30 protein-coding genes and 1 tRNA gene (2 of these 31 cut by a window edge) are annotated in these 57,671 nt (G+C 61.4%); 19 read left to right on the forward strand and 12 right to left on the reverse strand.

Going from position 1 to position 57,671, the window contains the following annotated elements; genetic code table 11:
* On the forward strand, window positions 1-987 hold the 3' portion of the coding sequence (locus JIN81_RS01455) for a right-handed parallel beta-helix repeat-containing protein (RefSeq protein ID WP_200275553.1). 825 nt of this gene lie to the left of the window's left edge; 987 of the gene's 1,812 nt are visible here — the last part of the coding sequence; its start codon lies off the left edge, out of view; it ends in the stop codon at window positions 985-987.
* Between the two features lie 37 nt (window positions 988-1,024).
* Here the strand turns inward: JIN81_RS01455 and JIN81_RS01460 are convergent, their stop codons facing one another.
* The 4 genes from JIN81_RS01460 to JIN81_RS01475 all read right to left on the reverse strand — a co-directional run bounded on the left by JIN81_RS01460 (window position 1,025) and on the right by JIN81_RS01475 (window position 14,623).
* Window positions 1,025-2,623 (reverse strand): right-handed parallel beta-helix repeat-containing protein, encoded by a 1,599-nt coding sequence (locus JIN81_RS01460; protein WP_200275555.1) that lies wholly within the window; start codon window positions 2,621-2,623, stop codon window positions 1,025-1,027.
* 288 nt (window positions 2,624-2,911) lie between these two features.
* Window positions 2,912-2,985 (reverse strand) — tRNA-Arg (locus tag JIN81_RS01465).
* 119 nt (window positions 2,986-3,104) lie between these two features.
* Window positions 3,105-4,262: a hypothetical protein gene (locus JIN81_RS01470; protein ID WP_200275557.1), complete on the reverse strand. Its 1,158-nt coding sequence runs from the start codon at window positions 4,260-4,262 to the stop codon at window positions 3,105-3,107.
* A gap of 20 nt (window positions 4,263-4,282) precedes the next feature.
* Window positions 4,283-14,623 (reverse strand): outer membrane protein assembly factor BamB family protein, encoded by a 10,341-nt coding sequence (locus JIN81_RS01475; protein ID WP_200275559.1) that lies wholly within the window; start codon window positions 14,621-14,623, stop codon window positions 4,283-4,285.
* Window positions 14,624-15,111: 488 nt separating this feature from the next.
* On the opposite strand from JIN81_RS01475, the gene JIN81_RS01480 reads away from it, so the two are divergent.
* Both JIN81_RS01480 and JIN81_RS01485 read left to right on the forward strand, forming a co-directional pair.
* Entirely contained in the window at window positions 15,112-15,579 is a 468-nt protein-coding gene (locus tag JIN81_RS01480) for a hypothetical protein (protein ID WP_200275561.1), read from the forward strand.
* A 311-nt stretch (window positions 15,580-15,890) separates the two neighbouring features.
* Window positions 15,891-17,366 (forward strand): MFS transporter, encoded by a 1,476-nt coding sequence (locus JIN81_RS01485; RefSeq protein ID WP_200275563.1) that lies wholly within the window; start codon window positions 15,891-15,893, stop codon window positions 17,364-17,366.
* Here the strand turns inward: JIN81_RS01485 and JIN81_RS01490 are convergent.
* Complete coding sequence (locus JIN81_RS01490; RefSeq protein ID WP_200275565.1) at window positions 17,348-18,556, reverse strand: substrate-binding domain-containing protein; 1,209 nt, start codon at window positions 18,554-18,556, stop codon at window positions 17,348-17,350. The two genes, JIN81_RS01485 and JIN81_RS01490, sit on opposite strands and share 19 nt — an antisense overlap.
* Window positions 18,557-18,764: 208 nt before the next feature.
* On the opposite strand from JIN81_RS01490, the gene JIN81_RS01495 reads away from it, so the two are divergent.
* The 9 genes from JIN81_RS01495 to JIN81_RS01535 all read left to right on the forward strand — a co-directional run bounded on the left by JIN81_RS01495 (window position 18,765) and on the right by JIN81_RS01535 (window position 34,975).
* A complete protein-coding gene (locus JIN81_RS01495) occupies window positions 18,765-21,443 on the forward strand; it encodes a sulfatase-like hydrolase/transferase (protein ID WP_234044372.1) in 2,679 nt (892 codons plus the stop codon).
* Window positions 21,444-21,545: 102 nt separating this feature from the next.
* Window positions 21,546-22,400: a hypothetical protein gene (locus JIN81_RS01500; protein WP_200275569.1), complete on the forward strand. Its 855-nt coding sequence runs from the start codon at window positions 21,546-21,548 to the stop codon at window positions 22,398-22,400.
* Between the two features lie 72 nt (window positions 22,401-22,472).
* Window positions 22,473-25,985, forward strand: coding sequence for an endo-1,4-beta-xylanase (locus tag JIN81_RS01505; RefSeq protein ID WP_200275571.1), 3,513 nt, complete (start codon window positions 22,473-22,475; stop codon window positions 25,983-25,985).
* A gap of 188 nt (window positions 25,986-26,173) precedes the next feature.
* Entirely contained in the window at window positions 26,174-26,677 is a 504-nt protein-coding gene (locus JIN81_RS01510) for a carbohydrate binding domain-containing protein (protein ID WP_200275573.1), read from the forward strand.
* A gap of 19 nt (window positions 26,678-26,696) precedes the next feature.
* Window positions 26,697-28,928 (forward strand): hypothetical protein, encoded by a 2,232-nt coding sequence (locus tag JIN81_RS01515; RefSeq protein WP_200275575.1) that lies wholly within the window; start codon window positions 26,697-26,699, stop codon window positions 28,926-28,928.
* Window positions 28,925-30,334 carry a sulfatase gene (locus JIN81_RS01520; protein WP_200275577.1) on the forward strand — a complete coding sequence of 470 codons (1,410 nt, stop codon included), beginning with the start codon at window positions 28,925-28,927 and terminating at the stop codon, window positions 30,332-30,334. Before JIN81_RS01515 ends, JIN81_RS01520 begins: the two co-directional genes overlap by 4 nt.
* 19 nt (window positions 30,335-30,353) lie before the next feature.
* Window positions 30,354-31,844, forward strand: a complete 1,491-nt coding sequence (locus JIN81_RS01525; RefSeq protein ID WP_200275579.1) for a sulfatase — start codon at window positions 30,354-30,356, stop codon at window positions 31,842-31,844.
* A 5-nt stretch (window positions 31,845-31,849) separates the two neighbouring features.
* Window positions 31,850-33,556 carry a sulfatase family protein gene (locus JIN81_RS01530; protein ID WP_200275581.1) on the forward strand — a complete coding sequence of 569 codons (1,707 nt, stop codon included), beginning with the start codon at window positions 31,850-31,852 and terminating at the stop codon, window positions 33,554-33,556.
* Window positions 33,557-33,577: 21 nt separating this feature from the next.
* The gene (locus tag JIN81_RS01535; protein ID WP_200275583.1) at window positions 33,578-34,975 is read left to right on the forward strand and encodes a GH1 family beta-glucosidase; all 1,398 of its coding nucleotides are present in this window, start codon (window positions 33,578-33,580) and stop codon (window positions 34,973-34,975) included.
* A gap of 49 nt (window positions 34,976-35,024) precedes the next feature.
* Here the strand turns inward: JIN81_RS01535 and JIN81_RS01540 are convergent, their stop codons facing one another.
* The 3 genes from JIN81_RS01540 to JIN81_RS01550 form a co-directional block, all read right to left on the reverse strand.
* A complete protein-coding gene (locus tag JIN81_RS01540) occupies window positions 35,025-35,768 on the reverse strand; it encodes a PEP-CTERM sorting domain-containing protein (RefSeq protein WP_200275585.1) in 744 nt (247 codons plus the stop codon).
* 132 nt (window positions 35,769-35,900) lie between these two features.
* On the reverse strand, window positions 35,901-39,515 hold the full coding sequence (locus JIN81_RS01545; protein ID WP_200275587.1) for a sulfatase-like hydrolase/transferase: 3,615 nt from the start codon (window positions 39,513-39,515) through the stop codon (window positions 35,901-35,903).
* A gap of 171 nt (window positions 39,516-39,686) precedes the next feature.
* The gene (locus JIN81_RS01550) at window positions 39,687-41,306 is read right to left on the reverse strand and encodes a hypothetical protein (protein ID WP_200275589.1); all 1,620 of its coding nucleotides are present in this window, start codon (window positions 41,304-41,306) and stop codon (window positions 39,687-39,689) included.
* 278 nt (window positions 41,307-41,584) lie between these two features.
* Here JIN81_RS01550 and JIN81_RS01555 point away from each other — a divergent pair, with 278 nt between their 5' ends.
* Window positions 41,585-42,283 (forward strand): type II secretion system protein, encoded by a 699-nt coding sequence (locus tag JIN81_RS01555; protein WP_200275823.1) that lies wholly within the window; start codon window positions 41,585-41,587, stop codon window positions 42,281-42,283.
* Between the two features lie 37 nt (window positions 42,284-42,320).
* Entirely contained in the window at window positions 42,321-44,783 is a 2,463-nt protein-coding gene (locus JIN81_RS01560; RefSeq protein WP_200275591.1) for a glycoside hydrolase family 94 protein, read from the forward strand.
* 153 nt (window positions 44,784-44,936) lie between these two features.
* Here the strand turns inward: JIN81_RS01560 and JIN81_RS01565 are convergent, their stop codons facing one another.
* Both JIN81_RS01565 and JIN81_RS01570 read right to left on the reverse strand, forming a co-directional pair.
* The gene (locus tag JIN81_RS01565; protein WP_200275594.1) at window positions 44,937-45,710 is read right to left on the reverse strand and encodes a L,D-transpeptidase family protein; all 774 of its coding nucleotides are present in this window, start codon (window positions 45,708-45,710) and stop codon (window positions 44,937-44,939) included.
* The gene (locus tag JIN81_RS01570; RefSeq protein WP_200275596.1) at window positions 45,707-47,518 is read right to left on the reverse strand and encodes a VanW family protein; all 1,812 of its coding nucleotides are present in this window, start codon (window positions 47,516-47,518) and stop codon (window positions 45,707-45,709) included. The genes JIN81_RS01565 and JIN81_RS01570 overlap by 4 nt, the downstream gene beginning before the upstream one ends.
* 130 nt (window positions 47,519-47,648) lie before the next feature.
* Between JIN81_RS01570 and mtnP the strand changes: the two genes are divergently transcribed.
* The 3 genes from mtnP to JIN81_RS01585 all read left to right on the forward strand — a co-directional run bounded on the left by mtnP (window position 47,649) and on the right by JIN81_RS01585 (window position 51,187).
* Complete coding sequence (mtnP, locus tag JIN81_RS01575; protein ID WP_200275607.1) at window positions 47,649-48,509, forward strand: S-methyl-5'-thioadenosine phosphorylase; 861 nt, start codon at window positions 47,649-47,651, stop codon at window positions 48,507-48,509.
* Window positions 48,510-48,598: 89 nt separating this feature from the next.
* Window positions 48,599-49,435, forward strand: a complete 837-nt coding sequence (locus JIN81_RS01580) for a polysaccharide deacetylase family protein (RefSeq protein ID WP_200275609.1) — start codon at window positions 48,599-48,601, stop codon at window positions 49,433-49,435.
* 27 nt (window positions 49,436-49,462) lie between these two features.
* Window positions 49,463-51,187 carry a dynamin family protein gene (locus JIN81_RS01585; RefSeq protein WP_200275611.1) on the forward strand — a complete coding sequence of 575 codons (1,725 nt, stop codon included), beginning with the start codon at window positions 49,463-49,465 and terminating at the stop codon, window positions 51,185-51,187.
* Window positions 51,188-51,295: 108 nt separating this feature from the next.
* Here the strand turns inward: JIN81_RS01585 and JIN81_RS01590 are convergent, their stop codons facing one another.
* Window positions 51,296-51,850, reverse strand: coding sequence for an EF-hand domain-containing protein (locus JIN81_RS01590; RefSeq protein ID WP_200275613.1), 555 nt, complete (start codon window positions 51,848-51,850; stop codon window positions 51,296-51,298).
* Window positions 51,851-52,008: 158 nt separating this feature from the next.
* Here JIN81_RS01590 and JIN81_RS01595 point away from each other — a divergent pair, with 158 nt between their 5' ends.
* Window positions 52,009-52,917, forward strand: a complete 909-nt coding sequence (locus JIN81_RS01595) for a phosphatidate cytidylyltransferase (protein WP_200275614.1) — start codon at window positions 52,009-52,011, stop codon at window positions 52,915-52,917.
* A gap of 11 nt (window positions 52,918-52,928) precedes the next feature.
* Window positions 52,929-54,086 (forward strand): 1-deoxy-D-xylulose-5-phosphate reductoisomerase, encoded by a 1,158-nt coding sequence (locus JIN81_RS01600; RefSeq protein WP_200275617.1) that lies wholly within the window; start codon window positions 52,929-52,931, stop codon window positions 54,084-54,086.
* A gap of 93 nt (window positions 54,087-54,179) precedes the next feature.
* On the opposite strand, the gene JIN81_RS01605 is transcribed toward JIN81_RS01600, so the two are convergent.
* On the reverse strand, window positions 54,180-57,671 hold the 3' portion of the coding sequence (locus JIN81_RS01605; RefSeq protein ID WP_200275619.1) for a hypothetical protein. Its footprint extends 216 nt past the window's final position; 3,492 of the gene's 3,708 nt are visible here — the last part of the coding sequence; the start codon falls outside the window, past its right edge — the gene reads right to left on this strand; the stop codon is at window positions 54,180-54,182.

Raw genomic sequence — 57,671 nt, forward strand, 5'->3', positions numbered from 1 at the left:
ATCACGCTGCACCACTGCGGCGGCATGGGGGTGATCGCCCAGCGCAGCGCGGACCTTTTCTATACGCGCCTGAAGGTCACTCCACCCTCCGGGGGACACCGCATCATCAGCACAACGGCGGATGCCACCCATTTCGTGAACTGCAGAGGCCGGATCGAGATGGTCGATTGCCTCTTTGAGCAGCAGAAGGACGATCCCACCAACGTTCACGGGCTCTACGCGAAGATCACCCACATCTTCGCCCCGAATCGTTTCGAAGTTTCCATGATCCATCCGCAGCAGGCCGGCGTGGATTTCATCGGGGCAGGCACCCGCCTTGAACTGAATGATGGCCCGAGCCTCACCGAGGAAGGCTTCGCGAACGTCAAATCGGTCGAGCGCCTCAACAAGCACCGCACCATAGTCGAGATCGAGGGAACCCTCCCGGAGAGCGTCACTGTCGGGGACTCCGTCGCCGATGCGGATGCAAACACCGCTGAAGTGCTGATCCGCAATTGTGTGATGCGCGGCAACCGTGCCCGCGGCCTCCTGCTCGGTTCACGGGGAAAGATCGTGATCGAGGGCAACACCTTCCATACTCCGGGTGCGGCGATCCTCTTCGAAGGCGACTCCCGCTTCTGGTTCGAGCAGGCGGGCGTGCGCGACGTCGTCATCCGCGGCAACACCTTCGACAACTGCAACTACGGCGTCTGGGGTACTGGCACCATCCAGGTTGGCTCCGGCATTGCCGAGGAGTTTCGCAGCACTTCCCGCTACAATCGGAACATCCGCATCGAGAACAACCTCTTCCGCAGCTTCGGCCGGGTCCCCTTGCTTTCGCTCTACTCGGTGGATGGTCTCACCTTCACCGGCAACCGGCTGGAGAAAACGACGGATTACCCGCTTCCCGACGGCCAGGAGAGCAAGCTCTTCGATGTCACTGATTCCGACGATGTGAAGATCGAAGAGCCCAGCACGGTTTCCGAGGAGGCGGCGGTGGGCGGGTGAGTTGACTCGGCGCTGTCCCGTGGGGCGCCGGTGATCCTCAGGGTTCGCAGTACTCGAGCACGATCGGCTCGATCGCTTTGCCATCGGGGCCCGTGGACTGACCCTTCGGTCGGTCGGGCAGGGTGTTGCCTTCGATGGTCAGGTTCTTGGCGGAGGTCACCCGGATGAGTGGCCAGGCGCAGTCTTCGATCCGGTTGTTGACGATCGAGATGTTGCGCAGCGCCCCTGCAGGCAGCGGTCGATTGTTGCCGCCAATGGCGAGGATCTGAATGGGCGTCTGCAAACTGCCCTTGATGGTGTTGTCACTTACCTCGATATCGCAGGGGAGCCCTCCCTCGAGCCACCAGAATTCGGGCCGTATGAGGACCGCCGCCATCCGGCTGCCGATGATTCGGTTGCGCACGACCTCACCCTTGCTGGCCTTGATCAGGATGCCGCGGGATCGGTTGTGTCCGAAGTCGCAGTCGGTCACGGAGAACCCATTGCCGACCCGCAGCGGGCAGCAGACCGCGGAAGCCGGGGGCAGGTTCACCTCGCGATCCAGAGTCAGGGTGAGGATACGCGCCTTTGATGAAAGCATGCGTGTCTTGGTGTCATTGTCCATCCGCTGCTCGTTGAGCAAGGCCCGTTCCCCGTCGGTGAGTGGGGTGGAGGCCGGGCGGATCCCCGTGACCACCGCATCGGGCGGGCGCGGACCGGAATGGGGAAGGAACTCCACCGGGTCGCCCGGGCGGAACCTCAGCTTGCTGATGACCACGATGCGAAGGTCCCTTCCCTGACTACTGGCAACGTAGTGGTATTCTCCGTTGATATTCACCGCATCGTCGCCCTGATGGTGGGCGGTGCAGGCGACGATCGCGGGGCCTTTACCGGCATCCTTGCTGTGAAAGGCGTCTGCATTCAGCGAGCGCATGCGCGGAAGGGCACGTTGGACCGGATCATGGCGTGGATCGCGCCGCACCACCCTGCATCCCCGGTAGATGGATCCGTCGCAACCTTTCTCGAGGAAACCGAAGCAGGGCGAGGCATGGAGCGTGATGTCCTCGAGTCGCATGTTCTTGCAGTCCCGCAGATCGACGGCATGAGGTGGCCCCGGGGTGCCCTTGGCGTTGTTCGTGACCAGGATGTCTCCGATTTGCTCGGTATCGCGTTCCGGGTTGAACCGGTAGTTGCCTTTCTTTCTGACGCGGTAGCGACTCTCGCCAAGGGGCTCGATCTGTTGATCCCATGAGGCGTCGTCCCGCCGGAGTTCTGCGGTTCCGGGATCATAGATTTGGATCCGCTCGATCAGTTCGTGCTCGGGGTATCCCGCGGCAACTTTGAAAACCATCGAACTCTTGTCTTCGGCCATCGACACGATCGTTCCCTGAGTGAAGGGCAGGGGATCGTAGTCGATCTTCAGTCCGCGGATCGTGACGTCCGAGCATTGATCGAAGAGCAGTGCCCGCACCGTCGAAGTGCAGACCAGCTCCACGTCGTAGGCGATGATCTCCACGTTCTTGAGGTCCTTGAAGACGAGATGCTCCCCTTTCTCCGCCTGAACCCGGTAGCGTCCCGGCGGGATGACAATGCGCTTGTTGCCTGCGGCAAGCTCATCGGAAATCAGCGTCCGGAGATCCGCCGACTGTTCGGTCAAAGAGATGGCACTCGGTGAATTTCCCTCGGAGTGCCCCTCGTTGCCCTCGCGACATCCCGTCAGGAAAATGCCCACGGCAACTGCCGAACACCCGACCCAAAATCCCAATGATCCAAATCTTCCGCATTGCATTCCCTCACTGTGATCCAGCCCCACGACGTGCCAAGTTTCAAATCGTGAGCTGGCAGGAGGTGCAGGGGTCTTTTGCCCCATGCATGCAGAACGGTCGGGGACAAGCTTCGTCGCCGTTCGCCGGAGACCGGGAGGGCATCCGGCGGTAGGGGAAAGCACACCCGGCTGGATTCGAACCAGCGACCATCCGCTTAGAAGGCGGGTGCTCTATCCAACTGAGCTACGGGTGCGTTCGGGGGAGAGGTAGTGTCTTGAATCTGGGGAGACAAGACCGGATGCAGCGGAAATTTGCTGGGAAACCGAACTGGGGGTGGAGCGGTCGGCGCCGATTACCGGGCCGTTGGGGTTCCTATGGCATGGTGTAGCGGATCTGGAAGCCGCTGTTGAAGCCGCTGGGATCAAGCTTGAAAATGGTGGGGCCGGCCTGACCGCGGAACTCGCTGGCAGTATCCAGTCGGAAGTAGGCACCGATGCGGAAACGTTCGCCGACATCGTAGGTGATGTCTCCCTGAGCGTAGACACCCGGGCGGAACTTGACTCCGGAATTTTCATCGACCCATGCGGCATAGGTGCTCGTCCCGCGTCGTGTGGTGACGCTCAGGCGTTCCGCCTGTTGGCCCTGCCAGTTGTAGACATTGCAGATGATGCCGGCCTGAACCGACAGGTCGATCCCCCCCCACGACTGGGTCAGAGACGGGCCGAAGGTGAAGCTGTAGACGTCGACGTCGATGTTGGCAAAGACGCGGTTGGAAAAGGTCGCGACATCGGTGAAGAGCAGAACCGGGGTGATTGAGCGGCTACCTGGGCGATTGGGGATCAGAGCTCCAGCGCCTTGATCCGAACCTGCGTAGGGAGGAAGGGGAGGGATGACGCCACCAAGGTCGTAGCGATCTTCGTAGTCCAGGCGGTAGTCGTCACGTGTCTGGCGTCCGCTCCAGTTGCTGAAGCCAATCCCTTGATCGACTGATGCGAAGTCGAAGCCGACGCTCCATCCAACCCGAAGCCCGCCGATCTTCCATGGGGTGGCCAAGTCAGCCTGAATGTGCGGGGAGACGGCCTGGAGCGTGTCGCGGCTGGCTGGACCATGGCGGGGGATGTTGAAGCTCTGGTTGTAGATGCTTTGATATCCGGTCGCTTGGTAGGCCAGCTGATCTCCCTGAACCTGACCGCTGTTCTGATAACCCCAGTATTGGGTCAGCCCGTCGAAACCGGTGGATGCATCCTGACGGACATAGCCGTCATTGTATTCCCGATCCGAGTTGGATCCAAGATCACCGACAGGGGGAACGGTGAGGGAATTGCCGCCCACGAAGCTGGGAGGGATCAGGCTCTTGCTCCGGTAGCTGGAGTTGATCTTGAGTTCTCCGACCTTGCGAATGCCAGCCGCCATGGAGATGGACCACTGCCAGTCGCCTGAGTTGCGGCCTGAATCGATCGGCGACTTGGACGTGCCGGCCGACAGCGGCAGGCAAGTGAGCGCGGCGAAGGGGAGGATGTTGAATTTCATGCTGGAATCGGGAAGGAGAATCACTCGGAGGGAAGCTCAAGGACGCGGTAGAAACGCGAGGATTTGTCGGCAGGCGGTGAGTCGGTGCGCGGTGGGCCTCGATCGATCCATTGGACCCGGTTGCCCGCGGCGCGAATGCGGGCCGGGGAGACCTTCCAATCGGATGCGTTGTCTGAATACTGGACCTGATAGGTCGCTCCGGGGGTGGAAGTGAATTCGATGAGGAGACCTCCATCCCGGAGCATCAGGCATCGCTCCACGGCGACGCCCGGTGTCTCGGCTTCGGGATCCAACTCCGGTTCGGTCACGAGGTTGACGGTGACTTCGGGGTCGATGACCGTGCCTCGCAGGGGGGCATGGTATTCGAGGATGAGGGTGGTGGATTCCCCGGCGGCGAGGGCCTGGCGATGGTGGATGCTTCCTCCGCCGGCGACCTGGTTCGATGCATTCTGGATGGAGACGCCATCAGGAAGCCCTGAAATCGTAAGATCGAATCCAGCGATTTCCCGAGCACCGGTATGGGTCACGACGATGGTGTGTTCGTAGAGTCCGGTCTGGCGGTTGAGGACGAGTTGTTCATTGATCTGAAGTTCCGGATCGGGGTGCTCGGGGACGGTGAACGTGATCGTGGTTTCGGTGACATTCCCGGCCGAGTCGGTGATCGAGATCAGGACATCGGACGAGCCCGACTCCCAAGGGTTGTAGATGACGGTCAGGTCGCCGGATTCAGGTTGAAGCTCCAGGGTCCGGAAGATCTCCGGACGGGTCACTGACAGGATGCTCCACATCAGCGGGTCGCCGGGGTCGAGGTCGGCTGCGAAGGCCGCGAGCCCCACGGTCAGGTCGTCTGCGGCCGCTCCGCTGTCAAGAGCTGCCGGCATGGCCTCGGTGAAATCAGGTGCGGCATTGGCGAAGTAGGCGTGGATGGTGCCATCGCTCCCCTGGGTGCACAGGTAGCCATCGGAGTAGGCAAGATCTCCTCCACCGGTGAGCGTTTGGACGGCCTCCCGGGTGGTCAGATCGAAGATGTAGGTGTTCGCTTGGCTGCCGATCATGAGGTGATCGTTCACAACCAGTGCCTGATCCGAGGTGATCGTACTGCCGGTATCGTAGGTGGCTCCTGGCGCGCCGGTGTCGAGGGCATGGGTTTGCACGGAACTTCCCTGAATCGAGTAGACGATGCCGCGGGCCACGGCGGGACTGCCGCTGATGCCGGGCTGCGTGACGTTCCAAACGATGGATCGCTCGGTGAGGTCGATGCAGGTGAGGTCGTTGCCTTTCCTGACCACTGCGTGATTTCCGCTGATGATGGGGATGGATGTCCCTGATGCTTCCGTTTTGAGCGACCAGAGTATGGTGCCGTCAATCGGGTTGTGCTCGTTGAAGTCGTCGCGAAGGGAGGTGAACAACCGGCCGTTTGAGACAGCGGGAGTCCAGTCCGAAACCTGTGAAAGCGACTGGAAGAACCTTTGGGTTCCATCAGGGGCGAAGCCGTACATCCCGCCGTAGGATCCGCCGTTCACCCAGATGCCGTCGTCGGTCACAGTGGGCGCTTCGTAGCGCTCCCACTGGGCGGCGTGAGGGCTGCTCCAAATGGGAGTTCCGGATTCGGCATCGAGGCACCACAGTTGGGTGTCGCTGCTGTGGTTCCCACGCTGGATGTAGATGCGGCCGTTGTGGAATGTCGGCGGATTGATGGAGAAGGCTTGATCGAACGAGTGGGACCATAGGGTTTCCCCGGACGCGAGATCCAGTGCCTGAGCGTTGCGGGAGCCACCGAAGTAAACCCGGGGCGTGATGAACACCTTGCCGTCGGCGATTGCCGGACGCTGCATGATGCCGTTCAGTGCGGTTCCCTGAGCCTGCCAGGCCGGGACGAAGGTGTGACGGCCAAGGGTGGCCGGGTGGAAACCCGAATGTCGTGGGCCTCCTCCAAAGGTCGGCCACGCACCGGCGAAGCGATCGGCCGGCCGAACGGTGACGCGTGCTGGTTGTGAGGTGACGGTGCTGACGATGTTGCCGACCGTGAAGGTGTAGATCCCGGCATCCTCGGAGTCGATCTCGGGGATGTTCAGGGTGGAGGTGGTGGCTCCGGGTATGTCGATTCCATCAAACTGCCATTGCCAGGAGAAGGGGCCGATTCCTTCCACTGAGCCGCGCAGGATCACCTCCTGTCCCGCGGACAGGTCGGCGCCTGTGGGCTGCATCACGATGACAGGCACATCGGTTTCGGCAAGCAGCTCAAGCCGAACCGTTTGCAGGGACGATGCTCCGAGAACGTCCGTGACTTGCAATTGGATGTCATGGTGGGTGCCTGAGGCTCCGTTGGGAGTTCCGCGCAGGCTTGCCGATCCGCCGCCATGATCCGACAGCTCGAGCCACTCGGGGAGCTGGAGGGCTTCGATGACGAGTCCGTCGGCGCCGTCGAGATCCGCCGCGGTAATCGGCGCGTGGAGTTGGCGACCCGAGATGGCCTGGGAAGGGGGGGTCGAGGAGAAATAGGGAGTGTGGTTCGGCGAATCCTCGAGCGAGAACAACCAGGACTTGTTGCTCCCACCCACAAGGAGCCAACCGTCGTGCACGGCAAGGGATGACCCGAACTGGGATCTGGATCGATCGTGCGGAACAATGGAGGGTCCCTGATTCCAGGTGTTTCCAATTCTTCTGAAAGTGAAGACACCGCCGCCACTGATCCCTCCGAGGTTCGCCCCTTTGTCACCAATCAGAAGGAGGTCCCCGTAGCAGGCCAGGCTGCTTCCGAAGGAGCTTGTCGCGCCCGGGACGTCATCGCGGTCGATGGCGGTGGAGTATGACCACGTCGTCGAAGTTCCCTTCGAGTAGACATACACGATGTCGTCGGAGTCATTATTGATGGCTAGATGGTTGTCTCCCAAGGCGATCGAAGTCGCGGCGGTGTCGAATCGGTCGACGTTCGGCAGATTCAGCTCCTGGCTTTGGGACCAAGCTGCCGTTGCCGGGTTGCGGGTGAAGATGTAGGCATTCGCCAGTCGGTTGTATTGGCTGCCTCTGCCAGTGGCTGCGATCAGTGCTGAATTCCCACGCATGGCGATGGCACTTCCGAACTGATCACCCGGCTCGGAGTCTCGTGGTTGAATGACCTGGACCTGTGCGAGAGAGGGCTGGGTGTGGTAGGCGATGACCCTTCCGAACGTCGATGTGGTGTTGCTTCTCGTGCCTGCCAGCAGCATGTCCCCGGCTACCGCCATCCCGTGACCAAGCTGCTCGGACCCGGTCCCCTGCGGGACGTCGCCATCATTGCTTGCGGCGAAGAATCCTTGGGGATTGATGCGGTAGTGGAAGACTTTTCCCGAATTGTCGGCGGGCTCGTTGAACTGGTAGTCACTGATCCATACCGTCCTGTCGTCGATCGCGAGCTTCGCGCCAAATGCATCGTAATAATCCGTTCTTGGGGACCGGAAGGTTTGAATCGGACGGCTGATCCCGCTGGAGGGATCGAACCGGTGCAGCCAGGCGATGTCATCACCTCCGATGAGAAGGGACTCCCGGACGAAAGCCACGGCAAGACCGCTGGAGACATCAATCTCAGGGCCTTCGGGAAAGCGGATGTCCAATTGATAGGTTGGTGATGGCACGGTCCCGGCGGGCGTGCTTGCCAGAACCTGCCATTCGTAGGACCTGCCAATGGGGAGGGTCGTTGGCAGCGTGAACGAGGTTCCAGATACGCCGCTGTAGGTCCGCCGACCTCCCGGCGCTCCGTCAATGATCAGGGTGTAGGATGAGGCGCCTGAAACGGGTGACCAAGAGAAGCTGCTTGGGCTTTCATCCAGACTCTGGCCGGGTCTTGGCCATGGACCGGGTAGGACTGTGACGGGAAGTGACCGCAGTGAGGAAGCTTCGGCATTGAAGACCACAAGGTGGCTGGAATCCGCAGTGAAAGCAGAGGTTCTGGCGCTGACGGGAAGGGCGAAGGCTTCCGCTCCGCTATCGCTCCACCAAACCGAGTCGATCCCCGCTGCCAGTTGGCCATCGGAAGAGAGGCATTGAGCCGGGTCCTGGAGCTGAGTGATCACGTTGGTGTCCGGGTCGAGCAAATACGGGCCGAGAATGGCCCGGGAACCGTCGGCACTGAGTTCGAAGGTTTGAAGGTTGCCGGAAAGAACACCGGATTGGGCCTCAAGAACGTTGGGCGAGACCCCGATGTTCAGCTTGGTCACCGTAGGAGAGTAGTAGGTTCGAGCGTGGAACAAGTGCCCGGACTGATCATCCAAGGCGATCTGGCCGTATGAATAATTGCCTTCCAGCGAACTGCCGGTGCCAGCATTGAGGTCCCATACCCTGACAACCCCACTCGCTCTCTGGGAGGCATACAATTGGCCACGGCCGTCTAGCTCGATCTGTTCGATGTTCGAGTCGAGCGTGATGGGTGGCAGGGCGCTGAAGGTGTCGAGGTCGACCACTTGTACTACCGGGAATGTATGGTTGGCGGCATAGAGGAGTCCGCTGGTCGGGTCGATATCGATGTCGGTGGCGTTGCGGCCGATCTCGATGGCGCCGGTGACACGTCCCGTGGTGCCGTCGATGCGAAGCAGATGGGAGAAGTGGGTTTCCGGATCGGCATGGTTGATTCCATAGACGACGCCTCTTCTCGCTGGATCCGCGATCATGACGGTGACGTCCATTGCGATGATGTCGAGAGTCACCGGGAGCTCCCAGGTATCCGTCCCGGACGTGAAGGTGATGAAGCCTGAGTGGCTGCCTGGATCCAGATTGGTCGAGTCGAAGGAAACCTCCAAGGTTGATCCGGTCGATCCGGATGATTCTGCAAGACTCAGCCAAGGGGTGTCATCGGTGTTCGCAGACCATGGCGTGGGATTGGGCGCGTCGAGCTGCAGGGTTTGCGAGGGGATGGGTGAGTTTTCAGGAAAGGCGAACTCAAGCCGGGAAGGAACAATGTCGATCGGAGCAATGTCGAAGGACCAGACTTCGCCCGTTTGAACTCCCCTGAAACCGTTGACATCGAGTCTCCAGTAATACTCTTCATCCAGGTTGAAGGAGAGGGGCTCGTTCCATTGGTTTCCGATCACATTGCCAAGGTGGAAAGCGCTGCCCGGGGAGGCGCTGGCAACTGCGTTGCGGTCGGTGCCGAAATACAGGTCATAGGAAAGCGCGAAGGGTTCAATGGTCCAGCCCAGTTGTTGGTTGGTGCCGATCACCGTGGCGCCGTCCGGAATGGATGGGATGGTGCCGCGAGGGGGGAGTGAGGCGATCTCGGCCAGGTCGACTGCGATCATGTCCGAACCTTCAAAGAGGAAGAGTTTGTCCTGGGCCGATGCAACCGTCTGGATGCTGGAAGTCGTGGGAAGGTCTCCGATTCGAAGCCCGTTGTTCCCGTTGTAAATCCCGTTCTGGGTGAAGAAGAGGTCTCCGTGAAGCGTGGCACAGATCACCTCGTCGGACAGGGTGTGAAGCACGTCGAGTTCCGGATTCATGACTCCGCCATTCCAGTAGACGTACGAACCATCTCCGCTCAGGAATACCCGGCGGGATCCGTAGCTGCTCCTGCCGGTTACTCTGATATCCCCGATCTGAACGAAGTCGTCGGCTTCCGTATCGAAGCGTGTGATGCTTGCATTGGAGATATTACTATCGCCGTGGTAGTAGTAGCGACCGGTCGGATCAAACTCGCCGTCGCCTTCCCTTTCGGACTGGGTGGCAAGGATCGAGCCGTCTGTCGTGTCAATCAGACTGACGTTGATCCACTGGTCTTCCTGTTCGATGACGAGGCGGCCGGCTCTGCCTGCCGACACTCTGAAGATGTCACCAGAAGAGGTCCCATAGCCGCCGGACGGTTCGAATTGGTAGGTTTGGACTTCCTCGAACGTGTTGCGATCCAGGGCCCGGAGCACACCGGTCCTCCAGTTGGGCACGTAGATCCGGTTCTCCTGATAGTGAACCGCGAGATCGGTCACGGAGAACCCGACCGGAATGGCCCGGGTGATGGTGTTGGTGATGCTGTCGATCACCAGCAGATGGGCTGGTTGGTTGCCGGTTTCCGATTCCTGGGAAATGGCGTAAATCCGATCCAGTTCGAGATCCGCGACCGCGAGAGTGAAATTCAGGGGGATGACCTCGACGGAAACCGGAAGGCTCCACCGATCCGAGCCGCTCGTGAAGTCGATGGTTCCCGAGTAGGTCCCTGCCGCCAGCCCGGTGGTATTGAACCGAATGGAGACACTGTCCCCGGAGGTGCCGCTCGTGGCACTCAGGCCGAGCCATGAAACGGAGGGAGAGGCACTCCACGACAAGGGAGTTGGAGCGTCGAAGACGAGCCCTTGGTCCGAGATCGGGCTTCCCTCGGGATGTGAAACCGAGATTTCACGTGGCGTGATGTCGATGGGTGCCACGTCAAAGCTCCAGGTGCTTCCCTTTTGAACTCCATTGAACCCGACGAGGTCGACGCGCCAGAAGTATTCGCCGTCGAGTGCAAGAGCAGGCAGGTCACCGTTCCATGTGTTTGATATCGATTCACCAAGGAAGAGAGGGCTGTCAGGAGTGGCGCTGTTGACGGCGGCTTCGTCGGTCCCGAAGTAGATGTGGTAGCTGAGGGCGAAGGCTTCCAAGCTCCAGGAAAGTGTCTGTTCGGTGCCGATCACGGTGGTGCCATCCGCGATGGCAGGAGTGGTCCCCGGTCCGGGAAGCTGGGCGATCGAGGAAAGGTCGACCGTGGTGACGGTGTTGTCCGAGAAGAGGAAGAGGTCTTCCTGCGACCGGGCGACTGCCTGAACGGCAGTGGAAACCGGAAGGTCGGCGAGTTTGGCGGCATTGTGGCCGTTGAAGGCAGCGCCGATGGTAAAGACCACGTCACCATGGCGGGTGGCAGACAGCACCTCGTCGTCAAGCAGTTGGAGCACGTTCAAGTCCCGGTCGAAGATGCCTCCATTCCAATAGACCCGGGAGCCATCGCCGCTCAACAGGACCGTCCTGGAACCGTAGTAACTATGACTGTCGACCCGCTGCGTCGCGAGTAGGGTGAACTCGTCTTCGGAGATATCGTATTTCGTGAGGTCCGCACCGGAGGAATTGTTTTCGCCATGGTAGTAGTAGCGTCCGCTGGGATCGAATGCTCCGCCACCCTCGCGAAGTCCGATGGATGCAAGAATCGAGCCATCGGACGTGTCGGCGAGATTGACGTTCACCCACTGGTCCTCGGCTTCGAAGACAATCCGGCCTGCGGTGCCACCCGCCACACGGTAAATGTCGTCACGGCTGTAGCCGACCCCACCGAAGGGGCTGAACTGGTAGTTCTGGACGTTCTCGAGCGTGCTCCGGTCCAGTGCTCTCAGGATCCCGGTTCTCCAATTCGGCAGGTAGAGGCGGTTCTCCTGGTAGTGGATCCCGATATCCGTCACGGAGCGTCCTACGGGAACCACGGATACCATGGATGCCGTGTTGGAATCGAACACCACGAGGAAGGAAGGATCCGGAGAGGAGTCGGATTCCTGGGAGATTGCATAGATCCGGTCCAACTCGAGGTCGGCTTTTGCCATGGTGTAGTTCACGGGGTAGACCCGGACTTCCAGCGGTATGGGAAAGGAAATGCCACCGCTGGTCAGATGCAGCAGGGTTCGATGAACCCCTTGCGCCAGATGGGTGGCGTCGATGATGGGAACGAGATTGGAGGGCGTGGTGCCTGAGGTTTCCACGAAGGAAACCCATGGGTCATCGGCAGAGACCGACCACGCAACCGGGGTGGGGGCGTCGAGGGCGAGGCTTTCCCGATGCTGGCTGAATCCCATCAGGGTAACCGTCTCGATCCCGGTGCTGGACAGGGTGAGGGTGGAGACAAAGAACGAACGGACCGGACCCGCTCCGGTCGCGCCATCGGCAAAGACGGGATCGACCCGCCAGAAGTAGGTGATTCCGGAGGTCAGGGCACTGGGCAGTTGGATCGTGGGTTGGCTGCTGGTGCCGATGAACTCGGGGGACGAGGTGTCAGCGGATTCCACCCGTGCACGGTCCGTGCCGATGAAGACCCGGTATTGGAGGGCGCCTGTCTGGGGGATCCAGCGCAGTTCCTGAGGCTGGGCGACAGCGCCTCCATCTGCCGGGAAGATATTCAAGCCAAGGGCTTCGGCTCCGACCGTATCGATCAGGTCCAACCACCTCAATCCGCCTGTGGAGGAGTCGAAGTAGAGGAGGTAGGAGTAGTCAGGTGAGACCGCCTGGACTGTTGAGGGCGCAGGAAACTCGAACACCGGGTCGGGCACTCCGGCCGCGTAGATGGCGGAAGCACCTGACACGATCTCGGCTCCGGGGGAGATCGAGTAGATCTCTTCCTGATAGATGGCGGGGAATTCGTTCAGATCGAGTTGGTCGACCATGCGGTCCTTGATCACCAGTCCGCTGCCATCCGCGGTCATGAGGATGGGGGTGTCGAATGGCTCCCGGTCGAAGTTCGACGAGTTCACGCTGTTGCTCTTGGTGAATCCGCTGAGCGTTCCGTCCGGATCGATGTCGAAGCGGACCACATGGGATCCACCCGCGCCGGCACCGTCACCGTATTGCCTCCACCCGAAGAGTCGTGAGCCGTCCTCGCTGACGTGGATGTCTCCGTAGCCGTAGTCGTTGGATGTGTTGGGCGTGGTCCCAGTTACGGAGCCAAAGGTCTGGAGGACGGTTCCGGTGGCGGTATCGAAGACCCGGAGGCGTGGACCCCACTGCTCATCCACATAGTAGACGATGGACCCGGGACCGTCCTCGATGTGCCCGCCGAAGTCATCGTTGCGATTGCTGAATTCGGATAGGTCGTGGGTTTGTGTGACCTCCAGAGAGGTCAGATCGATCCGGGAAATCGATGGGTCGGATGTGTTGATGACGAGAAGTTCGGCAGAGGTCTCGGTGAGATCCAGATCAGTGGGTTCGTCTCCCACCGGGATGCTCTTGATGATCTCCTGGCTCAGTGGGTCGATCACGAGGATGCTTCCCTGTTCCTTGCCGTTCTGGTTGATGGCGTAGAATCTCGGGCGGAGGGGATCTGGAATGATCTTGCTCAGGTTGAGGGTGTTGACCGTCAGATCGATCTCGACGGAGATCCGGCTGTTCTCATCCCAGATGAAGACCGTGCCACGGTGGGTGCCGGGTTGGAGGGTGCCGCTGGAGAATCGGACTTCGATGGATCCCGCATCCGAAACCGTGGCGCTGAGCCAAGGTTCGGACGTGGATGCGGACAAGTTGCCTGGAGTTGGGTTCCCGCTCGTCGGTTGGAGTTCGATCTCCAACGGGTCCGGGCTGAGTCCGGCGATGCTCACCAAGGAAGGGGCCGGCGACGTGGGTTCGAACGTGGGCTGAGCCACTTCGATCCGGACCGACTCCCAAGCGGTTTCCGGAAGGGTGGCGGGATCGGTGCCGGAAGGGACGATGGCGAAGCTCGTGGCATAGTCACCCGGGGCCAGGCCAAGAGCGGAGACCGCAGCGGGAAGGGGGCTGGTGAGGCCTGCTCCGATGTTGCCGGAGCGGGTATTGGCGATGAACCATGGTGGTCCTGGAAGGATCAGGTCGAGAAAGGTCTCCGCCAGTGCTTGAAAGACAGAGGTGTCGTAGATCGCACCGGAAGGCTTGGCGAAGAGAAGGTAGTGGATCTGAGAGGCGTTGGTGAGACCGGCGATCCGGTGATTCTCATCGGCGGTCTGGTTCAGATGGGTTCGTGCCAGTGCCGGATCGTCCGGCACGAGGATAAGGTGATTGATTGAGGGGTCGCCGGCGCCGTACACCCGCTTGATGAAGGCTCGGTAGGAGATCCCACCGCTGGAGATGGCGAACTCCTCGACGCTCACGGATCCATAGCCATCTGCGCCGAGATTTCCGGTGATCGCGAATTCGTCCACATCGTCGAGGTCTGCAGAAAAGATGAAGAGCCCGTCGTAGTTGCGGGTGAAGTAGGTCGCGGATGAGGCGGCGTTGGTGTAATTCGCCGGCGTTCCGTCGGAGTAGTTGAGGATATCCCCGTTCAAGCGGAGTTGGTTGCCTCCGTCATACATGTCCCCGCCGCCGTCGCTGATTGAATTGCCGGACACCCCACCACTGATGACATGACGATCAGAAATGATCTGCAGGAGTTCTGGCTGGTGGTCGTCCAGGGAGTCGACCCGGGTTTGCATCGCGTCACCTGATTCGTTTCGAAACACCAGATTCCAATCGAGTGAAGTCGTCGGGTTCTGGTTCTCGATGGAAAGATCGAGGGTGGCTTCCTGACCAAATCCGAGGGATTGGACGTAGGGTCCACCGGGATGAGTGGCCAGATCAGCGGAGGAGGGCGAGGTGGCGGCCAGTTGACCAGAGAGAAGAAGAGAACCCAGTAAGGTCCTTGGGATGGAAGTCATGAGCGCCTAGGGATGAGATGAAATCGGGACGGGTGAGGATTCGTTAGGTCCTTGTGTCATTCAAGTCGCGGATAGGTGCGTTTCCGCACCCATCTCCGACATGGTAGATACACGGACGCAGCCCGACTTATTCCGGATTGTTGGAAGTTGCTTTGTTTCGAGGGTTCAATCGCCGATCCTTGGTCATGCGGTGGCTCGTGGATGGCGTGACGCTTCGGCGGATTGGAGGACGCGGGTTCTCCCTGAAATGGATCGCCATTCGCCCCGATACTTTGGTTTTGTTAAATGTTTTGCAGTTCCTCGCTCTGTGTGGAAGCGCTGGCCCATTCCCGTTGGCTGCAGAGGTTTGAGGTCGTGGGGCAAGTGTCCGTGATGCGCTTTCGGATTTCTGCAGGATGGGGTGGTCCCAGTGAGGGGTGGAGCCGGGGGAATGCAGGGCACCAACACGGGGCTGGATGGCGGGGTGGTTCCGTGATTTTCTCCTGCTCATGGAGAACCTGCCTGCCATGCCCCCGATGCCGAATCCGCAGGCGATCCAGGATGCGGAGCACATCAAGATACTGGTGATCTGCCACTACGTGCTCGCGGGGATTACGGCCCTTGGTGCTTCGATCCCAATCATCCATGTCGCGATGGGAGTGATGATGCTGTCGGGTGGATTCGGTGCGAGCCCCGGAGCGTCAGCTGCCGAACTGAAAATGATGGGCTGGATGTTCGTAGTGATGGGCGGGCTTTTTGTGGTGCTGGGATGGGCTCTCGCCATCTGCATCTTCTTCGCGGGCAAGTTCCTGTCCGAGCGGCGGCGGAAGACCTTCGTGTTTGTGATCGCGTGCATCAGTTGTCTGAATGTGCCGATCGGGACCGTCCTCGGGGTGTTCACGTTGCTGGTGCTGGAACGCCCGAGTGTGAAGGCTCTGTTCGAGGGATCGAATCCCGGAATCGGGCAGTTTCGTTAGTGGGGAGCGAGCCGGCGGAGTGAGCGGGTTGGAAATCCAGGTGTTCGGGATTGGAGGGTTTTGAGGAGGTGGAAGAGTGCGTTTCCGCACTGGTTGGGTGATCGCACTTCACCTGAGGCGCCGCTTGAGCGGGCGGCTTGGACTTGATCTAGTGAGGGCGAGAGTCGGATGTCCGGCTTTCGTTCAAAACCCAGACCCATGATGAACCTGCTGAACAGTGACTGGAGAATCCTCCCATCGACGGGTGATGGCGCCGGAGCGGCGATTGTTGCTGGAATTCCCATGTTGGAAAGGGGCGGACTTTGACGAGTGTGAGTGGAGCGAGTGGAGGGGGGAAGGATGGGCGTCTCGGGTGGGGCGAGCGCATCGGCTACGGGCTCGGTGATCTGGCATCGAACCTCTACTTCCAGATGTTCAACATGTTCCTGCTGTTTTACTACACGGACGTGTTCGGCATCTCGGCCGTGGCTGCCGGGTGGATCTTCCTGTTGTCCCGGATCTGGGATGCGGTGAACGACCCGGTCATGGGGATTCTGGCCGACCGCACGCGGACACGCTGGGGAAGCTTCCGTCCCTACATCCTTTGGTTCGCCGTGCCGTTCGGGGTGGCGGGCTACCTGATGTTCTATTCGCCGGATCTTTCGCCGGGCATGAAGATTGCGTATGCGGCGGTGACCTATCTTGCCGTGCAGATGCTCTACACCGCGGTGAACATCCCCTATTCGGGCCTGATGGCGGTGATTCACCCATCTTCGGCGGAAAGGGCCCGCGTTTCGTCGATTCGCTTCATTTTCGCGTTCCTCGGTGGCTGGGTCATCGTGCAGTTCCTGCCACCGCTGAAGGAATCATTGGGTGGGGGGGACGATGTGCTCGGTTTCCGCAATACCATGGCCATCTTCGCGACGCTTGCGACCGTGCTTTTCCTGATCACCTTTGCGTCCACCCGCGAGCGCGTGGCTCCCGAGGTGAAGACATCCTCCCGAGCTGAGATCCTAGCGGACCTGAAAACGCTGCTTCGAACCCGGCCGTGGTTGATTCTGGTTTTCGCTGGTCTGATCAACCTGATGGCAGTGGCGATCAAGAACGGATCGAACATCTACTACTTCAAGTATGTGGTGGGGAACGAGGTCGAGGTGGCAAGCTTCGGATCCGGCGGATGGATGGCCATGATCCTCGGGGTGATGTGCACCGGGGTGCTCATCAAGTTCTTCGAGAAGCGTCAGCTCATCATCTGGCTGACCATCATCGGCGGTATCGGTATGGCGCTGCCCTACTGGATCGACCCGGAGCTGAGGATCACCCTTCCCGGGTTGGAGACGGGGGCCTACACCATCTTCGGTCTGGAGATGACGAGCATCGAATTCTTCCCGGAAAATCCACGCTGGATCTACCTGATCAATCTGATCGGGTCCTTTGCGGCGGGGCCGCCGGTGGCGCTGGTCTGGACGATGTACACCGACGTGGCGGCCTTCATCCGGTGGAAGCACAACCGCCGGATTACGGGACTCGTCGTATCTGCCGCGGTGTTCTCGCAGAAGTTCGGCATGGCGCTGGGCGGTTGGTTCGCCGCGGTGCTGATGGCCTGGTGCGGGTTCAAGTCGAATGTCGAGCAGACGGACGATTCGAAGCACGCCATTCTCCTGCTGTTCTCGCTGATCCCCGCGGTGCTCATCGTGGTGCAGGGGATCTCGATCTTCTTTTACCGTCTGACGGACTCGCAGATGAAACGGATCGAGCTTGAACTCGAAGCGGATGAATCGGCGGCTGCTCAGCCGACGGGTTCCTGATCCCGGAACTTCTGGCGGTAGGCGCGTGGAGACAGGTTGGTGTCACGCTTGAAGGCGAGGCTGAGATTGGAGCTGTTGCAGTAGCCGCAGTCGCGGGCGATGGCCTCGATCTTGATGTCGGTCTGGGTCAGCATGCGCTTGGCGTGGTCGATGCGGATCCGCCGCAGTTCGGCAGCGGGTGAGCGCTGCAGGTGGGTGCGGAATGCCTTCTCCAAGCCGCGTTTCGACATGCCGACATGTTCGCACACGTCATCGAGTGTCATGGGAGTTCCGAAGGCGGCGCGCATCAGCCGCAGTGCCTTGGCAACGCCTGCGTGCGGAACGGCGAGAACGTCGGTGCTCCTTCGATTGACCACCCGACCCGGTGAGATGAGCATGGGCGGTTCGTCGTCATCGATCTCACCGTCCATGCGGCGCTGGAGTTGGCGTGCCGCCTGGTAGCCGAGTTCCTCGAGGCGGCTGTCCACGCTCGACATGGGAACGGCGAGGCAGTCACAGAGGAACTCGATGTTGTCGACGCCGAGCACCGAGATTTCCTCGGGGACGTGGATGCCATTGCGGACGCAGACCTCGATGAGTGTGGCTCCGAGGTTGTCCTGGCCGGTGAAGACGGCAAGGGGACGGGGGAGCTTTTCGAGTTGGTCGAGAATCGCTTTCTCGTGTGCCGCCCAATCGCGGAGGGTTCTGGCGCCGGGTTGCTCGATGACATGGAGGTGGTCTTCGTCGACTCCTGCTTCAATGAGGGCTTCGCGATAGGATGCATGGCGGATGGGATTCACCTCGACCACCGGCCAGCGGAAGAATGCGAAGTGGTGGAAGCCGCGCTTGAGGAAGTGTTCGGCGGCGAGCCGCCCGATCAGGTAGTTGTCGTTGAGCACCCGTGGGACGGTTTCCGGCATCTTCGCCACGCTCACATCGACCTTGGGCATGGTCAGCGAGTCGATGAATGGAGCGAGGGTCGGGCCGTAGCAGGTGATGGCACCATCTCCGGGCCAGTTGAAGGGGACGTTCCGGTCCGAGAACAAATAGGGCGAAAGGTGCCAGTTGGCCTGAACGGCGAAGCGGGCGATGCCCTTGTAGATCCGGTGATCGAACCAGTCGAAGGCGACGAGGATACTCGGTTGGTTGGAAACCTCTGCAGGCTCAAAGTCCCGCAGCTTCCCCGAGGTCGACCTTTTCTTGGCGCTCATCGGTGATTAGTAGGCGAAATTTTTGCTCAAGCGCAAGTCGGAAGGGCGCAAATGCACCGGAATGCGGGTGCTTTTGAGTGCGAAACGCGCTTGTGGTTCGTCGCTCGCGGGCGTTCTTGTGTGATCAGGCCACTGGCCAAGAACCCATTTTTCCGCAACCGTGAATCTTAAACCCACTCGTCCATTCGCCGGAGGATGCCTGACTTTGATGGCATGCATTCTCTCTTCCGCGCCAGTTCATGCCAGCGAGCGCCCCAACATTCTGTTCATCGCGGTCGACGATCTGGTGGCGACTTTGGGGTGCTACGGCGACCCGGTCGCTCTCACGCCGAGAATCGACGGTCTGGCGGCTGAAGGCATGACCTTCCTCAACCATCATTGCCAGTGGGCGGTCTGTGGTCCGTCGCGGGCGGCGCTCAGCACCGGGCTGATGCCGGAGGAAACCGGGGTGATGGGATTCAAGGCCATCCGGCATCCGGATTTCCTGCCGGATGTGATCACCCTGCCCCAGCACTTCAAGAACGAGGGTTACGAAACGGCCTGCACGGGCAAGTTTCACGATCCCCGAACGGTGGGAGACACGAGCGGAGGCCTGACCGACGATCAGTTTCCGAACGGCTCGAATGTTGACGATCCGTTGTCGTGGTCGATTCCCTACGTCAAGGCTGCGTCAGGATACAATCCTCCGGGGAAACCGGCCGTCGATGCCTCGTCGACCGAACCTTTCTCGAACTACGGTGACCATCATATCAAGCAAGAGGGCCTTACCCTCATCGATACCCTGGCGGGTGGAAGCAAGCCGTTCTTCCTCGCGGTCGGATTCAAGAAACCCCACCTCGGGTTCTACGCGCCGGATGAGTTCTGGGCGCTCTACGACCGGAACGACATGCCGCTCGCGCCATTCACCGCCCATCCGGCGGGAGCCTCGCCCTACACGGGAAACACGCTCGATTTCCACAGTGAGCTGCAGGGCTATTCGCCATATGACACCAGTTGGCCTCCGACCGACGCCCAGTCGAGGGAGTTGGTGCACGGGTATTACGCCTGTGTTTCGATGATCGACGAACTTGTTGGTAGTCTGCTCGACAAGCTTGCGGTCACCCCTGATCCGCTCCAGTCGGGGAAGAATCTTGATGAAACGACGGTGGTCGTACTTTGGGGTGATCATGGTTTCCATCTCGGTGATCATGGTCGCTGGGGAAAGCACACGGCGATGGAGGAGTCGACGCGATGTCCCCTGATCATCCTGGATCCCCGCACGCCGACGGTGCCGGGGTCGAACACGACGACGACTCCGGTGAACTCCATCGACATCTATCCGACCCTCTGCGAACTGGCCGGGCTGTCGGTTCCCGAACAACCGCTCAACGATGCCGTGCCCGACGGGCGTCCGATTCGTGGGCGGAGTCTCGTTCCGCTGCTGGGTGATCCGGATGCGTCGGTGCACGATGGTGCGATCACTCATTTCAATTCGGCCGGCCGATACGGCTATGCCTATCGGACCGAGCGTTTCCGATACATCGAGTGGGTCTGGAGTGATGGTTCCGTGGATGGTGTGGATCTCTACGACTATCTGGATGATCCCCTCGAGACCCGGAATCTTGCGGCGGATCCTGCCTACGCCGGAATCGTCCATCAGCTTTCGCGATCGATGCGGGCTGAAACCACCACCAACGGAACGGGAAGGCTCGGACTGGCGGCGCCATCGGCGGTGGGGGCCGATGCGGACCTGCCGGATCTCTCGATTGAAGCGGATGGTTCCGGAGGCATCCGCCTCGCCTGGCCCGACAGCGGGGGCGTCAGTTATCGGGTCCTTGGCGATGAGGATCTGATCGCTCCATGGCAGGTCGATGCGGAAGACGTGTCGGGCTCTCCGATCGACCTTCCGATCACCACCGCACGTCGTTTCTTCCGGGTGGCATTTGATGACAATGTGCCGCCGGTTTTTGTGGCTGATCCACTCAAGTTGGCCGACGCATCCCTGGGTGAGGCGTATTTGGGGAGTCTCTCCACCTCCGTGGTGGACCCCGGGGATGCGTTGACCTTCTCGAAGATCGACGGACCGTCGTGGCTCGTTGTGGGCTCCGATGGGGCCCTTTCGGGAACTCCCGCGGAGTTGGGTGCGGCGTGGTTCACCGTCGATGTCGTGGATGGAGCCGGGGCCTCGGCAAATGCGCGGCTGCAGATCTCCGTGGTGGACGATGCGCCACCTCCGGCGCCGACGAAACTCGAGGAGTTCCTGTTTGCCGATGCCGCCGATACGGGGCTCAAGGATCTGACCAACTCGGGGACGGTCGGGTCATCGTTCGAGTTCAATGCCGCCGACGAGATCGAAGCCGATGGTCTGGGCAGACTCATGATCGGTGATGATCCGGGTGCGGCCGGTGTGACCACCGGGGTGAGCAAGGACTGGTTCCGGAGTGTTCCTTTCGCCGCTGACCCAGGAGCCGGGGTATATGAGCTCGAGTTCCGTATCGATGCGTGGACCTTGTCGACGGCATCCGGCCACGGTTTCGAGTTCGCCCTGCTGGATGCGGATGGCACGGCGCTCAAGACGCTCTTCAATTCGACCTCCGCTGCAGACGACACGCGCATCCGTGCGGTCGACAACGGCACCGGGGGAGCGACAGGGCAGGTCAGTGGATTCGGGGTGTCGGGTGCCACGGGACTGACGGTCCGGACGACGGTGGATCTGGTAAATGGTCAGTGGCAGGTGGATTACAAGCCGGACGGGGCGTCGGGGTTCAGCCCTGCGTTCGGATTGAGTGCGATCAGCCCGGACTTCGCAGGCATCAGCGAGATGAGGCTCGTGGTGGAAGGGTCAACCCCATGGACGGCGGGCGACCACGCGGCCATCGACTACGTCCGCCTGACCAAGCTGCCATGAGTGCGCAAAATGATGGGTTTACGGGTAATCTTCAATCCGTGTGCTACTTGTTGAAGCGATCCGACATGGCAGACTACCTGAAAGATCCTAGCCATTGATTCGATGAAATTGATCCTCCCCACCACCCTTTGCGCCCTCCTGACCGCCCTACCTGTCTCCGCCTCGGTACTTGCCGTGGGGGAATCCTGGTCCGGGCTCGAGGACTTCCAGCTGAATGACGCGAGCGGTACCGGAACCAACGGTCTCTCCAACACCGGAACCAACGGCAACAGCTTTGATGTGAATAGCCAAGGGGGCAAGTTCGTGACCAATGGGAGCGGTTTGGCGGTGACCTCGGGTGATGCGGGAAGCTGGACGCGGTTTTTTCCAGGCAATGGCTCGTCGGGAAATGACGGTCAGGAGGACCGGTATGCAACTCCTTATGGAACCGGGAAGTTCCGCATTGAATTTGTTCTGGGTGGCTACGATTTCACCAACCACGCGGTTGCGGTGAACGGGCAGGATCAGTTCGAGTTGAACCTGCGGGATGGAAGCAACACCGTGATTGCCGGCTTGCGGCTCCGGATCAAGGATTCCGACGGCAATGGCCTCGCTGACCAGTTTCAGACCCACCACCTTGGTGTGAATCCCGACAGGTTCTCCGGTAATCTGGGTGTCGATAGTTCGGCGGGGTCGAACATCTCATCGATGGCAATCGAGTTCGATTTCGACAACGACACGATCTTCTACGAGCGGAACGGAAACATCTTCGCGGGCACGGGAGTGTCCGGAAGTGATCTGGGCGCCTTTACGGCGAACAACTTCAACCAGTTGACCATCGGATCCGATGGCACCTGGGGCACGTCGGGCACTTTCCTGAATACGGATTCATTCACACTTTACACGGCGGTGCCGGAGCCTTCCGGCGCACTGCTGGCCCTCCTCGGTCTCCTTGGCCTTCTTCACCGTCGTCGTTGACCGGACGATCATGCGCAATCGACGCCGCCCACCTTCCCGGTAGGCGGCTTTTTCTTAACAAGTTATCCAGCCATGTCGCGATTTGGGCCTCTTGCGCTCGCTTTGTGCCTCTGGGCAGGCCTCGGATGGGTGGGCTTGCCAGCCGCGACGCTTCGTCATCACTGGACGTTCGACGAGGGGGCGGGCGGCGTGGTGGCCGATTCGGTGGGTGGTGCCGACCTTGCGATCCGTGGAAATGCCACTGGGTGGACGAGCGGCAGGGATGGGGGAGGGTTCGCGTTTGATGGCAGCAGTTTTGCCCAGACGGATGGCAATGATGAGGTCGCGGACCCGGCCGGTGGCGTGGCGGTGGCGGGATGGTTCCGGACGGCTGCGAACACCAGCAACCGCAGCTTCCTGTTTCAGTTCGAGCGCGAGTATGAGATGCGGATCCGCAATGGTGGATTGCAGGTTTCCTTCGCCGGCAGCGTTGCGGGCGCGCCCACCTGGAGCGGCGATCTCGACGAGGGTTTGTGGCATCATTTTGTGGCCCAGAATGATGGCACGACCACCCAGCTCTACATCGATGGGGAACTTGTCGGTAGTCGTGGGGAGTCCCTCGGTTCGCTGACCTCGGAGTCGAAGCCTTCCGCCCTCGCGGCGAAACAGAACGGACAGCGTCTGTTTGCAGGGACGCTCGATGACCTCCGCTACTATGAGGGGACCCTGACACTTCCCGAAATCCGTGCGCTTGCCCAGGTGAGCAATCGTCCTCCAATGGCGCGCGAAGATGCCTACAGTGGGGCATCCGGCACCCCGCTGGTGGTGGCCGCCCCGGGGGTGTTGGCCAATGACACGGAGACGGACGGCGATGCAATGAGCGCGGTGCTGGTGGAGGACGTGGAGCTGGGGAGCCTCATGCTGAATGCCGACGGCGGGTTTGTTTACGATCCACCGGTGGACTTCAGCGGGGTGGTCAGCTTCAGCTACCGGGCGGAGGATAGGGATGGCGCTTCTTCTCCGGTTTCCGTCACGCTCACGATGCTTGATCCTTCAACCAGCCTGACGCCGGACGAGGTGGCGCGGATCGAGGGTGATCTTGGGATTGTTCTGAGCGAGCAGGAGAAGCTGGATCTTGCGTCGATCGTGAAGCCGCAGGTCTTCCCGGGGTGGCGGAATGATGCGAACCAGAGAATCGAAGCGCACCGAAAGGCGGATCTTTCCGTCGAGGTGGTTGATGCAGCGGGCAACCCGGTTCCGGGAGCCGCGGTGCGGCTGCGGATGAAGCGCAACCGCTTCCATTTCGGAGGGGTGGTGACGGTGATGGATCAGACTGATGCGGCTGGCAACCTGTCGGGCGCAGGCTCTACGGCAGCGGATTGGGAGCGGTTGACGAAGGCGCTTTTCAACGCGCTCGGCTGCAACAATGCGCTGAAGCCGCGAATTGTCAGCCAGCATGAGTATCTGCCCGCCTTCTTCGATTGGGCGGCAGCGAATGAACTGCCGGTGCGCGGCCACCTTTTGCTGTGGCCCGGCACCGGGGATGTGGAGGACATGGACGCTCCCGGCGCGGTGGCGGGTGTCGACTACGGCCAGCACCTGACCAATGCCGGCACCTCGGACCATGCCTCGTATGATGTGGCTGCGGCGGTCGAAGCCTACCGGACGAGCGCACGTACCCAGACTGATAAAGATGCGCTGCAGGCGATCGTGGACGCGGAGATCGAGGAATGGGCCGGTCAGTGGAATGTTTCCGAATGGGATGTCCTCAACGAAACCCTCAGCAACCGCCTGCTCACGGACATCCTCGGTGACGACCGGATGGCCGAATGGTTTCAACTCGCCGCCACCCATCAACGGAGTCCTTCGACAAAGCTCTTCATCAATGAGTTCCAGATTGCCTCCGCACGCTTCGTCACCGGCAGCACCAGCTACCAGACGCGTCGCGATGCCTACTTCGAACGCATCGACCGTCTGATCACCGACGGCGCACCGCTTGACGGCATTGGCTTCCAGAGTCGTTTCCGCTTTCTCGACGAGTATGATCCGGCGGTGGTCCATGCGAGGATTGACGAGTTCGCGACGCGCTACCCCGGGCTGGACATCGTGGGCACCGAGTTCGAGGTGAAGGACGATTACGCATTCACCAGCGGGGATCTGGTGCAGGCCTACGACGAGGCGACCCGGGCGCGGGTGACGGAGGAGGTGATGACGACCTATTTCAGTCACGATCAGGTGACCGGGCTCAGCGCCTGGGATTTCATCAACCCCCTGCCGGACGGAACGACGAGCGCCCATTCCCGGGCGCTGTGCTACTACGGCGATGGCCCGGGCGGGGTCCCGGGTCCGGTGGTCAAGCTCAACGGCCTGGTGTGGTACTATCTTCACCGTATCCGCTATCACACGGATGTGTCGGGCACGACGGGAGCCGACGGAAAGGTGGGCTTTCGGGGTTTCAAGGGCGACTACGAGGTGGTGGTGAGCCATGGGGAAAACGACTACACCACCAGTCATGCGCTGGATGCCGATGGCGGCCTTCAGGTGGAGCTTGATGGCGTGACGGTGGTGGCGGACAGCGTGATGCTGGAGCACTTCGAGTTCGAGGATCCCGCCGATACCGCGCTGGGTGCGGTCGCCAAGGCTGCGGGTTCCGCAACGTTTTCAGGGGCTACTCCAAACCTTGTGACCAACGGGGCCGGGTCGCTGGAGATTCGGCAGCACCCGACCGTGGCCAACCAAGGGCAGGGGAATTTCCTTGTCGGTGGCCCGCTTGAGTTCGGTGGGCGCGGCAGCGGACGCTACGAGCTTGACTTCACCATCGCGGCCGCGGATCTCAGCGGTGGCGACCCCAACGGGGCCTCTTTCGGCTTCGGGCTGCGGGATGGGGCGGCTGGCTCGCCGCTTTTCCTCATTCGGCTCAACAAGACCGTCGGGGGGCTTGCCTTGAGCACGTTCATCGATTCGACCTACACCCAGATCCAGAGCTTCGCGGGGCAGTTCGAGCTGGAGGATTCTCTGCGGATTCGCAGTGTGATCGACCTCGATGCGGGGACGGCGGACATTTATCTGAGCACGGGAAACGGGGCGGAGGAGTTCAAGCAACAGGTCGCGCTCAGTACGCTGGCGACACGCTGGGATCAGCTCTATCTGGCGGCGCAGAACAACCAGACCGACTGGGGGGCGGATGATGTGGTGGAGATCGCCGAGATGAGCGTGAGGAAGCTGGACGTGGACACCTACGAGGCATGGGCCGGGCGCACGGATTGGGATGGATCGTCGGCAGTCCTTCCCGAGGAGGATGCGGATGGCGATGGGTGGAGCAACTTCCTCGAGTTCGCCTTCGGGCGGAGTCCGGTGGCAATCGATCCGGCCGGTTCAGCTCCCCAACTCGGCAATACCCCGCAAGGCCCGGTCTTTGAGGCAACCCTTGGTGTCGACTCGCTCGACCTGAATTTCATGCTGCAGACCTCCGATGACCTGGCCGACTGGACCACGATGAATGCGGTCCGCCTGCACGGGGAAGCGGGTGAGACGCTGCGGTTGCCGGTGGGGATCGAGGGATCGGACTCGGGCTTCTTTCGGGTCGAGGTTTCCCCTCTGCGGTGACCCGGTAGAATCGATCCACTCGATGGGGGGATCGACCCGATGGGAGTCCCCAAGGATGATGGAGTGGTGCGTTTTCGCGGCCAAATTCATTCCCAAATCACCGATATGCGAAGTTGTGAAGCGGGGGACGAGCGGTGAATATCCGAGTGTCGCAGGTGATGAATGCCTGCAATCAACCCCTCAAACCCATGATGAAAAAACTACTCCAGAGTTGTGCCCTGTTGGGCCTGTGTGCCGGATTTGCCACGGCGGCGGAACCACTGATCAAGAACGGTTCGTTTGAGAAGCCCTTGAATCCTTGGAAGGTATTCTCGATCAATGATACGCCTGCCACGGACAAGGCGGTGGCTGACGGGGTGCTGACCCTGACGGCCGCGGATGCAAGTGACAGCCCTGGCAATCGACAGTTGATGCAGGAGGTGAAGTTGGAGGTGGGGAAGACCTACTCGTTGAGCTTCGACGTGAAGGGAAGCGTGGAGAAGGGAGAGAAGTTCCCCGTGGTGGTGACGACGGGTCCCGGCAAGTATGCCTACTTCAACCGCATACCTCTGACGGCGGAATGGGCGACCAAGAAACTGCGGATCACACCCAAGGCGACCGACGGTACAAAGCCGATGGCGTTGAAGTTTCTGTTCGGTGAATTCAAGGGTGAGATCAGTATTCGCAAGGTCTCGCTCGATCTGGTTGAGTGAACCAATCCGTCCCTTGAACATGAAACCCAAAGCGCTGGCCTTCGGAGCCGCATCGATTCTCGCGGTGTCGGGGGAGCCGGTCCGTGTGGAAATCCCGGAGGAGGTCCGCACGGTCGACCTGGGGCGGATCCTCGGCGGCAACGTGGCGCTTTGGTATGAGTCCAAGGATCTACACACGCCGCAGCTCGAAGCCCACCTCGACCGATGGAAGCCGGCCTTGCTGCGTCTTCCGGGTGGTTCGTGGTCGGACGAGATCTATTGGAATGGCAATGGGGTGCGCGACGGTCAGAACTTCGACCTGACCAAGCGCGACGGTCACATGTGGAAGGTGGATTTTTCGGGCTATGCCCCGGGATTCAGGCTGTCGAAGTCGGATGGAACCCTGTCCGACTTCCACGGGCACGTCGACGTCAAGGCGCTGCATGATTATGTGAAAGCGCAGGGAGCCGCTGCGATCGTGACGGTGAATGCCGGCACCGGCACGCCGGAGATGGCGGCCGAGTGGGTGCGCTGGGCGAAGAAGGAAGGCTACCGGGTGGACTACTGGGAGGTTGGCAACGAACTCGATGGTGAGTGGGAACTCGGCCATGTGGGTCCGGATGGCAAGGTGGTCGATGCGGCCGAGTATGCCCGCCGATTTGTGGCCTTCGCGAAGGCGATGAAGGTGGTGGATCCGACGATCAAGGTGGGAGGGCCCACGGCTTCGAATGACCAGCTTCCCTTCGTGGAAGCGGTGATCCGAGAAGGGGGTGAGTTGCTCGATTTTGTGACCTTCCACACCTATCCGGTTCTCGGAGGCGGGAAGTCGGAGGCGGAGAGGTTCGCCAAAGCGGATGATGTGGGGGCGGCGGTCGAGAAGATCCGTGGATGGATCGCGAAGTATCAGCCGGGCCGCGAGGACGAGATCGAGATCGGGGTGACCGAATGGCACAAGCAGGTGATGGAGACCCGGCCGACCGTGGATCTGTCGAGTGGTCTGTGGACGGCCGTTTTCGTGGGATCGATGGCCGCGAGCGGGGTCGATTTTGCCAATCAGTGGGACTACTTTTCCGATGTCGGTGGTGGGGGCCACGGGCTGTTCGGGAAGCACGGCGAGGGGGCCCGTGCTTCGTTTCATGCGATGATGCTGTGGCGTGAGCACATGGGTTCGCAGTGGGCGGACCTTGGCGAACTTCCGAAGGGGGTCGTGGGCTTTGCAACGCTCAAGGAGGGTCGCCCGCGGGTGATGTTCATCAATACAACGCGCGATGCGGTGGGAATGGATGGGGTGGCGGTTGGCAATGATGTTCTAACAGGAGGCTACAAGGCCTGGTTGTTCTCCCAGCGGGAGTACTTTTGGAATCCATACGAGCAGCGACCTGAGTGGAGCCATCCGGCTCGTGAGACCGCGATGGATGCTTCGAAGTTCGAGTTGCCACCGTTCTCGGCCCTGGTGTTGAGCGATGAACCCGCTGAGCGGCAGGATGAGGACCCGGGTCAGCCTGCCTTGGAGATCCTGCTTCCCGATGAAGCTCCTGCAGATCTGCCGGTCGAAGGCTTCGTCCTTGTCCGCGGTGGCAAGGGTGCGTGGGCGGGAACTTTGGACGAAGTGGAACTGAGTGTGGAAGGAGTAGGCCAGGCGGATCGGCAGAAGGTTTCCACCGTGACGTCAGTGGGAACATTCCAGCTGAGTGCGGGTGGAACCGGCCGAGCCACGGTGAAAGTCCGGGCCGGTGGGATGATCGCCGAGAAGACGATCCACTGGGCGGAAGTCAAGGAGCGCGCCCAGGTGTTCTGGGAATTTGCCGGACAGGAATCGGTTGCCGGTCTTGAGCACGATTACGGGCTGGGCGTCGACGGTCAGGTGCGGCCAAACCAAACCGTGGCGGTTGCATCCCTCGAGAAGGCGATCGACGAGCCGCAGAAGAACTGTTTGCTGGCGATCAAGGAGATGCCGGAGGGCTTGAAGAAGGATCGAGTCGGGGGAGTGACCGGCCTGCTCGGTGGATCCGCCGATCTGAAGACCGATGATCCCCACGCTTTCGTGCAGGTGGTGGTTCAGAGCAACCTCGATCACTGGATGCCGATCGGAAAGGTGCCGTTGAAGGAACTCGTCGGTGGCTGGAAGTCGCTGTCGATTCCGGTATCCGACCTCCGCGTGCTTGAATCGATGCACGAGCTCTACGCCGTCCGCTTCCATCTCAAATCCAAGTCTCCGGTCAGTGGTCGCATCTATTTCGACGACCTTGGGTTCATCCTTCGTGGCGAATGAAATTCTTCCTCCTTTTCCTGTTGGCTGGCTCGGTTCTTGCGAAACCGAATGTGGTTCTGTTGCTGATCGATGACCTCGGTCGCCAGGATGTCGGATTGCATGGCAGCACCTTTCATCAGACCCCGAACATCGATCGGATGGGCAAGGAGGGGTTGGTGTTCGAGAATGCCTACAGCGCCCACCCCCGTTGCGTGCCCTCGAGGTACGGGATCTTTAGTGGAAGGGTGCCAGCCCGGGGAGGGGTTCCGGGCTTTCAGAAAAGTGAGCACGCGCTTGCTCCCGAGCGTGTGACCTTCGCCGAGGTCATGGCGGATGCCGGCTACGTGACCGGCTACATTGGCAAGTGGCATCTTGGTAAAAAGGGCGGAGGCCCCGAGACCCAGGGGTTCTCGGACAGCCGGATTGCGGGGGCGGCGGGAGCTCCCCGGAGCTACTTTCATCCCTATCATGTGACACCCGACGGTCGTCATCAGGAGAAAGAGGACTTTCCCGTCGTCGATGGCGAAAAGGGTGAGTATCTGAATGACCGTCTCACCGACGAGGCCATCGACTTCCTGCGCAAGAATCGCGAAGCGCCATTCCTGTTGGTGCTTGCCCACTATGCGGTGCACACCCCGTTCCAGGCACCTGATGCTTTGGTGGAGGAGGCGAGGGAGCGCCTCAACGGGAAACCCGCCGGAGGCAAGAGCAAGGATCCGGACTTCGAGGCTTCCGACTCGGCGACCGACAAGACCGAGCAGAACAATCCGATCTACGCGGCAATGGTGAAGAGCATGGACGACAGTGTCGGTCGTGTCCTGAAGGAGCTGGATCAGCTGAACCTCACGGAAGACACCCTGGTCATCCTGACTTCGGATCATGGTGGGCTATCGACCCGCGGCGGATCGAGCGGGCGGCCCTTGGCGACGACGAATCGACCCTACCGTCACGGCAAGGGATGGCTCCATGATGGCGGGCTCCGGGTGCCCATGATCGTGAAGTGGCCGGGCACGGTGAAGCCGGGATCGACCCCTGTGCAGACACTGGGGACCGATCACTACGCAACGATCGTCGAGGCGGTGGGTTTGAAGGTGGATGCGGGCGAGGCAAGGGATTCCGTGAGTTATCTGCCGACCCTGAAAGGGGAAGCCCAGCAGAGGCCTCCCATGTTCTTTCACTCGCCGAGAGCGCGTCCCCAGTCCACGGGAGATCGGAATGCGTCTGCCGTCATCGATGGTGAGTGGAAGCTCATCGAGCACCACGATGGCGGTCCCAAGGAACTCTATCAGCTCGTGGAGGATCCGTCCGAGTCCACGAATCTCGTGGAGAAGCATCCGGACAAGGCCTCAGAACTCACCGACCTCCTCACCCGGCTGAAAAAGGACGCCGGTGCCCGCCAGGGCGGGAACAACCCTTTCGACAAGTAAGATCCAATCCATTGAACCCATGATGAAATCCCTTCTTCTGACCGCCCTGATGGCGGCATCGGCTCATAGCGCTGAGAAACCCAACGTCCTCTTCATTGCGGTGGATGACCTCAAACCGATGCTCGGTTGCTATGGGGATCCGGTGATCAAGACCCCGCAGATCGACCGTCTGGCTTCCCAGGGGACCACCTTCCTCAACGCGCATTGCCAGCAGGCCGTATGCGGCCCGTCCCGTGCGAGCCTGCTTACGGGCCTCCGTCCGGACACCACCAAGGTGTGGGACCTGAAGACCCGCCTGCGCGACATGATTCCCGAAGTGGTGACCCTGCCGCAGCACTTCAAGGACCACGGCTACACTTCGATCGGTTTGGGGAAGACCTTCGACCCGCGCAGTGTGGACGGGATGATGAAGAATGATCCGGCATCCTGGAGCCGGCCGTATGTGAAGACTTCGGAGAACCCGGAGTCCCAGATGGGATTCGTCGACCCGGAATTTGTGGCTCGCGCTCAGGCGGCCAAAAAAGAGAACCGTGGCAACTGGGACAAGATGAAGCAGGCTCTTGGCGGAATGCCCGCGGTGGAGATCGACCAGGATGTGTCGGACACCGCTTACGACGACGGCATCTACGCGGAGAAGGCCGTCGAGTTGATTGCTGAGTTGTCGAAGGACGAGAAGCCCTTCTTACTCGCGGTGGGATTCAAGAAGCCCCACCTGCCGTTTGTGGCGCCGAAGAAGTATGCCGACCTGTATTTGGGGGACGACATTCGATTGGCGGAATTCCAGAAGATGCCGGAGGGAGCCCCGCAGGTCCACTTTCAGGATTCATGGGAGCTCAAGAATGGCAGCTATGCCGGCTACAAGGAGTATCAGGGGAAGGAACTTCCTGAAGCGGACCAGCGCCAGTTGGTGCACGGCTACATGGCGTGTGTCTCCTACATTGATGCTCAAGTCGGAAAGCTTCTCGATGCGCTCGACGAGCAGGGAATTGCGGACAACACGATCGTCGTTTTCTGGGGTGATCATGGCTGGCATCTCGGGGACCACGGGATGTGGTGCAAGCACACCAACTACGAGCAGGCCACCCGCGTGCCGATGATCATTGCCCGCAGGGCGAAGGGCGGGAAGGGAGCGAAGACGATGTCACCGGTCGAGTTCGTCGATATCTTCCCGACGCTCTGCGACCTCGCAGGGATTCCAAAGCTGAAGGAACTGGAAGGAGTGAGTCTGACCCCGGTGCTTGATGATTCGAAGGCGAAGGTGAAGGACTATGCGGTGAGTCAGTATCCTCGCGGCGGTGGTGGCAAAGAGCTGATGGGCTACACCCTCCGAGACGGGCGCTACCGCTACATTCGCTGGATTACCAAGGGCGATCCTTCGGACATGAAGTTCGAGGAGTTCTATGATTACGAGACCGACCCGCTGGAGAAGCGCAGTCTGATCGATGATCCAGCCGTGGCCGACGAAGTGAAGCGCTTCCGGGCCGCCACGGACCAGTTCCTCAACTCCTGAGATTGATGAAATTCAAATTCCATTTCCTTCTTCTGGCTGCCGGTAGCCTGGGTTTCAGCGGCTGTGACAAGCCGGCCGGGGCACCTGCCGAACCGGGTGCGGAAGCAAACGTAGTCCCGTCGGCCGATCAGGTCGATGGGGTGGAACCTGCCAAGGATTCGGCCAAGAAGCCCAACATTCTCTTCCTGATTACCGACGACCAGTTCAAGCACCACATGAATTGGATGCCGGAAGGCAAACAGGACAACGGCAAGCCACGCAACTTCACCCCCAATACCGATCGCCTTGCGGAGAGCGCGACGATCTTCGATCGGATGTACGTGACTTCGCCGGTGTGCACGCCCAGTCGGTTTGCCGCGCTGACCGGGATGTATCCAAGCCGATCGAAAGCGCAGAGTTTTCTCGACCGCCAGAAGGAACTGGGTGGTCAGGCTTCAGTGGAGTGGAACACCTTCATCACGGAGGGCATGCCGACGCTGCCAAAGATGCTGCAGAAGGCGGGCTATCGGACGGGAATCGTCGGCAAGAACCACGTGGTGGAAGTCAAGGGCATGAAGAAGCCCGAGTGGCTGGCGAAGGCGGATGACCCCGAGATGCTGGCGATTCTGAAGGACAACTACGCGAAGCAGATGGAGGCCATCCATGAGGCGGGATTCGACTATGGTGCCTCGCTCTACTACGACAACCCCGACTTCATCGGGGTGAAGGCTCTCGCTTCGCACAACCTCGATTGGATTGCCAAGGGGGCGCTGGATTTCCTCGACGAAGAGGATGACCGGCCGTTTTTCCTCTACTGCGCGGTGACCATTCCCCATGGCCCTGGCGAGCCGGAGCGTTCTTACAAGGCGGATCCACGGATCACCGCCGTGGGCATGCTGAAGGAGCCTCTGGATGTATTGCCTGCGCGAGACACCCTCGAACCTCGACTGAAGGAGGCCGGTGTGCCGGCCAAGTGGGGCCGCCCGAACCTGTTGTGGCTCGACGACATGGTGGGCGCACTCGTGGACAAGCTGGAGGCATCGGGTGAGCTTGAGAATACGATCATCGTCTATTTCAACGACCACGGCCAGCAGGCCAAGGGGACGATCTATGAAGGAGGGGTGCATTCCGAGGGCTTCATCCGCCGTGAGGGTGGTTTCCCGGTGGGGCCACGGACTGATGCACTGGTCAGCAATCTGGATTTCGCACCGACCCTGGTGGAGCTTGCCGGAGCAAGCAGTGGGGAGGCGGACTTCGATGGAGCTTCCATCATGCCGGTGCTGAATGGAGAGAAGGAGCAGGTGCATGATGCGCTTTTCTTCGAACTGGGATTCGTGCGCGGGGTGATCCAGGGCGAGTGGAAGTACATCGCGCTCCGCTATCCCGAGCCGGTCGCGAACATGTCGGTGGAAAAACGTCAGCGCGTGCTGGATCGCTTCAACGAGAACCAGACGAGACGGGGGCGTCCGGTTTACACGGAGGATCCGGCGGCTCCATTCTCCCACGTGCAGTCGATTCCCGGCGGTGGTGATGCGGAACACATGTCGATCGGCAAGTATCCGTCCTTCCACGACGCGGATCAGCTCTACCACCTCGCCTCCGACCCGACCGAGCAGAAGAACCTCGCCGCGGACCCGGCACATGCCGCGAAGCTGGCCGAGCTGCAACAGGTCCTGCGCGAGCATCTGGAAGGAATGCCCGGCACCTTCGGCGACCTGAAGCCAGCCAACTAGAATCCGAGTCGAGATCGATTGATGCAATTTCCCGAAAACTTCACGTGGGGCACTGCGACCTCATCCTATCAGATCGAAGGCGGACACGACGAGGGGGGCAAGGGGCCGTCCATCTGGGATGCCTTCTGCGAGATTCCCGGCCGAATTGCGGGCGGGGACGACGGCAAGGTGGCCTGTGACCACTTCCACAAATTCCGGGAAGATGTGGCCCTGATGGCTTCGCTGGGCTTGCGGGCCTATCGTTTCTCCATCTCATGGCCACGCATCCTTCCGACCGGCCGGCTTGATCGTGGTTCGATGAACGAGGAGGGCATCCGTTTCTATTCCAAACTGATCGATACCCTGCTGGAGCACGGTATCGAGCCGTGGGTGACGCTCTACCACTGGGACCTGCCACTGGCACTCCAGACCGAGCGCGATGGCTGGTTGAATCCGGAGATCGCCGATGATTTCGAAGCCTACGCCCGGATCTGTTTCGAGGCCTTCGGGGATCGGGTAAAACACTGGATCACGCTCAATGAGCCATGGGTCGTGGCCATTCTTGGCTATGGGCAAGGGGTGTTCGCCCCGGGGCGAACCTCCACCACCGAGCCCTACGTCGCGGCGCACCACCTGCTGCGCTCCCATGCCAAGGCGGTGCAGTGCTACAGGAACGAGTTTGCCCATCAAGGCGGGAAGATCGGGATCACGAACAACTGCGACTGGCGCGAGCCGCTCACCGACAAGCCCGAAGACAAGGACGCCGCGCAGCGTGCTTTGGAGTTCTATCTCGGGTGGTTTGCCGATCCGATCTTCCGCAGTGGAGACTATCCGGAGTCGATGCGTGAGCGGGTGGGAGACCGACTTCCGAAGTTCACGGAGGAGGAAAGCAAGGCGCTTCTCGGGTCCTCCGACTTCTTCGGTCTGAATCACTACACGACGATGTTTGCTGCTGAGGCATCCTCGGATGGCAAGGAAGGAAGCGTCTACGGCAACGGTGGTATTTCCGAGGATCAGGACGTGGACCTGTCCGTGGATCCCGAGTGGCCGCTGACCGAGTTCAAGTGGGCGGTGGTGCCATGGGGCTGCCGCAAGCTTCTCGGATGGATCGCCGAGCGATACGGGGATCCCGCCATCTACATCACCGAGAACGGTTGTGCGATGGATGATCAGGTGTCAGCCGACGGAAGCGTGGATGATCAGGACCGCCTCGAGTTCTATCGTGGCTATCTGGAGGCCTGCCACCAGGCGATCGGCGACGGTGTCCATCTGAAGGGTTATTTTGCGTGGTCGTTGATGGACAATTTCGAGTGGGCGTCGGGCTACCGGTTCCGCTTTGGTCTGGTCCACGTCGACCCGAAGAGCCTGAAGCGCACACCGAAGAAGTCGGCGCACTGGTACTCGAAGGTCGTGCGAACGAATGCTCTCGGAGACGAGTGAAAGGCGCCGCCGATGGTGGCGGTGCCGGTGCTCAGATCAGGTCCCTTCTTCAGCGACGACGGCGAAGCAGGAAGCCGGTGAGGCCAATCATCGAGAGGAGGGCCGTTGAAGGTTCGGGAACCACGTCGAGCGAGAAGCGTGCCCGGAAGTGGTTGACCTTGAAGCCGTCGTTGGTGTCGCCCGACACGTAACCCACTGTCATGGCATCGGAATTGGGGGCGAAGGTGAATTCGTCGGTGGTGACGTTGGTGGCAGCGCCACCCCCGAAGGCGAGGCTTGCCACGTCGTCAGGAGCCGTTCCGTCATTCGTAAACTGGGAAAAATCGATCTGGTTGAAGCCGATGAAGTCGATCACTCCTGTATCGCCGGGGGTTGCACCCGCCCCCAATGTGATGGACCCGCCGGTGTAAGTGAAAGTAAGGCTCTCGGACACGTCACTGATTCTCCCACCACCATTGCCATTCACACCGAGGTCGTTCGGGTCGTTGTTGATCGTTCCTCCGGTGGCGGACACGGTGAAGTTGAATACCGCGGTGTCGTCATCCGCTCCATTCCCGTCCAGAGTCAGGCTGGTCAGCGTGATGGTCATGGTGCCGCTTGCCTGTCCGTCAAGCCCGGCGGGCGATTGGGAATAAGCTGCGTTCACCATGCCATCGACATCACCGACGGCGATGGCTCCACCTGAAGGGTTGGGGGATTCATTCGGCCCGATCCGATCGATGTTGAAGGTCAGGGCACCATGCGCCACGGGCGAGGTGATGGAGGCGAGTAAGAGGAAGTGGGTTTTTCTCATCAGTGAAGCGAAGGGATGGTTGTTGAAGGGTAACACTCCAATTGTTTCGGACAATTTCCCAGTGGGCTCGAATTCGACCAGAAAACCCTGCGGGTGCGCCCATTCGGTGGGTAGGCAGCGCATGCCAATCCGTCAGTCGGCGACTCGGACACGACCAAATCCGATGCCGCCATTCGGAAGGTCCACTTCCACCAGAGATCCGGCGGGGGCGGTGATGGGCACCTCGGGGATGCTCACCCAGTCATTGAGGTCGACGGAGCTCTGGACGAAGTAGAGCAGGCTTGTGGTATTGCGGACCGGGACGAAGCGGAGGGCTGGCCCGGTGCCAGAGTCCTGCACGGTGACGGGACTGCCATGGGCGCCGCTGGTGGGTGAGGTGCCGAGGGCGAATTCCAACAGGTTGACCATGCCGTCTCCGTCGGGGTCGTCTTCCGGCATGGTCTCGAGCACGCCGTTCCATGGCTGGCCGGTGGACCATTGCTCGTAGAGACTGACTTCGGCGGTGAGGCGGCGAAGTGTCACTCGATCGATGGACGCGGTGTCGCCTGCTCCCCATTTGGTGCTGGTTTGGTTGCCCTGGAAGCGCGTCAGGGCCAGTCCACCGGTGGCCGCGGTGTCGGCATCAAGTTCCGGTAGTGGGATGGGACTGCCCCCAGCGATGGTCAGGGTGCCGGACCACTTGCGGGTGTCGAGATCGAGGATGGCTCGGACCAGCAGGTCGCTGGCAGTAGTGACTGCGCCGCCACCTTGGTCGAAGTCATAGAGGCGTTCGTTGCTGCTGCCGATGCGGTTTTCCAGCACCAGCGTGCCTGCATTCTTCCTGAATCGGATATTGCCGAAATCGTTGCCGCCTTCGTCGCGGAGCGAGAAACCGAAGGTGACCCCATTGGGCGACTGGGTGAAGTCGATGGAATCGACGGCGATTTCCCAGGCGAAACGGCCGGTGGTGAAGGGGGCGCCGGGGTAGTTGGTGGTCGTGCGGAAGTGATCGGTGGTGTCCTGTTGGAGGAGCAGGTTTCCCGCTCCGTCACAGGCGACCTTGTCCGAGGTGGTGCCTGTGAAACCGGTTCCGTTGGCACTGAGGCAGCTCTCAAGTTGGACTCCCGATGCGTCGTCGAAATCCCACTGCTCGATCACTTCGTCGGCCGGAGGGACCGGCAGGGTGAAGGTCACGGTGGCGTTGGCAGTCTGAGCAGCGCCATCGATTGCGGTGTAGATCATGGTGACCCCACCCGCAAAACTCTCCGGGGCACTGAAGGTGATGGATGAGCCGTCAGTCGTCGCGGATCCGGAAGCCGGCTGGGTGATGGCGGAGATACTCAGCGGGCCATCGCCGAAGTCGTTGAGCCGGGGATCAAAGGTGAGTGTTTCGCCCGGCAGGATGGTGATGGCGTCATCGACGAGGGTGAGAGCGGGGGAGACAGCTCCTGTGTTGAGTGTCAGGGTCACATTCCCGGTGTTGGTGGTGCCATTGATGTTGTTGCCGTCGGAGAACTGACCACCCGGGTCGATCGTGAAGCCGTTCCAGCCGCCGAGGTTCTCACTCTCCACGCGATACTTGTATTTCTCGCCGTCGCCAGAGGAGAAGTTGTCATCGACGTAGGTACCGATGTTTCCCAGGACGAAGCCAATCTCGCGGTAGCTGTCGGTGCCGCCATTCAAGGCGCGTTCGTCGGGTCCGGAGCGATAGATGATCGAGCGGGTGGCGTTGGTGGCGTTGATCGTCCAATCGAGATGGATGGCGTGGTCGGAGAGTTGGGTCAGGACGAGTCCGCTCGGTGCGGCATCCGGAGGGGTGGGGAGTTGGTTGATCACCGCGTTGTCGATCAGCACCCGTTGTTCGCTTTGCCACGAGTTGCTTCCCGGTTTCGGCATCTTCGTGCCTGCGGAGAGAACCTTCTGATAGAGAGCGTCAAGCATCTCGGCGGCGAGGTCGGGTCGGCTTGGAGCTAGGTCGTTTCTTTCGTAGGGGTCGGCCGCGAGGTTGTAGAGCTCGAGACGGCGCTGGACCATGAAGTAGAGCAGCTTGTAGTCGCCCTTGCGGTAGGCACCGAGAGCCGGATTGGCGGTGCCGACATTGGCATTGGTGAAGAAGTGATGAAGGTCCGGGCGGGCCGAACGGGTGGGCTGGCCCGCGCTCAGCATGAAGCTTTCCGAGTCACGTGCTTCTGCCGGTTGTTGGGCCGCTCCGGTGAGGTCGGCAAAGGTTGCCCAAAAGTCCGCACCGTGCACGAAGGCCTTCGAGACACTGGCGCTGGTCAGGCCGGGCACATGAACGATCAGGGGGATCCTGAGGCCGCCCTCGTAGACCCAGGTCTTCCCCTGGCGGAGGGGGTAGTTTGAGGTCGGATAGGCGGAGTAGGCATTCGAGAAGTCGCCCGTGTTCACGGGGTCGGTGGCGTCGTCCTCCAGATCCTTCGAGGGGTCGACTCCGTCGCCGTAGGCAGAGGTCGATTTGCCGCCGTGGTCAGAGGAGACCACGAGCACTGTGGTTTCCGCCAGCGTCTTGCCCGGGTGGCGGGGATCCGAGGTGGCGGCGAGGTGGGCACGGAGGTCAGCGATGCTGTCGTCGTAGCTCTTCATCATCGCGGCATAGACCCGGTTGTCCTGTACGACCCGAGTCGCCGAGGAGTAGTCGCGGATGAGTCCGGTGCCCGCGGGGTGGTTGGCGAGCTCGTCGGCCATGGACGTCTTCCTCGCCGTGAAGTAATCGATGTCGCTTTGCTTTGCCTCGGCCGGGGTGTGGACGGCATAGTGGGCGAGCGTGAGGAAGAAGGGGGAGGTGCTGTGATTAGTGAGGCTGTCGTTGATGAAGTCGATGCCTTCATCGGTGAGACGGTCGGTGAGATACTCCTCGCCGTTCGCTGCCGGCACGGTCAGTCCGGTGCCCGGGCCCATGTTGTAGGCAGGGTCGGAAAGGTCTTCGTAGAGCAGGGTGTTCGGGTCAGGGAAGTAGGAGAGGCCGTTGGTTGGATTGGACGAGGGGGCTCCGGCATGTCCGGCGGCGATGCTGACGTCGAATCCCTGCTGAGCCGGACCACGAGGAATGGAGTCGTCGCTCTGACCGAGGTGATACTTGCCGATGTAGCAGGTGCGGTAGCCAGCGCCTTGGGCGGCCTCACCATAGGTCACGGCATCGATAGGAACGCCGCCGCCGGTGGAATTGCCACCCGGGTCGAGGTAGTCGCTTCCTTTGCCCACCACTTCCGGGTTCCAGTCATAGGTGCCGGTGAGAAGAGAGCGGCGTGCCACCACACAACGGGGGCCCGAACAGTAGGCATTGTCGATCACCATGGACTGGCCAGCGAGGATGTCGAGGGCGGGTGTCTCGTGAATGGTCGGTCCGTCGATCGGGCGGTTGCGGAGGGCCACGATGTCCTTCACTCCCATGTCGTCGGCGAGGAAGAAGATGATGTTCATGCGGATCGTGGTCGCCGCGCTTCCCAGAACGAGGGGTGCGGACTCCGTGGCACCATGGAGAGAGCGAACCTCATACGAGTAGCTCGTCTCGGGGTTCAAACTACGGTCGTAGTAGTAGGTCGATCCAGCGGGCAGGTCGGCAACGGGGGATCCGTCCCGATAGATCCGGAATCCGGTTTCTCCATCGACGGAATCGGTCCATGCAAGGGCGATGGTCGCGGGCCCACCGGGCGAAGCGGCTCCGTGGCTCGGTGGATCGATCGCAAACAGGCTTGAGCCGAAGAGAAGGCTGACGAACAGCTGGGTTTTGAAAATTCGGGTCGTCATGGGTTGGAAAAAGGAAGCATGGGAGTGCGGGTTCTCAAAGGCGCGTCAGCGTTCTTTTTCGGCCCACGATGGCCGAGAAAACGCCCTTCTTCGGGGAAGGGCTTCCCAAGGAATGCAAAAGGCCGGCATCGTGAGATGCCGGCCAGTTTGAATGGTTGAAGCTTCTCCGGCTCAGGGGGTATTGAGACGGTAGAAGTTGGCCGGAGTGCCTGGGGTGGAAATCGTCAACTCGAAGTTGTCACCATTCTCGACCGGCACGCCGACGACTTGTTCCCACGCGTCCGAAGCACCCAGGTCCGTGGATTCCTCAAGCACGGCATTGGCGGGGGTGGCGATCGGCCAAACGAGAGTGATCTCTCCTGCGCCCGGGCCTTGGACGATGGACAGGCTCAGGTCGGTCGGAGCGTTGAGATCACGGATGACCAGATAGTCGACGAGCACTTCGTCAGCAGCACCCCAGTCCAAGGTGTTGGTGTTGGCTGTCGTCCGGACCTGATCGAACTCGAGGCCTGTGGCTGCCATGGCGATACCCGACACGCAGTTTCCGATGCCGTCACCGAGTTGCCAGTGGACGTCGAAGGTGTCGGTGTCCAAGTCGGCGACCACCGAAACGTTCAGGTCGGTGATGGTGGTGACTCCGAAGTCGACTAGGGTTGTGTTGGTGTTTCCGACACGGGTTTGCAGGAGGAGGCTGCTGTTCTGCCGATGGAGACGGACGATGAAGAGGTCGGTGCCGGCGCCTTTGTCGCGCATCCCGAAGCCCACATTCGCGCCGGTCACATCACCACCGGAAAGAGTGGCCGAAGGGACGAACCATTCCATGCCGAAGCGCCCGGTCGTCTGGTCCGGTGTGGTGATGTCACCGTTGCGGAAGATGCTGTCGGTATCGCTCGTGCCTTGGGTGAAGACCATGTTTCCGCCCGAAGTCACGGCATTGTCGGCGTTTCCACCCAGCGTGCCGGTGCCCGCGTCGTTCTGGGCGTTGCCGAGGCTTTCGCCGTCGATATTGAATTGCCAGTCCTCGATGGCCGGTGCGACCGGAGGGTCGGTGTAGGTCGAGAGTGTCAGGAAATCGACCGCCACTTCGTCCGTGGCGCCCCAGTCGGTCGCATTCGTGCTGGCGTAGAGGCGGAGGCGGTCGAGCGTTGATCCGGTGATATCCATCGGGATGTTCGTCTGGCATCGTTGAGGCTGGCCGTCCGGAGTCCAGTAGACATCGTAGGTGTCGCTATCCATGTCGAAGATCACGCGGACTTCGAGTGGGCCGGTGAGACTGGTTTGCGCGAAGTCCTCCAGATCGGTGTTGAGGCCGGTGGAGCTGTTGCGTCGCTGGAGGCGGAGGTCGCCATTTTGCTTCTGGAGGCGGACATTCAGCAGGTCGACGTTGCTCGAGTTTCGAACTGTGAATCCGACATTGGCACCAGTAGCATCCCCGCCTGCCAAAGTCGCGGACTGGTAGGTGAAGGCGAGTTCGAACTTGCCGGTGGTGGCACCTGGTGTGGTGACGTCGGTCGTGCGGAACAAATTGTCGGTGGATTCATCGACTTCGGTGGTCTCCGGGTCGTCGACGCTGACGGAAAACACCAGGTGGCCTGAGCCGTCGGTGGCGACGTTTGCGACGTTACCGGCCCACGCGGCGGTGCCTGCTGAGTTGACGAGGCCAGTGAAGGGAGTGTCGGCGGCTTCATTGAACTGCCAGTCCTCGAGCGTGCTGGCCGAAGCGGGTGACGAGCCGACTCCTACGACAGCCATGAGGCTGAGGAGAGTGGTCAGTGAATTGGATGGTTTCATGGGTTTCGAGTAAGATTCGTGGTTTGAATGATCGGAACCATAGTGAGTGCCATTGGATGAAATCAACAAGGCGCTATTGTGGTGAAGAACGGTGGGTTTAAGTTGATAAAACGCACTTTGCGTCCGTTTCTTGCAATTCCTGATGGTGCTGATTGATCGGTTTCTGGATGCGATAGTGCGTTCCTGCATGGTTTCGAGGACGAAAATGGCTGCGGGGTTCCCTTGAGCAAGGCGCAGGGATCGGGGAAGGTTCGGAAACTCAAATCCGAATCCTCTTCATGAAAACCCATTTCTTCAAACCAACCCGCGCCGCAGGTTTCACCCTGGTCGAACTTCTTGTGAGTATCGTCATCGTGGCGGTGCTTGCTTCGGTGGTCTTCGCCGTTTCGATCCGCGTGAAGTCGAAAGCGAATGCTGCCGGTTGTGTATCGAACCTCCGTCAGGTCGGCAGCATGATGAATGCAGCGGCTGTGGAAAACAGCGGCATGTATCCTCATGGCGGGCCACCCAAGGGGTGGATTCGTCGTCTGGTGTCCGAGGTTGATACCAGTTATCCGGATACCGGTGGTCCGGCGGATGGTCCCTTCTTCAAGGATGGAGCCGGGAACATCTTCAATTGTCCTGCCGACAAGGATGGGTGCCGCGAACTTCATAAGAGCTACCTTGGCAATCCATGGGTGCTCGGGATGAAGGACGGGGAGGGTGAGTGGCTCGGAAATGGTGCCTTTTCCCCGCGGCGTGTGCAGTCGATTCGCCAACCGGCCCGCACCTTCCTCATCGTCGAGGACTGGACCCGCGATGCGCCGCTGTGGCGTGGCAACGGCCTCCGTTACCGGGGTGATCTCAACAAGGATGCTGAGAACCCTGCCCACGGAGAGGGGCGGCACTTCCTCTATGTGGATGGGCATGTCGAGTATCTCGCCAAGGACCCGGGCATGACCGACGAAGGTTATGCGGTGCACTACCAGGGCCGATAAGCGTGTTCGATTCACTTTCTTTCCTTCTGACTCAGTCATGAAATACGGTTACTTTGACAACGATCGGCGCGAGTACGTGATCACCGATCCCAGGACCCCGGTCAAGTGGGTCAACTACATCGGCTCGCTGGCCTTCGGCGGTATCGTCGACCAGACCGGTGGTTCTCTGCTGTGTGCCGGTGATCCGGGGTTGAACCGGATTACCAAGTACATCCCGCAGCTCCCGGCATCGGACTTCAAGGGCACCACGCTCTATCTGAGGGTGCGGGGGAAGGACGGGGTTGAGTTGATCAGCCCCTTCTTCACTCCCCGCCTGGACGCATTTGATCTCTATGAATGCCGGGTCGGGTTGTCCTATCAGACGATCGTCAGTGAGATCCGCGGAATCCGCACCGAGGTGACCATCTTCGTGCCGACCGGCGAGTCCGTCGAGTTGCGTGATATCCGGGTGACCAACCTCCGCGACGATGAAGTGGATGTGGAAGTGGTGCCGGTCGTGGAGTACAGCCACTTCGACGCGCTCAAGCAGTTTGCCAACGCCGACTGGGTGCCGCAGACGATGATGAGCGAGGCACTGCCAATCGATGCCGATCATCTCGCCCTCCTCCAGTATCCCTTCCTGAGGAAGGACGGCGCGGTGAACTATCTGTCCGCCAGCGGGGCGGTGTCGTCCTTCGAGAGCGACCGGAAGATCTTTCTTGGTGGAAACGAATATGGCACCTGGCGTGAACCGCTGGCCCTGGCATCCGGGCACCCGCTATCCTGCTACGAGGCCCGTCGTGGGGACAACATCGGTGCACTGGTGCTGCCGCTCGGAACGCTCCAGTCGGGAGCAGAGGAGCGGGTGGTTGCCATGCTCGGGCAGGCCGAGCGCGACGAGATCCGCACCACCGTGACGAAGTACTGCAACCATCATGAAGTGGATGCCGCGTTCGAGAGGTTGGCGGATTTCTGGAGCGCGAACCTTTCCGTGTTCGAGTGCCGCACGCCGGACCCTGACTTTGATGCCATGGTCAACGTGCACAATCCGCGGCAGTGCTACATGACGATGAACTGGTCGCGCTACCTTTCGCTCTATCAACTCGGCATCGGAACCCGGGGACTTGGTTTCCGTGACAGCTCGCAGGATGTCATGGGCGGACTGTCGGGTGCGCCGGGCGAAGCGAAGGAGTTGTTGCGCAAGCTGCTGAGTATCCAGAAGCCCGATGGATCCGCGATGCACCAGTTCTATCCGGCGACGATGGAGGCCGACTGCGGGGATGCCGAGGAGGAGAAGGATAATGGCAAGCTGGTCTATGGCGATGACCACCTGTGGATCGTGTCCGCGGTGTGCGCCTACCTGAAGGAGACCGGTGACCGTGATTTCCTCGATGAGAAGATCACCTACTACGATGCTAGTCTTTCCATTGACGGACGACCTGATGGAACGGTGATGGAGCACCTCTGCAAGGCGCTTGCCTGGACGAAGGAGAATGTCGGTGACCATGGCATCCCCTTGCTCGGGTTCGCGGACTGGAACGATTGCGTCAATCTTCCCGGCAAGGCGGAGAGCATGTTCAATGCCTGTCTCTACGGGCTGGGCCTGCGTGAGATGATCGAGCTCTGCGAGCACCTGGGGCATGATGACCTGGCGGAACGCTATCGGGGTGATCACGCCGACATGCGGCAACAGGTCAACGAGGTTGCCTGGGACGGGGATTGGTACGTGCGCTACTTCACCGAGCAAGGTGAGGCGCTCGGCTCGAGGAACAATGCCCATGGAGCGATCTACACCAACGCCCAGTCGTGGGCGGTGATGGCAGGGTTTGCACCGGAAGAACGGGCAAGTCGTGCCTTGGATTCAGTGCGCGAGAAACTCAACACGCCCTTCGGGATCAAGCTGAGTGGTCCGGGATACAACCAGTATGACCCGGAAATCGGTGGAGTGACGACCTATCCGCCCGGTGCCAAGGAGAACGGCGGCATCTTCCTGCATTCCAACCCCTGGGTGATGATCGCCGAGACGATGCTTGGACGTGGCGACCGTGCCTTCGAATACTACTCACAGATCAACCCGGCGAAACGCAATGACGACATCGATCTGTTCGAGGTGGAACCCTATTGCTATCCGCAGAACATCCTCGGGGACGAGCATCCCCAGTTTGGCCTCGGCCGGAACAGCTGGTTGTCGGGCACGGCATCGTGGACCTATCAGGCGGCGACAAAGTTCATCCTCGGCATCCGACCCGGGCATGACGGGTTGGTGGTGGATCCCTGCGTGCCGAGTTCCTGGGACCGCTTCGAAGTCACCCGTCGGATCCGTGGCGCGAGCTACAGGATCGTGGTGGAGAATCCGCAGGGAGTGTCGCGGGGGGTGGCTTCCATCACCGTCGACGGCAAGGCCTTGGACGGCGGAGTGATTCCTTACTGCGACGGCGGCGAACATCTCGTCGAGATCACGATGGGTGAGGAGTCTCACGGCGTGGTCGAGGATGTCACGGAATTGGCGGCTGCCGGGTGAGGCGGGATTCGAGGTCCTTTTTCCATCATTCATCCCGCGGGAAGTTTCGGTCACGGAATGAGGCCGAACTCCCGCTCGATGGTCGGCATCGGGCATTGCTGCCTGGGGTGTTGATCCGGGCTGGCGCAGAGACTGCGTTCAGCGTCCTGGCTTTCACTCAAACGCATACTTCCCGTCGACGATGCTGGTGTCCGGCGGGCGGCGGGTCTTTTCGAAGTGGTCGTGGCCTTGCTTGAGGTTCTTCCAGAAATCGAGATGCTTGCTGGAGGCGGCACGGCGCATGCGGGTTTCGGTCATGCGGAAGGGAAAGAGGTGGATGCGGATGAAGGGTTGGCCGTTGGTGAGGGCGGCATCGCAGAGGGTGTAGATTTCCTCGATCTTTTCGTCGCTCATGGCGAGGCAGCCGATGCTGACGCAATTGCCGTGAACCATGATGAAGGAGCCGGTGCGTTTGTGATGCCGGTCGTAGGCGTTCGGGTAGCCGATGTTGAAGGCGAGGTGGAAGGTGGAGTCGGGTTTCATGCCGGAGCGGGCGAAGAAGTAGAAGCCCTCGGGGACCTGGCGGTCTCCTTCGGCGGTCTTCGGTCCGAGGGCGCCGGAAGCGGCGGCGATGGGATAGCTGCGGAAGAGTTTGAATGTCTGGGTGCCGGGTTCCTGCACCCAGAGTTCGAGCACGTTCTCTTCCTTGTAGGCGCGCAGGAATACAGGGTCACCGAAGCGGAGTTTCTTCGCTTCCAGATCGCGGGTGAGGGATGCGCGGACGCGCTGGGCGGCGGCCTTGGCCCGTGCGGGCCCTGGCAGGGATGAATCGACAGCGCGGTTGGCTGCGGTGGTGCTTTCCTCGTCCACGGTGCTGGTTTCTGAGTCGGTGTCCTGACTCCGGCAAGAGCAGAGGACGAGAGAGAGGATGAAGAGAAGCGCTTTCATGCAGGCGCGGCGTGGTCGGCGGTGGCGGTGGCGGGAGGTGCGGGACTTTCGGTGTGAAGGGATTGGATGGCGTCGGCGAGGAGGGTGGGGTTGGGTTCCGGGAGGGTACGGAGCAGGGGGTGTTGGGGAAGGCCGCAGGTGGAGGTGGCGATGACGGGGATGCCGTGGGCGAGGGCGCGCAGGGCGAGGCGGGGTTGGTGCTCGACCCAGGCGGGAAGGATCAGGGCGTGGCAGGTGGGCAGATCGGAGAGGGTGGCGGGATGCCAGCGGATGGACTCAAGTGGATCGTCAGCAGAGTCTTCACGGGCGCGGCCGAGGACCAGGAGTTCGTGGTCGGTCCCTTCGAGGGCGGCGGCCAGTTCGTGGATGCCTTTTCGTCCAAGCGGGGAGCAGGGGAGGAAGAGCCGGAGAGGTGCCGAGCTGTCGTGGGGTGGACGGGTGCCCGGGGTGGTCGGGTGCGGCATGTCCCAGTCGATCAGCCATGCGCGGTGCCCGAAGTGGCTGGCGAGGGCGCGGTGCGGGGTGATCAGTCTTCCCGCCTGCTCGAGGGCTTCGGTCTCGGAGCGGACGAGTTCGTCATCGGCGCGGAAATCGCCGAGGGTGGGTGAGTCCGGTTGCTGCCGGGAAGCGGTGTCGAGGCGCCGGTGGAGTTCGGCCAGCGGCCAGCGGGTGACGAGGACGTCGAAGGTCCGGCCCCCTAGGGTCCCGAGTTGCCAGAGGTGAGGGAGGAGGTTCTGGCTGACGACGAGGTGCCGGCACTGCGGAGAGATACGGTGGTCGTAGTAGCTTGCGAGGTCGGCGTCGGCCCTGAGGAGGGCTGCCTGCCGGATCGCACCCTGGGCGGGCAGCCGGCGTTGCTGGATGGAACGGCGGAGGGTGGGGATGGTCGCGTGGCAGGCGACTGCGTGGCCGGGTGGATTCCAGCGGTAGTTGGGTTTTCGCCACTTGTGTCCGTCGAGCGGAGTGAACCAGTGATCTCCCTCGCGGGCGTGTCCGGCACACCAGCGATCTAATTCCGGCCAGCGGGCATCGAGGAAGAAGGCGGAGTGGCCGAGGGCGGGCGCGTGGGAGGTGATGGCGGAGGGGTGCCGGAAGCACTCGGTTTGATTGCAGGTGAGGCAGTCTCCGGTCGCGGGCGGTCGCGGCAGTTCGGTGGCTTCGGTTTTCCGTGATACCACATCGATGGGGGAGCCGCTGCGCATGCGGACTGCCAGGGTGGTGGCATCGAGACGGACTTCGAGGCGCCAGGCGACGGGGGCCCGGAAACGAAGGTCGACGTAGTTCCAGAAGACGGTGGCGTCGCGATCCTTCTCGGCGTCGGACCCGGGGATGGTGCGTGAGTGGGCGTGGCGTTCGACGATTTCCAGACCGGCGGCGAGGGCGGCCTGATAGAGCAGGCCGGAGAGTTGGCACAGTCCGCCACCGCGGGAGGGGACGAGGCATCCTTCGCGGAGTTCGCGGCCGATGGTGTAGCCGCGGCTCCGGGTGGTGCGTCCAAGTTGGCGCCAGAAGCTGAAGATTCGGCCTGCGGGGACTTCGATGCCGTCGAGGGCGCGTGCGGCGACCCGGAGGTTCTCGATCTTTCCGGCAGTGAGTGGAAATTCGGCGGGCGTGGTCTGGGTCCACAGCGGGGACTCAGCGGAGCCGAGGACCGGAGCGTCTTCAAGGCTTTGTGCGCGTGGGTGACGGGCGGGGCGGTGGCGGAGATCCCAAGCGGCCCGGCGGCATTGGAAGACGCGGGTTTTCAGTCCGAAGAGGAGGGCTTCGAAGCGGCTGGGGAGTTCGCGGGTGTTGGGGTCGGAAGACAAGGTGGCTGAGGAATCTAGCGCCGCCGCCGGTGAGTTCTATTTGAAGGGCAGGTGAAGAATCGGGATGGCGGGATGCGGGCGGTCGGGTTTTGAGGTTGATGGATGGGGTGGGGGATGAGAAGGGCATGGCATGGCTGCAGCGATTGGCATCATTGGTGGAAGTGGGCTTTATGAGATCGAAGGCTTCGAGAAGTCGGAGGAACGCCGGGTGGAAACGCCGTATGGTGAGCCGTCGGATGCTTTGGTCGGTGGCATGCTGGGAGGTCGCCAGGTGTGGTTTCTTCCTCGCCACGGGCGGGGTCACCGGATCCTGCCGCACGAGATCAACCATCGGGCGAACCTATGGGCGCTGCGCAGTCTGGATGTCCGCTTCCTGATCTGCGTGACGGCAGTGGGCAGTTTGCGCGAGGCCTACGCTCCGCGGGACGTGGTCCTGCCCGACCAGTATTTCGACCGCACCAGTCGCCGTGAGCATCACACCTTTTTTGGCAAGGGCATCGCCGGGCACGTTTCCTTTGGTGACCCGGTCAGCGAGGGAATGAGGCAGATCCTGCGTGATGCAGCGATCGCCGAGGGGGCGACGGTGCATGACCGTGGCACCTACGTGAACATGGACGGGCCGGCATTTTCGACGCGGGCGGAGAGCGAGGCGAACCGCCAGCTGGGATTCGATGTGATCGGGATGACCAACCTCCCGGAAGCCAAACTTGCGCGTGAGGCTGAGATTGCGTCGGCGACGCTGGCGATGGTGACGGACTACGACTGCTGGAAAATCGAGGAGGATGCGGTCAGTGCCGAGTCGGTGATGGGGCACTTGAAGGCCAACGTGGCACTGGCGAAGCGGGTGCTGGCGAAGGCGGTGCCGGCGGTGCCCGAAGAGCCTGAGTGGCCCGAGCATCAGTCGCTGGACGGGGCAATCATGACCCCGCGGGAGTTCTGGCCGGAATCGACAACGGACATGCTGAGACCGCTCTTGGGGCGGTTCCTGTGAGGGATTGGTTGCAAATGAGCGCGTGACATCTGCGGAGTCGGGAGCATAATACGCGTTATTCCATGACGCGCCCTCTTTCGGAGATCTTAATGAAAACCGCCCTTCACATCGCTGCCTTCTCGCTTCTGAGCATGTCGCTCGGCAGCTGTTCGAACCAAGAACCCGAGACAGCGGCGGAAGCGGCTCCGGTGAAGAGCAGTGCGAACCGCTCTTACGAAACGCCGAAGACGAAAGGTCCGGTTCCCAAGAATCCGGACATGCGGATGTCCGCCAATTTCTCCAAGGATGCCGGCGTGACCATCTCCCGAGTTTCGGTTGGCCAGCCATTTGTGGCGATGACCTTTGACGATGGCCCGCACCCGCGGAACACACCGCGTCTGCTGGACATGCTCCGGGAGCGGAACATCAAGGCGACGTTCTACGTGATCGGTCGCAATGTGGATCTCTACCCCGCGCTGACCCGCCGCATTGTGGCGGAAGGTCACGAGATCGGGAATCACACCTACACGCACGGCAATCTGACCAAGATGAGCGACGAGAAGGTCCGTGGTGAGCTCAATCGCTGCCGTGAGTCGATCGCCAAGGCGACCGGGGTGCAGCCGCGCACGATGCGTCCTCCCTATGGCGCATTGCTTCAGCGTCAGCGTTCCTGGATCCACGGTGAGTATGGCTACCCGACGATCCTGTGGTCGGTTGACCCGCGGGACTGGCAGCGTCCGGGGCCGTCGGTGGTGACCTCGCGGATTCTTTCCGGCACGACGCCGGGAGCCATCATTCTGGCGCACGATCTGCACGCTCCCACGGTGGACGCGATGCCGTCGACTCTCGATGGTCTGCTGCGCAAGGGATACAAGTTTGTCACGGTGTCCCAACTTCTGGCGATGAAGCCGGATTCCGCTCAGGCGTCGGTCACGCCGGCTCCTTGATCGGTCGGTTGAAGGCTTCCTTCGGCCATGGTGGGTGAGCGGTATTTTGCGGCACGGGAAAGGCTGCTGGCCTGCGTCGGGGACATCCGTCGCCTCGGCGAGGAAATCCAGTTGGCAGAAGGTGGCGAGGGCGATGAGCCAAGCGGCCTCCGGGAACTTTCGCGCCCGCTCAGGGTCGTGGCGCTCGGCGAGGTCAATGCGGGCAAGTCCACCTTGCTCAGTGCACTGGCTGGCGCCGAGATCTGTGAGATCGGGCCGCTGCCGACGACGCAGCGGACGATCCATTACCGCTATGGGTCCGCGGAGAAGGAAGTGGAGGGGAAGGATGGCTGGCTTCACGTATCGAAGCGGCATGAGTTCCTGAGGCGGGTTGAACTGATCGATACGCCGGGGAGCAATTCGGGCTGGCGGGAGGTCGTGCTGGCCGACATCGGGAAGTTTTCCAAGGCCGACCTGATCCTGATGGTTTTCCCGTCTGGCAATACGTGGACGGCGGCCACCTGGGATCTTCTGAGTGCGGTTGACGATGAAGCGCTGGACCGGGTGCTTCTCGTGGTCCAGCAGGCGGATGAGAAGTCCGCCGAGGATCTGCGGGTCATCGAGGGTCACATGAGGGAGCTATCGGTGAAGAAGGTCGGTCGTGAGTTGCCGATTCTCACCATGGCGGCCGGTCTCGCGCTGGAGGCGAAGATCTCCCCGGAAACGGCGAGGAAAGGCTGGTCGGCGAGCCGATTCTCGACCTTCGAGGACTTTTTCACCCGCGAGGTGTGCGATTCGGTGGCGAAACGGTATGTGTTCGACCGGACTTGTCAGGAGGCGACCCGGTTGTTGCGGCGGATCGAGGATGCCCTCGATCGTCAGCGGCGGGGCATGGATGACGACGGCTGGTTTCTTGCCGGGCTGGAGCGTGAGGCGGATGAATTGCGCGAGTTGGTGGTTGCGGATGCCGACCGGACCCTGGTCAAGCTGAGGGAGCCGTACGAGGCCTTGGTGGCACAGGTAGGGCGGGCATTGGCGGGTCGGCTGGGGCCGATGAGGACATTCATCGGTTTGCTCTTCGGAGATCGCAGTGCGACGATTCTTGAAGCGCAATTGGCGGAGAAACTGCAGGACATGATGGCGGACTTCAGTCGCCAGGATGCTGCCCGCTTGCTGAACGAGTGCGAGGGTCACTGGGGTGAAGTCCGTCCGCGGGTGATTGAGCGCATGGGGATGGATCCCGGCGAAGCCGTCACGTCCGGGGAAGCCCGGGAGGGGGTGATTGATCACTCGGTCGAGGAAACGAGCAAGGCGTTGCCGGGTTTGCTCCAACAACTCCGGTTGCGGGGTTCGTTGGATGGTCCACTGCGGAGCCGGAACCGGCGTTTGAAGGGGATGGCGACCTTGTTGTTTCTCCTGCTGATCGGTGCCGGAGTCTGCGGCACCCTCGGGGTGGAGCCGATCGCAACCTGGTTGCTGCTGACCGCAGGAGGCATGGCGTTGATGAGCCTTCTGGTGACCTGGGTCAGTGGACGACGGGTCGTGAGCGATGCCAAGCAGCGCTTGATGGATTCCGAGGCCCAGGTGGAACGCGCGGTGCGTCCGTTTTACATCGAGTCCGTCCGGGACCTGTTTGGAGCCTATTCCAACGGCTTGATCGGGGTCAGACGTCAGCTTGCAGATCGTCAGGCTGATCTGGCACCTCAGGCGGAGAAGTGGGACGCCCTGTATCTCCGGCTCAAGATGATCGAGCAGGAACTGGAGGAAGGCTGAGGGAGTCGCTGCCCTCCACTGGGCGGGCCGGGGCAGCGTTGAAAGAAAACGGCCCGAAGCGAGATCGCCCCGGGCCGTGAGAATGACTGAAGTCAGTCGAGTGCGACCTTATTGGCCACCCTTTGGCTTGCCTGGGCCGCCTTTGCCGCGGCCTTCGCCGCCTGCACCTGGACCACCCTTGCCGCGACCTGGGCCGCCGGCACCCGGGCCGCCTTTACCGCGACCTTCTCCGCCACGGCCAGCCATTGGGCGTGGTGGGATCTGCTCACCGGCGTCGATGGCTGCCTTGCGCTCGTCGGGGCTCAGCTTGCCGTCCTTGTCGGCGTCATACTTCTCGAGGATCTCCTTGCGCTTGGCTTCCATGTCGGAGCGCATTTGCTCACGTTCGGTCTCGTCGAGTTTGCCGTCTTTATCGGCGTCGTATTTTTCGAGCATGGCGGCGCGGCGCTTTTCCATTTGTGCCTTGCGTGCTTCGCCAGCGGCCTTGCGCTCATCGGCGTCGAGCTTGCCATCCTTGTTGGCGTCGAACTTCTCGAGGACTTCAGGTGGGATCGGGCGTTCGCCGCGGTCCTTGCGTGGTCCTTTGTCGCCTTCCTGTGCGATGGCGCTGAGTGAACCAGCCGTGAGGATGGCGAGTGTCGAGCAGATGATTCGTGCTTTCATGATATCGATTGGTTGGTTGTTTGCTTTTGTTTCTGTGAATCGCAGCGGTTGCTGTCCTTCGCTGTTGAAGGGAACACCCGGTTTCGGAAAAGGTTGCGGACGAGAATGATTTGCCACAAAGCCCTTGGCCCGTTTGGATGCGGCCAGCCTTTGACTCAATGAGTTCCGCCCCAGCAAAAGATTCCAAAGCCACCGTGTTCTTCAAACGCACGGCGAGCACTCTCGGGCTTTGGGGTGTGGTCGCCCTCGGCTTTGCCAGTCGTCAGGACTGGGCCTACCTGATCCTGATCGGGGCGATCATGGTTCTGGCCACGGTGGAGTATTTTCAGATGCTGCGTGTGCGCGGGGAGAAGTGCTTCCCGCGTTTCGGCATCGGGTTGGCGGTGCTTTATGCGGTGGCCATGTCGTGGTTTCTCCTGCGTGGCGATGGTGTCCTGCCGGTGGGATTCACCGGTGCCGCGGTCTTCCTGGCGATTGCCGGTGCCTTCGCGTTGCAGCTGCGCCATCCGATCCGTGGGGACGAGCCACTCAAGGCGGTCGCCTTCACGTTGCTGGGATTCATCTACCTGCCGGTTCTCTTCGGCTATGCGCCACGCCTTGTCTTTGAGCTCGATGGGCCGGGTGAGGTGCCGGGGGCGATGGTCCTGTTGTGGTTGATCGCCGTGACCAAGTTCACCGACATGGGTGCCTACATCGTGGGATCCGCGATCGGGAAGCACAAGATGATCCCCCACGTGAGTCCCGGGAAGACGTGGCAGGGTTTTGGTGGAGCGCTGATTTTTTCCCAGCTGGCTGGCTGTGGCCTCTATGCATTTTTCCAGGATGACATGCCGAACTTCGCCACCGGCCTGCATGTGCTGGGTGGCTGGGGGGCGGTCGTCGGCCTGGGTGTGGTCATTGCCTTGCTGGCGGTGATTGGCGATCTGGCGGAGAGCGTCGTGAAGCGTAGTCTTGAGGCGAAGGACTCGGGCCACATGTTGCCGGGGATCGGGGGAGCGCTTGATCTGATCGACTCGCTCTGCTTCACCGCGCCATTCCTGTATTTCTACCTCCAGTGGGTGCATTGATTGTGAGCGGAGTGACGAAGAGGAAAAAGGTGGTCTTGCTCGGTTCGACGGGCTCGATCGGAGGTTCGACCCTTGAGGTGGCGAGGCAGTTGCCCGAACGGGTGGAGTTGATCGGCCTGGCAGCCAACTCCAGTGTGGAGGCCCTGGCCGAGCAGGTGCGTGAAACCGGGGTTCGCGAGGTGGCGATTTATGACGCCTCGAAAGAAGCGGAGTTGCGCTCGCTGCTACCCGAGGGCGTGCGCGTCCGCGTGGGTGAGGAAGGATTGACCGAGTTGGCGACGCTGGCGGAGGCCGACATGGTGCTTGTGGCCATCGTGGGAACGGCCGGTTTGCAGCCTGCGCTCGCCGCGATCGAGGCGGGTAAGGATCTGGCGGTTGCATCCAAGGAGATACTCGTGATGGCCGGTGAGGTGGTCACGGCTGCGGCCGAAAGGCACGGAGTGCGCCTGCTGCCGGTGGACAGCGAACACAACGCGATTTTCCAATGCCTCGACGGTCACCGTGGTGGTGCCGATGAAGTTTCACGGCTCATCCTAACAGCCTCGGGTGGTCCATTCCGGACGATGCCGGCGGACCAGCTCGAGCAGGTGACGCTGGAACAGGCGCTGAAGCATCCAACCTGGGAGATGGGCCGGAAGATCACGATCGATTCCGCGACGCTTTTCAACAAGGGGCTCGAGATGATCGAGGCACGATGGTTGTTCGGGATCGGGATGGAGAAGATCGACGTGATCGTGCATCCCCAGAGCATCGTTCATTCCATGGTCGAGTTCGTCGACGGCTCGGTGCTTGCCCAGCTGAGCCGCACGGACATGGGGTTCCCGATTCAGTATGCGCTCACCTGGCCCGAGCGCTTGAAGGGCGGCTTGCAGCCGCTCGATTTCGCGGAGTTGGCCAAGCTGGATTTCGAGGCTCCCCGTGAGAGTGACTTCCCGGCGCTGAGGTTGGCGCGCACCGCGGGTCTGAAGGGTGGGACCCTGCCGGCGGTGTTCAATGCGGCCAACGAGGTTGCGGTGGATGCCTTCGTGGACCGTCGACTCAGCTTCCCGGGAATCTGGCGTGTCGTGGAAGCCACGATGGACGCGCATGCATGCGCAGACGCCTCATCCTTGGATGCCGTGGTGTCCGCCGATGCCTGGGCGCGCGAGGAGGCGCTGAAGCGACTCTGAGCCGACCCGTTCGGGTGGCTCGAGAGTCGAGTGGCTCGCCGGGTTCCGAAGTGGCTTCGAATCCGGCGATGACCGGGCTGCGCGGTGTTCAGCTCATGCGGCGTGGCGGGCGACCTTCTGCCATTGCTTGACGACCTTCTGCAGGTCGGGTGCCGGCTGTTCCTCGCGCCCGAAGCATGAGGTTTCGATTTCGCGAATCTGTGAGGTGATGGCTTCGCGATCCTTCTCCGACAGCTTGTCTCCCACTTCGCTGCGCACGCGGCGCAGGAAGACGACGGTGGAGAATGGAGTCACGTTTTCAGGAGCTGTGAGCCGCTGCTCGGCAACGACTTCGGTCTTCCTTGAGCGGAGGACTTTCCACAGCAGGAGAATCACCACGAGCAGACCACCCGCAGCCAACAGCCAGCGGGTCAGGTGGGTCTGACCAAGGACGGAAAGGGCGATGCCTTCCGCAGCTTCTTCGGCATCGAGGTCGATCAGGTCGGTGTCGCGATACAATTTGTATTCGAGGGTCGCGGACTCCGCCGAGCCGATGGGTTGTGGAAGCGGGAAGCGCTCGGTGGCTTCAAAGTCCGGCTGGCGGCGGTAGGTGATCTGCCAGTTCCGGTCGGCGCGCGGTGCCCTCGACGATCCGTCACTGACGAACTCGATGATGGCGAGCGTGCCATCGACGACTTCGGTCTCGAATCCATCGCGCTGATACTCGAAGCACTCGTCGAGGTCGGCGATGATGCCTTGGCCCGTGGCGGAGATGTCCACGGTGAGGAGGCCTTCGCTCCAGTCGCGCTCGTCCATGGTGACGGACAAGGCGAGTTCGGGGCAGGGGCGCGGCGGCACATCGTCAGGCCGGGCATTGATGGGCTGGACCTGGGAGATCACGGGCAGGACGACCTGACCGGGCTGGTCGACGAAGTCCATGTCGAGCTGGATGGATGGGATCCGGTCGACCGCGGCATTCTTCGCCTGCAGCACGGCATAGACCATGGGGGTCTCGGTCCAGCCTTCGCGTGACAGGGGGATGGGCTTCACTCCGGAGTCGTGGAAGGTGAGCGAGACGACCTCGAAGGTCTCGTCGAGGGCGGCGTGGATGTTGCGTTCGAAGTCGCCCCGCAGGTCGCGTTGTTGGGCGCCTCCCATTCTGGCCGAGCCGGGGCCCCTCAGGTATTTGCCGTAGCCACCGCTCTCGCGGAGCAACTGGCGGGTTGATTCGAGCCCGATGTAGATGCCGAAGGGATGACCGTGGCCGACGTCGGTGGGTCCGTCGACGGTCACCCGGAGCTGGATTTCATCGAGAAGCTCCCGGTAGTAGTCGAGCGACCGGGTGGCGGCCTCCGCGGCCGGATGATCTTCGCCGATGATCTTGAGACCGGATGAGAGGAAGCGTTGTCGCACATTCGCAGGCACTCGTGGAAACAGGGTGCCCAACATCTCGCCGAACATGGTGAGGTGCGCTTCGGCGGCTTCGCCGGGCAGGGCCCTCATGGCGTCGCCAATCGACTGCAGTCCCGGGTCGGTGCGTGCGGTGTTGCTGGTCAGTTGGGCCAGGTCGCTGGCACCGAGCATGACGAGGAACCACGCCTGATAGGGCTCGACGGTCCACTGGCCTTCCGGCATCGATTCGGTGTCCTTGGCGTAGGTCTCCGCCGCTGCGCGGAAGCTGGAAAACGCGCCGTCCCGCAGGTCCACGTAGTCGGTTAGCTTGATCTGGCGGTCGAATTCATACTGCGAGGCGTCGTAGAAGAGACGGCCGCGGGTGATGAGTGCGCGCCAGTCCGAGTCGTCGTCGGGGATGCCCCGTTTGGCGAGTTCGAGAGCGGTGCGGTAGCCGCGTGAAACCTCGTCCTTGGTTTCTTCCTTGGTGCGGTTGGTATTCGCCTGCTGCTGGGTCGCGGGATCCTGCCACTCCTCACCGAGTCGGGCACGCATGCCTTCCAGCAGGTTGAGCAGTTCGGCGCGGACCATCGATTCAGGGGGGCCGAAGATGGCGACGATGTCATCGAGCTGATAGACCTCCGCACCGCTGTGCAGGGCCATGAAGGCTTCGACGACCAGGGAAGGGTCGATGGGTTCCGGCGAGATGCCACGCAGTTCGGCAAGCAGGCCTTTCAGTTCCTCGATGTTCTGATTCTGGCGGAGGCGGGTCAGGGGAATGCTCTGTCCGCTGGCGGCGAGTTGAGGAGGAACGTACATGCCGTAGGCCCGCATCTGCTTCACCCGGCTGTCCTCCGCGGGTTTGCTCTGCTTGGCCACCCAGGCGGCGAGGATGTCCTCACAGATCTGCCTTTCCAGGCCTGGATGCTCCTCGGCGTATTGCCGCACGCTGTCCATATCAAGCGAGTCCGAGTCCAGCACTTCGAGCTTGAGCAAGGTCAGTCGGACGCGCTGGGTGAGGCCGGGGTTGAGGCGCTCGACGATTTCGAGCGGCGGTGCGGATTCAAGAATCTGAGGGGTGGCGAGGGTCTTCACCTCCGCTTGGTTGAGCATCCCGTAGCGCTGGAGCATCATCCGTTGGGCCTGGGTCATCTCGGTGGCCACGACCCCGCCGGCCCGATAGCAGGCTTCCGCTTCGGCAAGCCAGTTGAGGACCAGCACGGACACATTCGGGGGGAGTGCTTCCTCCATGGTTTTCAGGCTGTCGAGAATCAGTCGCTGGGTGCCGAGGCTGTCGGTGCGGGCCTGCAGGTCGTCATCCAGTGATGCCTTCTGGCCCTGCTCGCCAAAGATGGCGATGAGGTCGGAAAGGGTCGCGCGTTGGGAGAACAGGTGTTCCTGAATCAGTTTTTGGGCGACGTCCGGTTCGAGGGCGGGGAGGAGCGCGACCAGGCGCTCCATGGCGAGGCGGAACTGGGGGCGGGTGTAGTTGCCGATGCGTGATGACTTCATCAGGATGGCGCAGACTTCCGCGGCCTTGGCAAACTGGCGTTCGTCTCGGTCCTCGATCCCGAGGGTGGTGAAGTATTCCATCGCGTAGACCAACTGGGTCAGGTCGGCCTTTTTCCATGCTTCCTCGTCGAGGGGGAGGAACGGGGCGGCATCGCGGATCCAGCCGAGCTTCGAGAGGAGCTGGGTGGCGAGCATCGCGCCTTCCTTGGTGTCGCCACCGAGGCCCTGCCAGCCTTCCTCGAGGCGTTTGACGAGGGTCTGCCGTCCTCCATCGCCGAGCGCGACTTCGGCGAGCTTGGCGACGGATGGCAGTTGGTCCTCGGTCAGGCCGCCGGGTGCGGCGGACACCAATCCGTAGAAGTCCTCACTGAGAATGGGCGCGGGGAGTTTGCGTTTCTCACGGTTCTCCTGCTGCTGCTGGGACATCCGGCGGCGGGCGGCGTAGGGGTCCTCGCCATCCGATGGGCGGGCGGGTTCGCTGAGGAGCTTGCCGACGGGCACGGCCTGATTGGCGAGGCTTGAGATCAGCTTGGTGTAAACCGGGCGGGCCTTGTCGATCGGGAGCGAGTCCAGGGTGGCCTCGACCGCCTTCCAGTCACCGAACAAAACGGCATATTGGAATTCTTCGACGGGAGTCAACTCGTCCTTGGCTTCGCGGTTGCGAAGGACCTCGAAAATCGCCTGGGGGGACCGGTCGAACTT

The sequence above is a fragment of the Haloferula rosea genome (assembly GCF_016595525.1).
Taxonomy (GTDB): domain Bacteria; phylum Verrucomicrobiota; class Verrucomicrobiia; order Verrucomicrobiales; family Akkermansiaceae; genus Haloferula; species Haloferula rosea.

Excerpts from the sequence above, each read along its gene's own strand:
- JIN81_RS01550 (WP_200275589.1), bottom strand. The coding sequence starts at position 41,306 with ATGAAACCATCCAATTCACTGACCACTCTCCTCAGCCTCATGGCTGTC.
- JIN81_RS01560 (WP_200275591.1), top strand. The coding sequence starts at position 42,321 with ATGAAATACGGTTACTTTGACAACGATCGGCGCGAGTACGTGATCACC.
- JIN81_RS01490 (WP_200275565.1), bottom strand. The coding sequence starts at position 18,556 with ATGAGCGCCAAGAAAAGGTCGACCTCGGGGAAGCTGCGGGACTTTGAG.
- JIN81_RS01505 (WP_200275571.1), top strand. The coding sequence starts at position 22,473 with ATGTCGCGATTTGGGCCTCTTGCGCTCGCTTTGTGCCTCTGGGCAGGC.
- JIN81_RS01470 (WP_200275557.1), bottom strand. The coding sequence starts at position 4,262 with ATGAAATTCAACATCCTCCCCTTCGCCGCGCTCACTTGCCTGCCGCTG.
- JIN81_RS01565 (WP_200275594.1), bottom strand. The coding sequence starts at position 45,710 with ATGAAAGCGCTTCTCTTCATCCTCTCTCTCGTCCTCTGCTCTTGCCGG.
- JIN81_RS01475 (WP_200275559.1), bottom strand. The coding sequence starts at position 14,623 with ATGACTTCCATCCCAAGGACCTTACTGGGTTCTCTTCTTCTCTCTGGT.
- JIN81_RS01585 (WP_200275611.1), top strand. The coding sequence starts at position 49,463 with ATGGTGGGTGAGCGGTATTTTGCGGCACGGGAAAGGCTGCTGGCCTGC.
- mtnP (WP_200275607.1), top strand. The coding sequence starts at position 47,649 with ATGGCTGCAGCGATTGGCATCATTGGTGGAAGTGGGCTTTATGAGATC.
- JIN81_RS01540 (WP_200275585.1), bottom strand. The coding sequence starts at position 35,768 with ATGAGAAAAACCCACTTCCTCTTACTCGCCTCCATCACCTCGCCCGTG.
- JIN81_RS01510 (WP_200275573.1), top strand. The coding sequence starts at position 26,174 with ATGATGAAAAAACTACTCCAGAGTTGTGCCCTGTTGGGCCTGTGTGCC.
- JIN81_RS01530 (WP_200275581.1), top strand. The coding sequence starts at position 31,850 with ATGAAATTCAAATTCCATTTCCTTCTTCTGGCTGCCGGTAGCCTGGGT.
- JIN81_RS01580 (WP_200275609.1), top strand. The coding sequence starts at position 48,599 with ATGAAAACCGCCCTTCACATCGCTGCCTTCTCGCTTCTGAGCATGTCG.
- JIN81_RS01495 (WP_234044372.1), top strand. The coding sequence starts at position 18,765 with ATGGCATGCATTCTCTCTTCCGCGCCAGTTCATGCCAGCGAGCGCCCC.
- JIN81_RS01545 (WP_200275587.1), bottom strand. The coding sequence starts at position 39,515 with ATGACGACCCGAATTTTCAAAACCCAGCTGTTCGTCAGCCTTCTCTTC.
- JIN81_RS01595 (WP_200275614.1), top strand. The coding sequence starts at position 52,009 with ATGAGTTCCGCCCCAGCAAAAGATTCCAAAGCCACCGTGTTCTTCAAA.
- JIN81_RS01480 (WP_200275561.1), top strand. The coding sequence starts at position 15,112 with ATGGAGAACCTGCCTGCCATGCCCCCGATGCCGAATCCGCAGGCGATC.
- JIN81_RS01500 (WP_200275569.1), top strand. The coding sequence starts at position 21,546 with ATGAAATTGATCCTCCCCACCACCCTTTGCGCCCTCCTGACCGCCCTA.
- JIN81_RS01590 (WP_200275613.1), bottom strand. The coding sequence starts at position 51,850 with ATGAAAGCACGAATCATCTGCTCGACACTCGCCATCCTCACGGCTGGT.
- JIN81_RS01525 (WP_200275579.1), top strand. The coding sequence starts at position 30,354 with ATGATGAAATCCCTTCTTCTGACCGCCCTGATGGCGGCATCGGCTCAT.
- JIN81_RS01555 (WP_200275823.1), top strand. The coding sequence starts at position 41,585 with ATGAAAACCCATTTCTTCAAACCAACCCGCGCCGCAGGTTTCACCCTG.
- JIN81_RS01520 (WP_200275577.1), top strand. The coding sequence starts at position 28,925 with ATGAAATTCTTCCTCCTTTTCCTGTTGGCTGGCTCGGTTCTTGCGAAA.
- JIN81_RS01515 (WP_200275575.1), top strand. The coding sequence starts at position 26,697 with ATGAAACCCAAAGCGCTGGCCTTCGGAGCCGCATCGATTCTCGCGGTG.
- JIN81_RS01535 (WP_200275583.1), top strand. The coding sequence starts at position 33,578 with ATGCAATTTCCCGAAAACTTCACGTGGGGCACTGCGACCTCATCCTAT.